The following is a 57671-nucleotide window of genomic DNA, read 5'->3' as shown; positions in this document are numbered from 1 at the left end:
GGCAATATCTACAAAGGCAAGATCAGTCGGGTGCTGCCCGGTATGCAGGCGGCATTCGTCGATATCGGCATGGACAAGGCCGCTTTTCTCCATGCCTCCGATATCGTGCCCCACACCGAATGTGTGGCAGTCAAAGAGAAAGAGCAGTTCCAGGTCGGCAACATCGCCGAGCTGGTACGCCAGGGTCAGGACATCATGGTGCAGGTGGTGAAAGATCCGCTCGGTACCAAGGGGGCCCGTCTCACTACCGATATCACCCTGCCATCCCGCTATCTGGTCTTTATGCCGGGCAGTGCCCACGTCGGCGTCTCCCAGCGTATCGAATCCGAAGGGGAGCGGGAGAGACTCAAGCGCACCGTGGCTAGCTATGTAGATGATCTGGGTGGCTACATCATCCGTACCGCCGCCGAAGGGGTGGGTGAGCAGGAGCTGGAGCAGGATGCAGCCTTCCTCAAACGGCTGTGGCGCAAGATCCTCGAGCGTAAGCAGAAGTATCCCCCTTGCAAGATCCTCTACGAGGATCCCAGCCTGGCATTTCGGGTGGTGCGTGACTTTGTCGGTGCCGAGCTCGACAAGATCCGGGTCGATTCACGCCAGAGCTTCGATCAGCTCAAGCGCTTCACCGAGGAGTACGTGCCGGAGCTGGCCAACAAGCTGGAGTATTACTCTGGCGAGTCGCCGATCTTCGATCTCTATGATGTAGAGAACGAGATCCAGCGGGCGTTGGAGCGCAAGGTGGAGTTGAAATCTGGCGGTTACATCATCATCGACCAGACCGAAGCCATGACCACGGTGGATATCAACACCGGCGCCTTCGTCGGCCATCGCAATCTGGAAGAGACCATCTTCAACACCAACGTCGAGGCAACGGCGGCCATTGCCCGTCACCTGCGCTTGCGCAACCTCGGCGGCATCATCATCCTCGATTTCATCGATATGCAGTCCGAAGATCACCGCCGTCGGGTGCTGCACAGTCTGGAGCAGGCGCTGTCCAAAGATCGCGCCAAGACTAACGTCAACGGCTTCTCCCAGCTCGGTCTGGTAGAGATGACCCGCAAGCGCACCCGCGAGAGTCTGGAGCATGTGCTCTGCTCTGAGTGCCCGGAGTGCAAGGGGCGTGGTCGGGTCAAGACGGTGGAGTCGGTCTGCTTCGAGATCCTGCGCGAGCTGATCCGGGTCAACCGTGCGTATGATGCGGATCAGTTTACCGTCTATGCGGCGCCAGCCGTGGCCGATTATCTGCGTGGCGAAGAGTCCCACAGTCTGGCTGAGCTGGAGGTGTTCATCGGCAAGCAGGTGAGGGTGGTGAGCGAGCCCCTCTGCGGTCAGGAGCAGTTTGACGTGGTGATGATGTAATTGGTCTATCGCTGGCTGAGTCGGGGCTGGTTTGCCCTGGGGATCCTGTTCGTACTGTTGGCCATGATGGTCACTTTGGTGCGGGTCGGTGGTCCTTTGCTGAACCAATACCGGGAGAGTCTGATCCACACTCTGCTGGGGGATTCACAACTCAAGGTCAGCGTAGGTCAGGTGGGACTGGACTGGACACAGTCCGGCCCTGCCCTCGAACTGCAGCAACTTGCCATCGCCCCGGATTCGGGGCGTTTTACCGTACAGCTCGGCAAAGCCTGGGTGCATCTCGACTTCTGGCGCACCCTCAATCAGCTCAAGCCGGTGTTTGGCGAGCTGATCCTCAGCGACGGCGACATTACCCTCGATTTCAGCCAGCCAGCCAATAGCCGCGAGCCCGAGGGAGACGCGCAGCAAGGTGCCTTGCTGCGCTTTCTGCTGACCCAGCTCACCACCTTTGATGTACATAACACCCGCCTTAGTGTCACCACCTCCGTTGGTGATTTGCGGGCCCTCGATATTGCCCAACTGCGCTGGCAGAACCGCGGCAAACGCCATCAGGGGGTCGGCAAGGCCTATCTGATCAACGGGGTGGGCGAAAGCACCATCGACCTGATCCTCGAAGTCGAAGCTCCCAGCGCTCGCCTCGACCGTCTCAAGGGGCAGCTCTATCTGGGCGCCCGCCAGCTCGATATCAGCCCCATTCTTGCCAAAATTCATGCCGGTGAGCCGAAACTGGCGGGCCAGATCGATTTTCAGCTCTGGAGTGAGTTCGACCACGGCAAGCTGGGCAACACCTTGCTGGAATTTGGCAACAACTACCTGATTTGGAAGGATCTCAAGGATCAGAGGCTGCATCGTCTCGGGCTGGATGGTGGCAAGATCCAGTTGCGCCGTGATGGCCAGAACTGGCAGTTGGCCAGCCACAATGTGATTTTCAAGCTGGATGACAAGCCCTGGCTACATAGCCGGTTGCAGCTGGAGCGGGTCGGTGAGCGAGTGCAAGGCTATGTGCCGCAGATCGATCTCGATCAGATCGCCCAGCTGAGCCAGCTGGTCTCCGGGATTTACCCTGCCCAGAGTGAACTGCTCAAGCAGAGCAAGCCCAAGGGCAAGCTGACCGATTTGACCCTGCAGGCCGATGCCGGGTGGCAGGATCTCTCCCTCAGCGGCCAAATCGCCCATGTGAGCTTGAACGCCTGGCACGATGTGCCCGGCTTTGGCGATCTCAACGGTGAGTTCTGGCTGACCCCCAAGGGGGGCCGCGTCAGTGTGGCACTGCTCAGCGACAAGCTGGATCCGGCCCGCCATTTCAAGGAGCCGATCCCGGTGGACCGCCTCTCGGCCCGCCTCGACTGGTGGCGTGAGGCGCAAGGGTGGGTGCTCTATGGCCAGGATATCGCGCTGGATAACCCGGACCTGACTCTGGCCAGCCGCTTTCGGCTCGATCTGTTCGAACACCCCTTTCTGGCGCTGACTGGCCGCATCGACGTGAAGAACGCGGGCAACGCTGATCGCTACTACCCGTTACAAGTGATGGACAAGGGGCTGGTGGACTACCTGAGCGGCGCACTCAAGGGTGGCAAGGCCAAGGGTGCTGACCTGCTCTGGTATGGGGAGTTCAGGGATTTTCCTTATGAGCAGGGCGAGGGCATCTTTCAGGTGGCGGTGCCCCTTGAGCAGGCCACCTACCAGTTCTTCCCCGGTTGGCAATCGCTGACTGACTTGCAGATCGATCTGCTGTTCCAGAACGCCAGTCTCGATATGCGCAGCCGTTCGACCATGCTGGGCAAGGCGAGCTCTGACTCGGTGCATGCCTGGATCCCGAGCCTCTCTCCCGGCGGCCATCTCTACGTGGATGCCAAAGTGCAGGGTGAGGGCCAAGCCATCAGTGACTACCTGCAGGACTCCCCGCTGGGCAGTTCGGTGGGGCAGGCGCTGCGGGAGATCGAGATCCGCGGCCCGATGGCCGGTTCGGTCAAGCTCGATATCCCTCTCGATGGCGAGAGCGAGGTGAAGGCGAGCGGCGATGCCATCTTCAGCAACAACAAGGTGCGGGTCGCCAGTCTGGATCTGCCGCTGGAGAAGGTGCAGGGGCGCCTCGAATATGACAACGAGCAGACCCGTTTCAGCAATCTCAAGGCGAGCCTGTGGAATCAGCCGCTGACCCTCGACTATCAGGGGCGTCAGCATCCGGATCACTATCAGGTCGACCTCAATTTCAAGGGGCAGTGGGATAGTCGCCGCCAGCCAGCAGCCATCTCCTCATTCGGTATCCTCAACGGCCGCAGCAACTGGGGCGGCAAGCTGGGGCTGACCCTGCCCGAGAGCAAGCCGTTCAGCTTCCAGCTGGCGATGGACTCCAACCTGCAGGGGATGGGGCTGGATCTGCCGTTGCCGCTGGCCAAGGTTGCCAGCAGCCGTCTACCGCTCAAGGTGATCGCCCGTGGCCGGGATGGCAGCGCCGACATTCGCGCCGTGCTGGGTGCCGATGTGGATATGCAGACCCGACTGGTCTACGGCGAAGGGGTGCCCTACCTCAGTCGGTTAAGGGTCGATGTGGGGCAGCCTGGCGCCCGGGTACTACGGGATGTGCCCATGCTGCTTGCCATCAACCAGCAGGAGGCCGACGTGGGCGGCTGGCTGGCGCGACTCAAACAGTGGTTGCCGGCGCAGAACCAGACCGGCAATGCGGTGGTCGGCCCCTCCTTCCTGCCGCAGGAGTGGTGGGTAGACGGTCAGTTGGCCCGCGCCTATATCGGCAGTGCTACCCTCAAGGCGACCCGCTTCACCGTGGGGCCGACCAATCAGGCGACCGAGGTGATGATCGACAGCCCCGATGTGATGGGGGTGATCCGCCTGCCTGCGGTGGCCAATCGCCCGGTGGATGCCAAGTTTGCCCGCATCCACTGGTCCGGCAAGAGTTCGGATCTCAGCCCGGATCCTGATGCCAAGCAGGACAACGCCATCATGGCCTCCATTCCCTGGCTGCAGGTGAGCTGTGTCGATTGCCGCTTTGGCGAATTGCCGCTCGGTGAAGTGAAAGGGGAGCTGGTGCCCGGCGCCAACAAGGTGACCCTCAAGGGGCTGGATGTGCGGCTGGCGGGTAGTCAGCTCACCGGCAGCGTCGATTGGCTGGCTGATGGCAACCGGATGCAGACCCGCGCCCGTGGCAAGCTGACCAGCAATAACAGCGAGCTGCTACTCAAGCGGCTCGGCTACACCTCGCCCATCGGCGATGCCCCCGGCTCCCTCGCCTTTGATCTGAACTGGCAGGATGTGCCCTATCGTCCGAGCCTGCCGACTCTGGGGGGAAGTGCCAACTATCAGCTGGAAGGCGGCACCCTGCGGGAGGTCAACGACAAGGGGGCACGGCTGCTCTCCCTGCTTAGCCTCGACTCCCTGTTGCGTAAGCTGCGCCTCGATTTTCGCGATGTGTTCGACAAGGGCTTCTACTTCGAATCCATGTCCGCCTCTGCCACCATCAAGCAGGGGCAGGTCAGCAATGATGATTTCTATATGAAGGGGGCGGCAGGTAACCTGCGCGGCGAGGGGATCGCCGATCTGGTGCGCTGGCAGCTCGACTACGAGCTGAGCTTCTCCCCCAATCTGGGGGGCACCTTGCCGGTGGTGGCGGCCTTCTCCATCACCCCGGTCACAGGCCTCTACGTGCTGGCCCTCTCCAAACTGCTGGAGCCGGTGGTGGATGTGGTGACCCGCATCGATTTTCGCATCTCGGGCCCGCTCGACGCACCCAAGCTGATCGAAGCGGGGCGGGATCGCGCTCGCATCAAGCTCAACCAGCAGCAGAAACAGGCGGTCGATGCGGCGGCGCCCACGCTGCCAGCGGCCACCCCTTTCCTGCTGAATCCACAACCGGGTAGCCCGCGCCAGCCCTGATGCTGGCGCCACCCTAGCCTCGACCTGCTCACGCTCAAGGAGAGAGCCATGATCCGACATATTCTGCTGATTACCTTCAAGCCCGATGCACTCCCCGCTGACATTGCCGCCGTCAGGGCCGCCTTCCTCGCCATACCGACCAAGGTCAGTGGTGTGACTGCCGTGGAGTGGGGGGAGAATGACAGCCCCGAGGGGAGGGATGACGGCTTTACCCACAGCGTGCTGATGACCTTTGCCGACGAAGCGGCCCGCCAGCGCTATCTGCCCCATCCTGATCACGATGCCCTCAAGGCCATCTTTCGCCCGGTGCTGGCGCGTATCATAGTGCTGGATTACACCCTGCAGGCGGGGGATGCTGTTACCGTCTGATGGTCCAATCTACAAGGCAAGCGACAAGGAGAGCGTCATGTGGTTAGCCGCAATACAGCTGGTATCTGGCCGTCACTGGCACGATAACCGGGAGCAGATCGCCGCCGAGCTGGCGGCCTTGCCAAAAGAGCGGCCAATGCTAGTGCTGCTGCCGGAGAACTTTGCCCTGTTTGGCGAGCGGCAGGGCTATCTGGATGGTGCTGAGGCAATCGGCACCGACCTGAGCGGAGCCGCGCCCATCCAGCAGCAGTTGGCCGAGTGGGCCCGCGACTTTGGCATCTGGCTGGTGGCCGGGGCTATGCCGACCGCCATCGCAGGTTCCGACCATATCCACACCAGTTCGTTGGTGTTTGACCCAAGCGGCGAGCTCAAGGGCCACTACCATAAGATCCACCTGTTCGATGTGGATGTGGCGGACAATCACGGTCGCTATCGGGAGTCGGAGACCTTCAGTGCGGGGGAGGCTCCCGTGCTGGTGGACTCCCCCTTTGGTCCCCTTGGCCTCTCGATCTGTTATGATTTGCGCTTTCCCGAGCTCTACCGCCAGTTGGCCCGTGCTGGTGCCCGCGTACTGCTGGTGCCAGCCGCGTTTACCGCCGTGACCGGTGAGGCGCACTGGGAGCCGCTGCTGCGGGCCCGCGCCATCGAAAACCAGTGCTACGTAGTCGCAGCCAATCAGGGCGGTACCCACGAGACAGGACGCCAGACCTGGGGCCACAGCATGGTGATCGATCCCTGGGGCCGGGTGCTGGCTTGCCAGCCATCGGGCCGCGCCACTGTGCTGGCACAGATGGATGCCGAGCTTATCGACGAATTGCAGCGCACCATGCCGGTGCTGAGGCATGCCCGGTTGCTGTGATTCCGGGGTGTTGATTGACGTAGGGTGCAACAAGCGAAGCGCATTGCACCTGCGCCGATCTTTGGGTTGGCAGCGCCATTCACTGCGTTTATTGCACCCTGCGAATACGAACTGAACACCGGGCCACACCGGATGAATTAACCGTTACGACATCTCACAGCGAGATTGGAGAAGAAGATTGAGTCTATTGAGCCAGGTTAGTGCCTCCCTGTTGGCCCCGAATGACCTCGACGAAGGGCGCCTGCAGCAGCTGCTCGGCAGCCTGATGAGCCATCAGGTGGAGTTCGGCGATCTCTATTTCCAGCGCAGCTGGCACGAGTCCTGGATGCTGGAAGATGGCATCGTCAAGGATGGTAGCTACAACATCGATCAGGGGGTTGGGGTGCGCGCCGTCAGCGGCGAGAAGACCGGCTTCGCCTACTCAGACGAGCTGAGCCTGCTGGCGCTGCAACAGTCGGTGACTGCCGCTCGCGGCATTGCCGCTGCCGGTGCTCACGGCAAGGTGAAGGCGTGGGCTCGCACCGAAGCGAACCTGCTCTATCCGGCCATGGATCCGCTGCAGACCCTCGACAAGCACCAGAAGATCGCCCTGCTGGAGCAGATGGACAAGTTCGCCAGAAGTCTGGACCCTGCCATCAATCAGGTGATGGCCTCCATCAGCGGTGTTTATGAAGAGATCCTGGTGGCCGCCACCGATGGCACCCTGGCTGCCGATGTGCGTCCGTTGGTGCGCTTGTCGGTGACCGTGATCGCCGAGAAGGGGGATCGCCGCGAGCGCGGCAGTGCCGGGGGCGGCGGCCGCTTCGGCTATGACTGGTTCCTCGAACTGGACGGGCTGGAGAGCCGCGCCTTTGGCTATGTGCGCGAAGCGGTGCGGCAGGCACTGGTCAACATGGAGGCTATCGATGCGCCAGCCGGTACCATGCCGGTGGTGCTCGGTTCCGGCTGGCCAGGTGTGCTGCTGCACGAGGCGGTGGGTCACGGTCTGGAAGGGGATTTCAACCGTAAGGGATCTTCCGCGTTTGCCGGTCGCATCGGCGAGCAGGTGGCCTCCAAACACTGCACCATCGTCGATGATGGCACCCTGCCGGGTCGGCGTGGCTCCGTCTCTATTGATGACGAGGGGACGCCGGGCGGTTACAACGTGCTGATCGAAAACGGCATCCTCAAGGGGTATCTGCAGGACAAGCAGAACGCTCGCCTGATGGGCGTGCCGCTCACCGGCAACGGTCGCCGCGAATCCTACGCCGCCATGCCGATGCCGCGCATGACCAACACCTATATGCTGGCGGGCCAGTACGATCCGGCCGAGATCATCGCCTCGGTCAAGAAGGGTATCTATGCCCCCAACTTCGGCGGCGGTCAGGTGGATATCACCTCCGGCAAGTTTGTCTTCTCCGCCTCCGAGGCCTACCTCATCGAGGATGGCAAGATCACCACCCCTATCAAGGGTGCCACTTTGATCGGCAATGGCCCGGAGGCGATGAGCCAGGTCTCCATGGTGGGGTGTGATCTTGCGCTGGATCGTGGGGTCGGCATCTGCGGCAAAGAGGGGCAGAGCGTGCCGGTCGGTGTCGGCCAGCCCACCCTCAAACTGGACCAGCTCACCGTGGGTGGCACCCAGTAAGCCTCGCCGCAGAACAAGAACAGAGAGAAACCATGCTTACCCTGTCGAAAATATCCAATATCAGGAGCCAGCTCTCCCCCAGCGAGCTCAAGATTGCCGACTATATCCTCTCCTGTCCGGAGCAGGTGACCAGCTTCTCCTCCCAGGAGTTAGCCCAGCAGGCGGAGGTGAGCCAGTCGAGCATAGTGAAGTTCACCCAGAAGATCGGGTTCAAGGGCTTCACCGCCTTCAAGCTGGCGGTCAGCGAGGATCTGGGGCGCAAGCAAGCCATCAAGACCGACAATGTCGGCGATCTCTACAATGGCATCGGGCGTGACGACGATCTGGAGACCATGGCCAAGAAGCTGGCGCAGGAGAAGATCAACTCCATTATCGAGACTACCCAGGCCCTCGACAGCGAGGCCTTGATGCGGGTGCTTGACGCCATCGATCAGGCGGGCAGGGTGCAACTGGTGGGGATTGGCGGTTCGGCACTGACTGCCAAAGATCTCTGGTACAAGCTGCTCAAGATCGGTGTGACTACCCTGTTTGCCCAGGATAGCCATGTGCAGATCTCCATCGCCCAGACTCTGGGACCGGGTGACGTGCAGCTGACCATCTCCTACTCTGGCGCAAGCCGAGATGTGCTGGCGGCTGCCGAGCTGGCCAAGCGCAATGGAGCGACCCTGATTGCCGTGACCTCGTATCGGCAGTCACAGTTGCGTCAGATGGCCGATATAGTGCTGGATACGGTGGCGGAGGAGAACGAGCTGCGTATCTCCTCCATCTCTTCGCGTACCGCCCAGAACACCATCACGGATATTCTCTTTTTGGGCCTGGTGCAGTTAAGGGGAGATAATGCCTGGTCCCTAATCCAGGGGGTACGTGATATGGTCGGTAGAGTGAATTACTAATTACTAGCGAGATTCATATAAAAATGGCGGCTATTGTAATCAGACAGCCGCCATTGAGTGATTTTATGCAACAGTGATCATGTCGTGGTTCTTACCAGAGGTACTTCACGCCAAGCTGACCTAGATAGAAAGTTTGGTCATTGTCGCTACCAGAGGTAATACCATTTGGTTTTGGTTTTTCCCATTCTGTTTTTTCTACAGCGAAACCAGCCCACATAGTAAGTCGTTCATTCAGCTTGTAATTAACCTCAGTGCCAATGCGGAGACCACCGTCCGCGCGTTGGGTCACGTAGTTGGTGTTTGCCGCGTCATAAGAGCGCTCTGATAAAAAATAACGGAAATATGGAGATATCGACCATTTGGGGTCGATGATTTTGGTCATATAGCCACGGATTTGATTTTGTTCCCAATTTTTATTAAAATCATTATCAAAAGTCCAATCGGTATAAACCATTAATCGTCCGGTAGTTGAGTCATTGAATTTGTAAACAATGCCATGCTCAGACTCCCATTCATAAGAGTTATCGGCTCTAAAATTGTCGTAATGATAGAAGGCATCCCAGAAGGAGAAGGCCAGTTTTTCATTAATCCAGTAAGTACCACTTGGCATCAACCAAAATAGGGTGTTGGATGGCCTGGCATTTCTATCAGTGACACCGTCATTTGACTCTTTGCGATAGGTTAAGTTGAGATCGAAAATATTATTTCCGTTCTTATACATATTTCGCGTAATACCTAACTGCGTTCGGTTACGGATAAAAGAGTTATCGGAGCCGGAAATTGCATACCCATAATTGCGCATGGACTCTTTATGTTCAATAAAGTAGCGCCATTTTGATGATGAATTAGAAATAAACAATTGCCCAGCGAGGTTGACTTTGTCGGTGACTTTTGCACCATCAGCATCACGATGCCCTTCAAATTTTTCGATTTCCATGAAAGTATTGGACATTATCTTCCATGCATCATGGTCGGCAGAAAAAGCGGGAAAACTAGCCACAAACATTAATGATAAAACTGATAATTTTTTGATGGGCATTGTTAACAATATCCTATTAGTATCAATGCACTCTTCATTTTATTAGCGCATAGGACGATTAATCGTTTTAATTAATGGGGCTATGTATTAAAAGTTGAGGCCATGATTAATTGGAAATAGCACGTTTTTGCCATCCTCGGTTTTTATATTAACGGGAAGTTTACCCGTTGGGTTGTTCAATGGGGCTGCGGTATCCGGATTTTTAAACAAGGTCAAGATGCCTGCTTTGATATTTGTTTCCAACGAGTTACGGTTGTTGTTAGTGATATCAAATCCTGTGATGCCGTAGATCGCCATGTTGGCCTGGACACCGTTTAAATAGGCTATGTCGTATGGATTGCGGGTTGAGATGACGACCAGTTTTTTGCTGGCTTTATTAGCGATATTTATTATTTTTTGCGCATTGACTGGATTGGCGGCCAGATTGTAGGTTGCCAGTATCACGAGATCGTTATGTGCTATATCGCGTTGCAGTGCCTCGGTGTCCAAATCGTTGTTCATCAGGGTGACTTTGCGTGCAGTGGTTTCTACCGCTGTCAGATCCAGTTGTTTCGCCAGATTTTGAATGTGCTTGGTCATCATATCACTGCGTGGTTGTTCATCTGAAATGACCAGGATCTTCTTGCCGGAATTGAGTGCTACCGGTAGTACTCCGTCGTTTTTAATCAGGGTCACGGCATTCTCCGCCACCATGTCTTCAAACTGTTTGTGCTGTGCAGAAGCCACCACAGCCAGGGCCTTTGCCACGTCTTTTGGTTCGGCATCGATGCGGTTTTTCAGCTTGCTCAGAACGACGCGCTTGGCTGACTCTTTAATGCGGGCTTTTAGTTCCGGATCCTGGTCCGCTTGCTCCGTCAGGTAACCGTAAAGGTTGTCGAGTTTTATCCTGGCATCGTCGCCCCACATCGGGATCGGCATCAGGGGCATGTCGACACCCGCTTTATAAGCTGTGGCCACGGCCCAGTTCATGTCGAAGTTGCTGGAGATGGCTCCCATGTCCATCGCATCGGTCAGGACTAAACCATCAAATTTCAGCTGTTTACGTAACACGCCGTCAATGATTTTCTTTGACAGGGTCGCAGGGGTACCCATTTTCTCACCCTTGAGGGTGGTAAGCTTGGAATCATCTAGACTCGGGAATACGACATGAGCGGTCATCACAGTGTCGACACCATTGGCCAAGGTGTTAACGAATGGTGGAAGGTCAGTTTGGGACCATTCTTTAACTGAATACGGCACTTCCGGTAGACCAAAGTGTGAGTCTACTGCCACGTTACCATGGCCTGGGAAGTGCTTGGCGGAAGTGAGGATGTTGTACTTGTGAATGCCCTTCACATAGCTATTGGCCATCGTGGTAACCATAGGGTGCTCATCAGAGTAAGAGCGTACGCCGATGACTGGGTTGTTCTGGTTGCTATTGACGTCAACTACCGGACCAAAGTTGAGATTAAAGCCCAAGCTAGCCAACTCGGCACCGTGGATCATCCCTGACAGTTCGGCTAGCGCCGGATTGCGGGTTGCTCCCAGGGCCATGTTTCCTGGCATCTCGGTGCCTTCACGCAGGCGGGTGACATAACCACCCTCTTGGTCAACGCTGATAAACAGCGGCAAGCCATCGCGAGCCGCTTGTATATCATTAATTAATTTAACGGTTTGCTCGGTGGTAATCAGATTTTCACGAAATAGAATAACTGAGCCGAGCCGATATTTATAAATGATGTCGGTAACTTCTTTATTCATTACGTTAAATGGAATTGGTTGTTCTTTATCATCCTTGCCCCAAGCACGAAAATCGAGCATTAATGTTTGTCCGATCATTTCGCGCAAGCTCATATGGTCAATGATTTGCTGTGCCGACTGTTGCGGTTGTTGCCACAAGATTTGTAATTTCTCTTGTGCTAATGGCGCGGCATTGGCCCCCATTGCTAATAGCAATGAGGTGAGTGGTGCGAGTTTTTTCATAATAACTAATCTCATTTAATAGTGAGGCGGAGGGGGTAAAATTCCGTTATAATTAAAGGGATGTTCGTGTATGACTTGCTGCTTTAATTTGTTTATGACAACGGTGAAAGTGATTGCACGTTCGAAAATATGGTCAGATCTCAGATATATAAAAATAGATGTGAGTCGCATTATTTAATTAGCTGGCCAAGTATTTTTTGGCCAGCGTTTAATAGTTAGTTAACTCAGGTCGACGTTCTTGCAGCCGAACATCAGGGTGAAGAGGTAGCCGCCGAGGTAGGCGACGGCGAGGCCGACGGCATAGACCATCATGCCGGGGAAGATCCCCTGGGCGGAGGTCATCAGCGGCAGGGCGACGATGCCGGAGGGGCCAAAGACGGTGTTAAGACCAACCGGCAGACCCATCCAGGAGATGAGGCCCACCACGAAGCCGCCCAGCGAACCACCGCAGCAGGCGGTGATGAAGGGTTTGACCCGTGGCAGGGTGACGCCGTAGATGAGCGGCTCACCGACCCCCAGAATGCCCGGGATGATGGTGCCCTTCACCTGAGTGCGCAGCAGTGAATCCTTGCCTGCCCGGCTGTAGAGCGCCAGTGCTGCGCCTACCTGTCCAGCACCGGCCAGCGCCAGGATGGGGAACAGGGAGTTGAAGCCCTGGGCATCCATCAGCGCAAAGTAGACGGGAACGAACCCCTGATGGATACCGAACATCACCGAGATGAGGAACAGGCCGGCCAGAATGGCGGTACCGAACGGGTTGCCATTGAGGTTGATGAAGAGCCAGGACATGCCGTTATAGAGCTGTACGCCGAGGGGCATGATCAGGATAAAGGTGACTGCCCCCATGATCAGCAGGGTGATGCAGGAAGTGAGGATCATATCCAGACTGTCCGGCATGAAGCGGCGAACCTGACGCTCCACCGAGGCGCCTATGATGCAGGCGATCAATACGCCGATGATGTTGCCGCGCGGATCGATCTGGTGACCGAAGAAGTCGCTAATGCCGGAGTAGATCCCGCTGCTGGCCTGGGGGTCATACCCCATGACAAACAGGGAGGCGAGGATGGCGCCATTGACCCCGGATCCGCCAAACGCCTTCTGGGCGTTGTAGCCGATCAGGATGCTGAGGAAGCTGAACAATCCCTTGCTGAAGAGCTTCATGTAGCCGACAAATTCGGCCAGCATGCCTCCTGTCTGCTGCGCTTCCAGCAGCAGGGTCTGCTCGATCAGTGTGGCGCAGCCGAGCAGCAGACCCGCAGCGATAAAGCCGGGAATAAGCGGGGTAAAAATGGTGGCAAACTTGGCCAGGAAGCGGTGCGCTGCGCTGCTCTGTTTCTGTTTTAGCGCCTGCTTGTTGGCGGCGGCGATGTCACCAAGATCCGTTGATTGCGGGCGAGGGGCGGTCAGGGTACCCGCGTCTGTACTCAGCATGCCGTTCATCATCTCGCAGGCGGTCTGGGCCTTGCCCGGACCAAGCACGATCTGGAACTGGTTGTCGCTTTCAATCACCCCCATCACCCCGGCGATCCGTTTGATGGTATCGCGGTCGGCATGCAGGCTGTCTGCCAGACTCAGCCGCAAGCGGGTCATGCAGTGGCCACAGTTGGTGATGTTATCCCGGCCACCGATGGCCTGGATGATCTGGCCAACCATGGTGTCAGTTATTTTTGCCATAAAGAACCCAGTCAGTCTGATGTGATATAAGGGGGCGGATGCCCCCGCTCATGTTGTTATCGTGTCGCCATTGCTGGCACGGCCAATGTGCGATTGGCCGATCAATCGGTGCATTTGCTGATAAAGCCGCCGCTGCTCTGCAGTCGCTCTCGCGCTTCGCTGGCGGAGATATTGGCCAGGATCATTACGATGGCGGTCTTGCAGTGGTTGTCTGCGGCGGCAAGGGCTTGCTCTGCCGTGTCACGGTCACATTCGGTTGCTTCCATGACGATCCGCTTCTGGCGTTCCACCAGCTTGGCGTTGGTCGCCTCTACATCCACCATCAGGTTGCCGTAGACCTTGCCGGTACGGATCATGGCGCCGGTAGAGAGCATATTGAGGATCAGCTTCTGGGCGGTGCCCGCTTTCATGCGAGAGGAGCCGGTCACAATTTCGGGCCCGACAACGGCGACCATGCTGATGTCGGCCGCTTTGGCGAGCGGGCTGCCCGGGTTGCAACTGATACTGCACACCGTTGCTCCCAGGCTTCTGGCATACTGCATGGCGCCTAGCACATAGGGGGTTCGCCCGCTGGCTGCGATGCCTACTAGCACGTCGTTGGCACTGAAGTGGATGTTTTTCAGGTCGTTGGTACCGAGCTCTGCATCGTCTTCGGCATTCTCCACCGCCTGCAGGATGGCCTTGTGGCCCCCTGCAATCAGGCCGATGACCAGTTCGGCAGAGACCCCATAGGTGGGTGGGCATTCGCTGGCATCCAGAATGCCGAGACGTCCGGAGGTGCCTGCCCCGATGTAGATCAGGCGGCCGCCCTTGCCAAATGCCTCGGCGATAGCATCGACCGCCTTGGCGATCTCGGGAAGCAGTTGGCCTACAGCCACAGCAACGTGTTGATCTTCTTGATTGATGATCCGCAGCATATCCAGTGTCGGGAGCTGATCGATCTCGATGCTGGCTGGATTGCGGGTTTCAGTAATCATGCTTGATAGGTCAATGGTCATCGTTTCCTCTACATCAGGTCGTCGCCATTCCCGGCGTAAATCATCCTTCTTGATGTTGGTCATCATGCTCGATTTTTGATTTTAGTTATGAGATCAATCTCGCATAATTAATTATTCCATTTATATTTTGTTTTTAGTTGTAAAAATTCCTGCATGAGACCATCACAACCAAAGAGAGGAGGATATGAGGTGGCAGAGGCTTTGCCCATCATGCCGACAGCAAAAAGCCCCGGTCAGTTGGCCGGGGCTTGCGGGGGAGCGCTATCAGTTGACCGAAATAGCGCGGGCGTCGATGAAGTAACGGGCCTTGCCTTGTTTATCGATCTGGATTTTGGCGATTAGCCTCTCTTGCTGCCTGTGTTCCCACAGCTGCTCTACGTTGGCAAGGGTTGGATTGGCTATGCCGAGCACGTTCAGGTATTCGTGAAACAGGCTATGACTGCCGATTTCGGTCAGCATCTTGGTCATCGGGATACTCTTCTGAAGTAAGGGTATTCGCTAGCCAAGATAGCTGTGTTGAGCTGAATGCGTGCTGTACAAAAAACAGACAGACGGATGGTCGATTGTCATCAGCACAATGATGGGATCTGCCGTTGAGCGCGGTATCGCAGACAACAAAAAGCCCCGGTCAGTTGGCCGGGGCTGGCGGAGTAATCGGTATCAGTTGACGGAGATGGCGCGGGCGTCGATGAAGTAGCGGGCGTTGCCCAGTTTGTCGATCTGGATTTTGGCAACCAGCTGCTCTTGATCTTTATATTCCCAGCGCTGTTCGATTTTGGCGAGAGATGGGCTCGCAATCCCCACCACGTTCAGGTATTCGTGAAACAGGCTATGGCTTCCTATTTCGGTCAGCATCTTGTCCATCTGCATACTCTCCTGAAATTGAGTGGGTATTCATCAACAAACCTATCAGCATCCGTCTGAATAAAGTCTGTATGAAAAACAAACTAACTCATCTGTGTGTCAATAACATGATCAGGAACAAGATCAGTGCAGATCGTCAGGGACTTTTTGATACCGTTTTCAATCAGCGCTGGCGGGCTTCTGCGGCAACTGATCAAACGCGCTGGAAACCTGCGGTAGCGCCGGTGCGGTTTGCACGGCCTGGCCGCCGTGGAAGACCGGATCCTGTGCCACTTCCTTGATGCCATTGATACAAAATTGCATGCCCATGCAAACCAGCAGGAAACCCATGATGCGGGTCATGGCGTCGATGCCGGTGGCGCCGAGGATCTTGCAGACCGGATCCGCCAGCTTCAAGACGCCCCAGCTGATGAGGCTCATCAGGGCAAAAGCAGTGATCATGGCGCCGTAGATGGTGAGGCGGTTGTACTCGTCAGGCAGCTCGGCAATCTGGGCAGCACCGCTTATTACCAGCGCCATGGTGCCCGGCCCGCACATGCTGGGCATGGTGAGCGGCACAAAGGCGATGCTCTGGTTGATATCGACTCCGCTTTGCTGGCTGGGGGCGGGGAACAGCATGCGAAAGCCGATGAAGCCGATGATGAGGCCACCGGCCAGGCGCAAGCCCGGGATGGAGATCCCGAACAGATCCAGGATCGAGGATCCAATAAAGAAGGTGATGCAGAGGGTGCAGAACAGATAGATGGCCGCCAGGTTGACCTGACGACGCACGTGTTCGCGCGACATCCCCTTGCTCAGCCCCAGCAGCAGGGTGGCAGTGGTGGGCGGGTTGACCATGGGCAGCAACGCCAGCAAGGCGAGGAAGACGACCTGAAAAAACATGTTGAGCCTCGGATAACAGGGATGGATGGGGAGCCTTGAATCAGGTGCTCGCCTGACTCAAGAGGGAGGCTATCTTATGTTGGCCAGAGTGAACACAAGCCGTACAACAATTTCTGATTAACCCGAGGTTTGCTGGCTACAGGGATGGGGTAAACCTGCCGGTGCGGCGAATTCACTTGCGAAGCCGAGGAGGGCATCCTGCCTGACCAGATAAGGGGATCCGTATCGCGGTCGTGCGGGTCGTCTGGATGTGTCCTGCAGCAGAAAAAAAAACAGCCCGGCAAGGCAGGCTTGCTGGGCTGTAGGTCAGACAGAGCTCCAGGTAGAGGAGTGTCTGTTGCGCGCGGTACGCCGTATTACAGGGCGGCGATCTCGGCTTGCTGGGCTTCCAGCTTGGTCAGCTGGAGACGGTAATCTTCCAGCTTCTCGCGCTCTTTGGCGATGACCGCTTCCGGCGCCTTGGCGACGAAGGCTTCGTTGCCAAGTTTGCCTTCGATGCGGCCACACTCACCAACCAGCTTGGCCACTTCTTTGGCCAGACGGGCCAGTTCGGCGTCCTTGTCGATGAGACCGGCCATCGGGATCATCAGCTCGGTGGCACCGATCAGCTTCTTCACTGACAGGGGGGCCACTTCACCGTCCGCCAGCACGCGGATGGACTCCAGACGGGCCAGGGACTTGAGGAAGGCCTCGTTGTCACCGGCGCGCTGGGCATCTTTGGCATCGCACTTGAGCAGCACGTTCAGACCGACGCTGGGCGCTACGTTCACCTCGGCGCGGATGTTACGCACCCCTTCGATGAACTCCTTTACCCACTCCTGATCCGCCATCGCGGTTTCGTCCACCTTGGCGGCGTCGAATTCCGGGAAGGCCTGAATCATGATGGTGTCGGCGTGCACGCCAGCCAGCGGTGCCACCGATTTCCAGATGGTCTCGGTGATGAACGGGATGATCGGGTGCGCCAGACGCAGCAGGGTTTCCAGTACGTTGACGAGGGTGTGGCGGGCAGCGCGCTGCTCAGCCTCGGAACCCTTGCCCAGTACCGGCTTGGTCAGCTCCAGATACCAGTCACAGAACTGGTTCCAGATAAATTCGTACAGCACGCCAGCGGCGATATCGAAACGATAGGTATCGAGGGCGGTACGGAAGTCACGGATGGCCACTTGCAGCTGGGACTGGATCCAGCGATCCGCCAGGCTGAACTGCATTTCGCCCCCGGCAAAACCGCAATCCTGATCTTCGGTGTTCATCAGCACATAGCGGGAGGCGTTCCACAACTTGTTGCAGAAGTTGTTGTAGCCGTCCAGGCGCTTCATGTCCCAGTTGATGTCACGACCGGTAGAGGCCAGCGCTGCCAGCGTGAAGCGCAGGGCGTCGGTACCGTGTGCATCAATCCCTTCCGGGAATTGCTTGGCGGTACGCTTGCCGATCTTCTCGGCCATCTGCGGCTGCATCATGTTACCGGTGCGCTTCTCCAGCAGATCTTCCAGCGAGATGCCGTCGATCATGTCGAGGGGATCCAGCACGTTGCCCTTGGACTTGGACATCTTCTGGCCTTCTTCGTCACGGATAAGACCAGTGATGTAGACGGTCTTGAACGGGACTTGCGGCTGGCCGTTTTCGTCCTTGATGAAGTGCATGGTCATCATGATCATCCGGGCAATCCAGAAGAAGATGATGTCGAAGCCGCTCATCAGTACGTCGGTCGGGTGGAAGGTCTTGAGTGCTTCGGTGTTGTTCGGCCAGCCCAGGGTGGAGAAGGTCCACAGGGCGGAGCTGAACCAGGTGTCGAGCACGTCTTCGTCCTGACGCAGGGTGGTCACTGACGGGATGCTGTGCTTGGCACGCACTTCCGCCTCGTCACGGCCCACGTAGACATTGCCAGCGTCGTCATACCATGCCGGGATGCGGTGACCCCACCACAGCTGACGGGAGACGCACCAGTCCTGAATGTCGCGCATCCAGGAGAAGTACATGTTTTCATACTGCTTCGGCACGAACTGGATGCGGCCATCTTCCACCGCTTCGATGGCGGTCTTGGCCATCGGTGCCACGCGCACGTACCACTGGTCGGTCAGCATCGGCTCGATGGGCACGCCACCGCGATCGCCGTAGGGCTGTTGCAGTACGTGATCCTTGATTTCGGCCAACAGGCCCAGCTCATCCAGCTTGGCCACGATGGCTTTGCGGGCAGCGAAGCGCTCCAGACCGGCGAACTCGGCCGGTAGGGCGGCGTCGTAGGCGGTGCAGGGGTTGCCGTTGGTGTCGACCACTTCGGCCTCGGCACGCACATGGGCGTCCAGAGTGAAGATGTTGATCATCGGCAGGCTGTGGCGCTTGCCCACTTCGTTATCGTTGAAGTCGTGCGCCGGGGTGATCTTCACGCAACCGGTGCCCTTCTCCATGTCGGCGTGTTCATCGGCGACGATGGGGATCAGACGGTTCACCAGCGGCAGCAGGATGTGCTGGCCGATCAGCGCCTTGTAGCGCGGGTCTTCCGGGTTCACTGCCACGGCAGTATCGCCCAGCATGGTCTCCGGACGAGTGGTGGCGACGATCAGGTGATCCTGACCTTCGGCGGTCTTGGCGCCGTTGGCCAGCGGGTAACGAAGGTGCCACATGTGGCCCTTGATCTCGCGGTTTTCCACTTCCAGATCGGAGATGGCGGTGTTGAGTTTCGGATCCCAGTTCACCAGACGCTTGCCGCGGTACATCAGGCCATCTGCGTAGAGACGGACAAACACTTCCTGCACGGCGGCGGAGAGACCCTCATCCATGGTGAAGCGCTCACGCTCCCAATCCACCGAGTCGCCCAGACGGCGCATCTGGCGGGTGATGGTGCCACCGGACTCTTCCTTCCATTGCCAGATCTTGTCGATGAAGGCATCACGGCCGTAATCGTGACGGGTTTTGCCCTCTTCTGCAGCGATCTTGCGCTCAACCACCATCTGGGTGGCGATACCGGCGTGGTCGGTACCTGACTGCCACAGGGTGTTTTTGCCCTGCATGCGGTTGTAGCGGATCAGGGTGTCCATCAGGGTCTGCTGGAAGGCGTGACCCATGTGCAGGCTGCCGGTGACGTTCGGCGGCGGGATCATGATGCAGTAGGAGTCTTTGCTGGTGTCGCCGTGGGGCTTGAAGTAACCCTGGGATTCCCAGTGCTGATAGAGCGCCTGTTCGATGGCATTGTGATTAAAAGTCTTTTCCATGGTCTCGCCGTAATCTGGATGGATGGAGTCTGGTGTTGATTATGTTTTAGATCAATAGGTTGCAGTCAGGGCTGCGCCGGATCCGGTGCGGCAAGGACGGGCTGCTCCCTCATCTCGAGGGTATGGCCTGCCTGGCGATAGTGCTTGTAGCGCTCGCGGGCTTGCTGCTTTTGAGTTTCATCAGTGGGGACAAAATCTACCACTTGAGCGAAGTGTCCTGCAAACAAAGGTGTCTGTCTGGCCAGATTGATGAGGCGGGCATAGCGCCGTTTCGGCGGCTGATAGCCAATTTCCACCGGTGCCATGCCGCTTTCGCCCTGCAACTGATGGGGTACGAAGCGCTCCGGTGGCAGTTGCCACAGCAGCTCGTCGAGGCGCAGGGCCTGGGCTTCATCGTCACACAACAGATAGAGATGGCCCGCGCCCCACGACTCGGCCGCCAGGGTACAGGCGAGCCGCTCGACCGCGGAGGCCTGTGCGTCATCCGGTTCGTTCATCAGGTAAAAGGTCACTTGGCTCATCAGGTGGATCCCGTTTTGCGGTGACGGACTATTGACCGCCGCAGAGGCTGACGGGGGATTTCCCGTCTGCATCTCACTGAAACAACAATGAAACAAGGAAGAGGCAGGCCTCTTCCTTGTGGTTCAGGGTAACGCCAACCCTTCCGATGCAGCCATCGGAAGGGGCAGGGGAGTTACTCTTTCTCTTCGATATCCACGCCAGCCCTGTTCAGCAGGAACTGGGTCAGCAGGGGCACCGGACGACCGGTAGAGCCTTTATCCTTGCCACTCTTCCAGGCGGTCCCGGCGATATCCAGGTGGGCCCAGTTGTACTTCTTGGTGAAGCGTGACAGGAAGGCGGCTGCGGTGATGGTACCGGCCGGACGACCGCCGATGTTGGCCATATCGGCAAACGGGCTGTCGATCTGCTCCTGATACTCGTCAAACAGCGGCAGACGCCAGGCGCGATCGCCAGCCTGCTCGGAGGCGTTGAGCAGCTCATGGGCTAGCGGGTTGTGGTTGGCCAGCAGACCCGAGGTGTGGTGACCCAGCGCGATGACGCAGGCACCGGTCAAGGTCGCCACGTCGATCACGGTTTCCGGATCGAAGCGGTCGACATAGGTCAGCGCATCGCACAGTACCAGACGACCTTCCGCATCGGTGTTGAGCACTTCGATGGTCTGGCCGGACATGGAGGTGAGGATGTCACCCGGGCGATAGGCGTTGCCACCGGGCATGTTTTCGCAGCCAGCCAGCACACCAATCACGTTGATCGGCAGTTGCAGCTGGGCCAGCGCATGCATGGTACCCAGCACGGAGGCGGCGCCACCCATGTCGTACTTCATCTCGTCCATGCCATCGGCCGGTTTGATGGAGATGCCGCCGGAGTCAAAGGTCAGACCCTTGCCGACCAGCACGATGGGCTTGGCATCGGCGTTGCCCTTGTATTCGATGATGGCCATCATGGCTTCGTTATCGGAGCCGCGAGCCACCGCCAGATAGGAGTTCATGCCGAGTTCGGCCATCTCCTGCTCACCGATCACTTTGGTGGTGATGTTGTCGAAGGCATCGGCCAGACGACGGGCCTGGGAGGCCAGATAAGCCGGATTGCAGATGTTGGGCGGCATGTTCGCCACATCACGACAGACCCGCACACCCTTGGCTACTGCCAGACCGTGGGCGATGGCTTTTTCACCAATGGTCAGTTCCCGACGCGTCGACACGTTGAATACCAGCTTGCGCAGCGGGCGACGTGGTTCGGCTTTGTTGGTCTTGAACTGATCGAAACTGTAGAGGCCCGCCTTGGTGGTTTCTACCGCCTGGCGTACCTTCCAATAGGTATCCCGGCCCTTGACGTGCAACTCGGTCAGGAAGCAGACCGCTTCCATTGAACCGGTTTCGTTGAGGGTGGTGATGGTCTTGTTGATGATCTGCTTGTACTGGCGTTCGTCGAGTTCCCGCTCCTTGCCGCATCCGACCAGCAGTACGCGCTCGCTGAGCACGCCCGGTACTTGATGCAGCAACAGCATCTGGCCTGGTTTCCCTTCCAGGTCGCCACGGCGCAGCAGCGAACTGATATAGCCATCGCTGATCTTGTCCAGTTGTTCGGCAACCGGAGAGAGGCGACGAGGCTCGAATACGCCGACCACGACGCAGGCGCTACGTTGCTTCTCAGGACTGCCACTCTTTACACTGAACTCCATGGAATCTCCTACATCCTAAAGACAAAAGGCACCTTTTATTGAATAATGCGGTGCTTGTTGGGGTATCAGAGGCGGAGCGAACAGCCACAGGCTCCGCAGTTCAAACTGGTAAAAATCCAATATACGGCCCTATTTTTCAGGCATTCGACTAAAAACACAAGTTTACTTGGGAATGACTGTGATCGTATTCCGATATTTGTTCAGGGAAACCCTGAAAACCCAGCTGGCAGTGCTCTTCGTATTGCTGCTTATCTTTGTCAGCCAACAATTTATCAAGATTATCGGTGATGCCGCCGATGGTGAGGTACCGACACGGCTGGTATCTACCTTGTTGCTGCTCAACTTGCCCAATATGGCGCTGTTGATGCTGCCAATCAGTCTCTTTTTAGCCATCTTGTTTGCCCACGGGCGTCTCTATGCCGAAAGCGAGATGACGGTGATGCATGCGGTGGGTTTCAGTCACCGTTTCGTGATGCGCAGCGCCATGCTGCTGGCGTTGCTGACTGCCGCCGTCGCCGCCTTCAATACCGGCTGGATCGCCCCGCAAGCCAAGGAACGCGAGTATCAGGTGATCGACGAGTTCAAGGCGGATCCGGGGATTTCCTTCCTGCAGGCAGGCCGCTTTATGGAGCTCGACAAGGGGCGCCTGGTTGCCTATATCCAGGATTTGAACGAAAACGGTTCAAAACTGCAGAAAATCTTCGTATTGCAGCGGGCGGAGGGAAACAATCCTCCCTCGGTGGTGGTGGCGACCGAAGGGGTGGTGACGGTCGATGAGAACGGTCTGCAGTGGCTGACCCTCAAAGATGGTTCCCGCTACGAGGGAAACTTCTCCGGCAAGCAGTTCCAGGTCTCCGATTTTAGCGAATATGGTCTGGTGATCCGCCAGCAAGAGCTGGAGCGTTCCAACCGCAAGGCGGCGGCTAAACCGACTCTGGAGCTGTTCGGTACTCAGGACAACAGCATGATGGCGGAGCTGCAGTGGCGTCTGTCGCTGCCCCTCTCCATTCCGGTGCTGACTCTGCTGGTGGTACCGCTGGCGCGGGTTAACCCCCGTCAGGGGCGCTATGCCAAACTGCTGCCGGCCATCATGCTCTATCTCTCTTACTTCCTGCTGCTCAGCGCGGCCCGCTCGGCCATCGACAGCGGTCGTTTGCCCTACTGGCCGGGGATGTTCCTGGTGCCGCTCGGTTACCTGCTGTTTATCGGCTTGCCCCTCAATGTGCAGGGTACCAGCTGGTGGAACGGGGTGAAGGGCCGTTATTTCAACAGAAAATCAGCATGATGCTGCAACATAGGAACTTCTGCTGATGTTTGGCATTCTCGACAGATATATCGGTAGGGTCATTTTCATGTCGATCCTGCTGTGCGAAATCACCCTGGTTGGCCTGGCTGCGCTCATCAAGTATGTGGAGCAGCTCAAGTCGGTCGGTGATGGCAACTATGACATGATCAATGCCCTCTACTATGTGCTGCTCTCCATGCCCAAGGAGGCGGTGCTGTTCTTCCCGCTGGCGGCGCTGCTTGGCGGCCTGATCGGTTTAGGCCAGCTGGCGACCAGCTCCGAGCTGGTAGTGATGCAGGCTGCGGGCCGCTCCAAGATCAGTATCGTGATGGCCGCGCTCAAGACCGCCATTCCGCTGATGCTGCTGGTGGGGCTGATGGGTGAGTACGTGGCCCCTATCGCCAAGCGGATGGCGGATGATATCCGTGCCGGTGCTATCTCCGAGGGGCGATTGACGGTCTCCGCCTACGGGGTGTGGGCCCGCGATGGCAACAACTTCGTCAATATCAACGGGGTGCGCAATGATGGTGCTCTGACCGGCATCACCCTCTATCGCTTTACCCCCGAGCGCAAGTTGATCGATGTGGTACAGGCGCAAGAAGGGGTGTTTGACCAGCACCACTGGTTGCTCAAACAGACTCAGGTCACTCGCTTCGACGACCCTGCGCAGATCAACAGCGAGCAGCATGCCCAGATGGAGTGGAACTCCGAGCTGACCCCCAAACAGCTGGGGGTGGTGAGTATCGATCCTGAAAATCTCTCGGTCTCAGGTCTGCGTGATTACATAGGTTATCTGGACGCCAACAAGCAAGATGCCGGTCGTTACAAGCTGGAGATGTGGCGCAAGCTGCTGTCACCGCTCTCGGTGGTGGCGATGATCCTGCTGGCCTCCTCGTTCATCTTCGGCCCGTTGCGCTCGGTGAGCATGGGCGCGCGGATGCTGATGGGGATCATGACCGGCTTCGCCGTCTATGTCAGCGATCGGGTATTTGGTCCCGTCAGTCTGGTCTACGCGGTGCCGCCGATCCTGGCTGCCGTCGCCCCCAGCCTGCTGTTTGGCGGTATCTCTTTCTACATTCTCAGTCGCAAGCAGTAAGCCGTGGCGCGACCATGCAAAGAGGGCACCTTTTGGTGCCCTCTTTCGTTGCTACATTGCTTCGGAATTACTTGTTTAGCAGCTCCAGATTCTCTTGCTTGCTCAACACAATGACCTCGCACTCGGCCCAGATATCCTGGAAGGCGCGTGGTTGCTTGCGGTTGAACAGGCACATCAGGTTGCCCAGCCCAAAGGCGGCGGTGGCGAGGCGGATCAGCGCCTGGGTGACACGGATATGGCTGCCATCCTCGTTCTGAATACGCAGGCGCCAGGCGCGCATACCGATGGTCTGGCCAGCGCGGGTCCAGAACCAGGTGTAGAAACCGCAGACAACAAAGGCGAGCCACAGGGTATAGATCAGGCTCAGGGGGTGGCGGGTCAGCAACCAGACCGTATCTTCGCCCGCCGGGACGCTGGCCATACCGCTGACCAGCAGCAGTTTTGCCACTGCCATCCCGATAAAACCGGCGATGATGAGCAGGGAGGTCACGACCAGCGCATCATAGATCAGCGCACCAATTCGTCGCAGCAGAGTGGCCGACGGGTATCGGGGGAGTGTGGGGGATTTTTGTTGGACTTGTTTAGGCTTGGCCATCGTTTTTATTCCATTAAGATGATGGCGGCATTCTATGTAACTGGCCCCGTATCGGCAAGGCGTTGAATAAATGAGCAAACGAGCGTGTTCAATAGAAAAACCCCTTGCATGGCATCGCTCCATTTGTATAATCCCTCGCAGTTGCCCGGGTGGCGAAATCGGTAGACGCAGCGGATTCAAAATCCGCCGATGAATAATCGTGTCGGTTCGAGTCCGACCCCGGGCACCATCAAATTCAATGACAAAAGGCCATCCTAGCGGATGGCCTTTTGTTTTTCTGTGCTCCTGTGGCAGCAGGTTTCTCGATGAGCAGGTTGGCATGGGTGTATGGAGGTGATATTCACCTGACGCTGGCTTACATCTCCCTTTTGTTCAAATTCCAGTCCCTGCAGTGGTGCTGCCGGGTAATGATTGATGCGCGGTGTTGCACGGGATGAGGGAGAGGCAAAAGGACCAAGGGCGGTAGCCCGCCCTGGTGAGGGTGAGTGGAGCGGTAATATCAGCTGGCGGTCGCCCCACTCGGGGCTGTTTTATTTTGTAGCTTTTGCTGATAGCGCAGGTCTTCTTCTATGGTGACCACAACCTCCAGTGGCTTGCCGGAGCGGAATACCGAGATAGTCAGTTTGGTGCCAGGGCGGCTTTCGACAATCTTGTCCATGGCACTGCGCACGCCGTTGATGGCTTCTCCATCGATCTTGAGCAGCACATCCCCTCGCTGCAGACCACCTTTGGCCGCCGGGCCGTTGGGATCCAGACTCTCAACCACCAGACCGCGCAGGTCGCCGAGGTTCATCATCCGCGCGACGATGGGATTGATTTCGACGCTGGAGACCCCGAGATAACCGCGGATCACTCGGCCGTTGGCGATCAGTTCATCCATGATCCGTTTTGCCAGCCGGTAGGGGATGGCGAAGCTGATGCCATAGCTCTCCTGATTACCGTTGAGGTGATAGGTGGCGGTGTTGATGCCCACCAGATCGCCACGGCCGTTGACTAGGGCCCCACCCGAGTTCCCCTCGTTGATGGCAGCATCGGTCTGCAGCAGATCCTGACGGCCATTGCTGTCTGGGCCCATGCTGGAGAGGCCGGTACGGCCGGTGGCGCTGATGATGCCCTGGGTAATGGTCTGGCCGACGTTATAGGGATTACCGATGGCAAGCACCACATCTCCTACCTCGGGAAGCCTTTCCGGGTCTTGCGGGATCACCGGCAGGTTATCTGACTCGATATAGAGCACCGCGAGATCGGTGAGCTGATCGGTGCCGACCAGTTCGGCGCTGAACACCCGGCCATCTTGCAGTGCCACTATGACCTGATCTGCATCGGCAATGACGTGGTAGTTGGTCAGCACATAGCCGCGCTGGTTCATGATGACACCGGACCCCAGCCCCTGTGGGCGCAGCTCTCCCTGATTACCCTGATTGGGCGCAAAGCTGCGAGTATAGATGTTAACGACGGCTGGACCTGCCCGATGGGCGGCGTAAGAGAAGCTTAACTCACGGGCATTGGTGATGATGCCGGGCAGTTGGGCACCACCGCGAAAATGGGGAAACAGCAGCAACAGCAGCGCAGCGACGGTCAAACCAAAACCGATCGACTTGCCCAAGTAACTGACTAAAGGGGGGATTTTCATTTGATTCTCATCCGGACAGGCAGCGGGCAGAGAATAACACTATCGATGGATAAAAATCACCCGCGGTGAAGGCCGCGGGTGATGGAGGGGTTTTGGCGAATAACCAGAGTGCTAGCGGATCACCAGATAGAGCGAGGAGTCACCACGCTGGATGTTCAGCGCCAGCACGTCAGGCTTGTTCTTCAGCGCCTTGGTCAGATCGCCCAGAGCGTTGATGCGCAAGCGGTTCACTCCGATGATGATATCGCCTTTCTGCAAGCCGGAGGCGGCGGCAGGTGAGCGGGGATCAATGTCTGTCACCGCAACGCCGGAAACCGGGTCAGTGGTGGTGCTGAGCTTGGCCCCTTCCAGTGCCGGGTGGAGCGCGCTGGCGCGCACTTCAGTGTCATCGGCCTGTTTCAGGGTCACCTTGACACTCTGTGGCTTGCCGTCGCGGATCAGGCCCAGCTCGACTTGCTTGCCAGCGCCCATGGTGGCGATCTTGGCACGCAACTCCCCGAAGGAGCGAACCGCTTTGCCATCGATGCTGATGATGATGTCACCCGCCTTGATCCCGGCTTTATCTGCCGATGATCCGGGCATGACCTGATTAACGAAGGCGCCATCCTTCTTGTTGTAACCGAAGGTCTTGGCGATGTCGGAGGTCAACTCGGTGCCAGTAATGCCCAGCTGGCCACGTCGTACTTCGCCGAACTTGACGATCTGCTCGGTGAGATCCCGCACCATATTGGACGGGATGGCAAAGCCGATGCCGATGTTGCCACCATTCGGACCCAGGATCGCGGTGTTGATACCGATCAGCTCGCCACGCAGGTTGAGCAGGGCTCCGCCCGAGTTGCCGGAGTTGATGGCCGCATCGGTCTGGATGAAGTTCTCCAGATTTTCGATGTTGAGGCCGCTACGGCCCAGTGCGCTGACGATCCCCGAGGTCACTGTCTGACCCAGACCAAAGGGATTGCCGATCGCCAGGGCATAGTCACCGACCCGCAGTTCGTCTGAGTCGGCAAACTTGATCTGCACCAGATCCTCGGCCTTGATTTGCAGCAGGGCGATATCGGACTGCTTGTCTTCGCCGATCTTCTTGGCCGCATATTCACGACCATCCTTGAGGTTTACCTTGATCTCGTCCGCCTCGTGAACCACGTGGGCGTTAGTGATCACATAACCTTTCTTGGCATCGACGATGACACCTGAGCCCAGCGCCTGGAACGGCTGCTCGCTCACCTGCTCATCGGGCATGTTGGGGCCGAAGAAGAATTTGAACTGTTCTGGCAGGCGTTGGCGGGTAATTTTTTTGCCAGAGACCGAGATATTGACCACCGCCGGAGTGACCTGTTCGAGAACCGGCGCCAGGCTTGGCATCTCCTGATTTGAACCTAACAGGGAAGGCAGAGCAGCCTGTGCAGGAGCCGCAGACATGGCGATACCGACACTGAGGGCTAGCACACTGAGCAAGGAAAGAGGTTTACGCATATGAAAAACAGCTCCCAGAAAAAGTTGCGTTGCAATCGTCAAGGTCAGACCACGGGAGTAGTCGATTAGTTCCTCGAGGAACTAGTTTGGTTGTTTGAGCAGCCCGGAAGAGGCGCCCGCATAGTCACGGGGCGGAATACTCGGCTCGTCGACCACTTTTGCTGGAGTTTCTTCTACCAGTGACTCACGAAATAGCGGTTCCTGTGCTTTGGCCAGGAATTTACTCTGCTCTGCCATGTGGCGATAGAGGCTCTGATATTGCTCGGCAAGTTGCTCCATCAGCGCAGCGCTATCGGCGAAGTGGGTGTTGATTTGGCCCTGGTAACTTTCGAGCTCCTTGTGGGCCTTTTTCAGCTCCTGTTCCAGGCGACCGGCATCACGGCTACGTACCGAAAAACGACCGAGGATGATACCGATAATCAAGGCTGCGACAGCCAGCAGGATCCCAGTTAACAGACTCATAGATGCTCCTTGTTACAGCTAAAACAGTGTGGGTTTATGCGGTTGGCAAAACCGCCATGCCTTGATGGCACTATACCGTGCGTCCTGAGGCCGTGATACCATTTTGTCCTCTATTCAGGGACTTGGAGAGGCGTTCAGGGATGACACCGCAGGAAAAATACCAGCAGGATCTGCTGCGCCCCGGCCTTGTGGCCGACCCCGCGCAGGGGATGGCGATCAGCAGGCTGGAGCGACTGTATCAGGATTTGCAGCGGAGCCCGACTCCGACCAGATCCCGGGGGCTGTTTGGCTGGTTCCAAAAGCCCACGCCACCGGAGCCTGTCCTTGGTATCTATATGTGGGGTGGAGTGGGCAGAGGCAAGACCTGGTTGATGGATACTTTTTTCGATAGCTTGCCGGGGACGCGCAAGATGCGCAGCCATTTCCACCGTTTCATGCACCGGATCCATGATGAACTGCAGGGGTTGAGCGGCCAACCTGATCCGCTCAAACTGGTTGCCAGCAAGCTTGCCAGTGAGACAGACATCATCTGTTTCGACGAATTTTTTGTCTCCGACATCACCGATGCCATGTTGCTTGGCACCCTTTTTCAGGAGCTGTTTGGCCACGGTGTGGTGCTGGTTGCCACGTCAAATATTCCGCCGCAGGATCTCTATCGCAACGGGCTGCAGCGAGCCCGTTTTCTGCCGGCGATCGCGCTTATCGAGCGCCATTGCGAGATACTTAACGTGGATGGTGGCGTCGATTATCGCTTGCGCACGCTGGAGCAGGCCGAGATTTATCACTATCCGCTGGATGTGCGGGCGAAAAGCAATCTTGATCACTATTTTCAGCAATTAACCGGTGGAACCGAAGCCCGCGAGGGGGGCGTTGAGATCAATCATCGTCAGTTGACGTCACTGGGGATGGGGGAAGGGGTGATCTACATGGAGTTCGAGCAACTTTGTTGTTCTCCCCGTTCCCAGAACGACTATATCGAACTGGCCAGACTGTGTCATACCGTCCTGCTGGCCAATGTGCAGCCAATGGGAAATGGCACGGATGACGCGGCCCGCCGCTTTATTGCTATGGTCGACGAGTTCTACGAACGGCGCGTAAAACTCATCATATCGGCGGCGGTTCCTATGACAGAACTCTACGGCGAAGGGCTGCTGAATTTCGAATTCAAACGCTGTCTTTCGCGGCTTCAGGAAATGCAATCGCACGAATACCTTGCCAGAGAGCACCTTCCTTAGTCACAATACCGCGCCTGCCAGTCGGATGGGCATCTGCGGCAGGTAGGGCTGGGCGAGATTTGCTAGTGTCATGGCAGTGAAATTAGCAGGTGATATTTAAGGCAACTTCACTTATAATCGCCCGGCCCACGTTACAGCTGTCGATAAGACAGCGACACTTTAAGCTTTACTTGTATTCGAAGGGGTACAGGTAGGCCATCGTTTGTTGTTTGTGGGAGAGCCCCCATAAGCAATTGGGTCTGTAACAGGTAATTGGGTTTAACTTAATGAAAACTTTCGTTGCCAAGCCAGAAACCGTAAAACGTGACTGGTACATTGTGGACGCAGAGGGTAAAACTCTGGGTCGTATCGCAACCGAGATCGCTTCTCGTCTGCGTGGTAAGCACAAAGCTGAATATACTCCGCACGTTGACACCGGTGATTACATCATCGTTGTAAACGCTGAGAAGGTACATGTAACCGGTAAGAAATTTACCGATAAAATCTACCATTCTCACTCCGGTTTCCCGGGTGGTATCAAGTCAATCAGCTTCGACAAGCTGATCAAGCGTAAGCCGGAAATGGTAATCGAAGCTGCTATCAAAGGTATGCTGCCGAAGGGTCCTCTGGGCCGTGCCATGTTCCGTAAACTGAAAGTTTACGCAGGCGCCGAGCATGCTCATGCTGCTCAGCAACCTCAAGTACTGGATATCTAATCGGGAACTGGCAACATGGCAGAAAATCAATACTACGGTACCGGCCGTCGCAAAAGCTCCACTGCTCGCGTATTTATCAAAGCGGGTAGCGGTAAAATCATCATCAACCAGCGCTCCCTGGAGCAATACTTTGGCCGTCCGACTGCCCGCATGGTAGTTCGTCAGCCGCTGGAACTGGTTGAGATGACCGAGAAACTGGATCTGTACATCACCGTTAACGGTGGCGGCATCTCTGGTCAAGCTGGTGCGATCCGCCACGGTATTACTCGTGCTCTGATGCAGTACGACGAAACCCTGCGTGCCGAACTGCGTAAAGCTGGCTTTGTTACTCGTGATGCCCGTAAGGTTGAGCGTAAGAAAGTTGGTCTGCACAAAGCTCGTAAGCGTCCGCAGTACTCCAAGCGTTAATTCGCTGCTGGTACTCGCTCTTTCGAGTGTCAAAAAAGCCTGGCAATTGCCAGGCTTTTTTTATTGGTAAAATTACCGACATCAATGCTAACCACGCGTCACAAAAGACAAAAATTTGTTTCTTTATTGTTTTCATTGCCCACCTCTCTTTCTTGTCAACTTGTTATATTTTCTTTAAAATTTACCCTGTTTTCTGTGGCGATTGTAAATCCAGCTTCCGCCGCTGTTGTCACAGGAAAAATGGGGAACAGGGACACTATAAGAATGTGCGGAGTCCACATGGGAGAGTTTTTGGATGAGCAATGCGCCAGTTGATACCGGTCGCCGCAGATTTCTTACCTGGTCAACGGTTGCCGTTGGCGGGGTGGGAGCTGCGTTTACCGCAGTGCCGTTTATTAAATCATGGAATCCGAGTGCCAAGGCCAAAGCAGCCGGTGCGCCGGTTGAAGTCGATATCAGCAAGTTGGAACCGGGTCAGCTCATCCGTGTCGAGTGGCGAGGCAAGCCTGTCTGGGTGGTAAAACGCACCAAACAGACGCTGGATGCCTTGGCTGCGCATGATGACAAGCTGCGGGATCCCTCATCTGAAGAGCCACAGCAGCCTGACTATGCCCATAACGGCTACCGATCCATCAAGCCCGAGATTTTTGTCGCTGTGGGTATTTGCACCCATCTGGGGTGTTCACCCTCGTATTTGCCGGATAACTTTGGCGAGCAGGTACAGGGAGTCACATCCGGCTTTTTCTGCCCGTGCCACGGCTCCAAATTCGACATGGCTGGTCGTGTGTTCCAGGGGGTGCCTGCACCATTGAACCTGGTCATTCCACCGTACCAATATCTTAGCGACACCACCATTCTGGTCGGTGCCGATGGCAAGGAGGCCTGACCATGTTGAGTAAACTGATGGGCTGGATCGACTACCGCTTCCCGCTCACTGCCATGTACAACGACCACATGGCCAAGTACCCGGCACCGAAAAACCTGAACTTCTGGTACTTTTTTGGCTCTCTGGCGATGTTGGTGCTGGTCAACCAGATCATCACCGGCATCTGGCTGACCATGAACTACAACCCCTCCGCCGAAGGCGCATTTGCTTCGGTTGAGTACATCATGCGGGATGTGGAGTACGGTTGGCTGTTGCGGTATATGCACTCCACCGGTGCTTCTGCCTTCTTTGTTGTGGTTTACATGCACATGTTTCGCGGCATGATTTATGGCTCATATCAGAAGCCCCGTGAACTGCTGTGGATCTTCGGCATGCTGATCTTTCTGGTGCTGATGGCGGAAGCCTTCATGGGCTATCTGCTGCCTTGGGGACAAATGTCCTTCTGGGGTGCCCAGGTCATCATCTCGTTGTTTGGTGCCATTCCGGTCATTGGTGACGATCTGACCCTGTGGATCCGTGGTGACTATGTCATTTCTGGTGCGACCCTGAACCGCTTCTTTGCGCTGCACGTCATCGCGTTGCCGCTGGTGTTGGTGATGCTGGTTGCCATGCATATTCTGGCGCTGCATGAGGTGGGTTCCAACAACCCGGATGGCATCGACATCAAGAAGCATAAGGATGAAAAAGGCTGGCCGTTGGATGCGGTGGCATTCCACCCTTACTTCACGGTGAAGGACATGATTGGCGTGGCAGGTTTCCTGTTCTTGTTCTGCGCCGTTATCTTCTTCAAGCCGGATATGTGGGGCTACTTCCTCGAGAAGCCTAACTTTGAAGTGGCAAATGGGCTGAAGACCCCGGCGCATATAGCGCCTGTGTGGTACTTCACGCCGTTCTACGCCATTTTGCGGGCGGTACCGGACAAATTGCTGGGTGTCGTCATGATGGGACTTTCCATTGTGGTGCTGTTTTTACTGCCTTGGCTGGATCGCTGCAAGGTGCGTTCGGTGCGTTATCGCAGCAAGCTGCACAAGCTGAACATCGCCCAGTTTGTGGTTTGCTTCGTGATTCTGGGGATCCTCGGGGTGCTGCCGTCGACGCCGACGCTGACGCTGATTGCCCAAATTTGTACCTTGGGTTATTTCGGGTTCTTTGTCCTGCTGTTCTTCTATAGCAAGAACGAAAGCACCAAGCCGCTGCCGGAGAGGGTTACATTCAAATGAAAAGAATCATATTTGCAGTGCTGACCCTGCTGCCGTCACTGGTGTTTGCCAATACAGGGGCGGTGCATCTGGACAAGGCTGAGTACGACTTGAGTGATAAGGCCTCCTTGCAGCGTGGTGTGACAACCTTCATGAACTACTGCGCTGGTTGCCACTCGACGCAGTATCAGCGCTACAACCGGGTTGCAGAGGATCTGGGTATTCCTGAAGAGTTGATGAGGGAAAATCTTGTTTTCACCGGCGCTAAAATCGGTGAATTAATGAAGATCTCCATGCCAGAGAAGGATGCTGCCAAGTGGTTCGGTGCACCGCCTCCCGACCTGACGCTGGTGGCCCGAGTGCGGGGAGCAGACTGGATCTATACCTATCTGCGTTCCTTCTATGTTGATCCGACTCGCCCATTTGGCGTGAACAACGCCGTATTCCCGTCCGTGGGCATGCCCCATGTGCTGGAGCCGCTGCAGGGAACCCCCCGTGCCGAGTTCGCCACTCACACGGTCGACGGAGTGGAAACCCAACAGGTTGTCAGTATCAAATCTGACGGTAATGGCGAAATGAATGATGAAGAGTATGATAAGACGGTGCTGGATCTGGTAAACTTCTTGGTCTACTCGGCTGAACCGGTACAACAGGAGCGTGAACGCATGGGCTTCTGGGTACTTGGCTTCATCGTAATCTTCTTCATCTTCACTGTGCTGTTGAAGAAGGAATTCTGGCGCGACGTTCACTAAGCGACCAGAAGTGGGTAATATAATGCACGGCAATGAAGACCAAGATGCTTCATTGCCGTTTCTGCTTTTTAATGACGGGAGGGTTCAATGGCTGTAGCTGCCAATAAGCGTTCGGTAATGACGCTGTTTTCCGGTGCCAACGATATGTTCAGCCATCAGGTGCGTATTGTCCTGGCGGAGAAGGGTGTTAGCGTGGATATCTGCCAGGTTGACCCAGCCAACCTGCCGGATGAGCTGGCCGAGCTGAACCCGTACAACACTGTACCGACCCTGGTGGATCGTGAGCTTGCTCTTTATACCTCACGCATCATCATGGAGTATCTGGACGAACGCTTCCCGCATCCGCCCCTGATGCCGGTTTATCCGGTTGCCCGTGGTAACAGCCGTCTGATGATGCATCGCATCGAGCTGGACTGGTACTCCCTGGCTGACAAGGTCATGGCCGGAACTGATGTAGACGCTGCACGCAACGAACTGCGTGATAATCTGCTGGCCATCGCCCCGATCTTTGGCGAAATGCCTTATTTCATGAGCGAAGAGTTCGGTCTGGTTGATTGCTACATGGCGCCGCTGTTGTGGCGTTTGCCGAGTCTGGGTATTGACCTCACCGGTCGTGGTGCCAAAGAGCTGAAGGCTTACATGGTTCGTTTGTTCGAACGTGAATCCTTCCAGGCATCCCTGACCGAAGCTGAACGCGAGATCCGTTCTGGCGTATGAGTAGCGAGCCAACAATGACCCCGAGCCGCCCCTATCTATTGCGGGCGTTCTTTGACTGGTTGCTGGACAATGACCTGACTCCCCATCTGGTGGTCAACGTCAACCTGCCTCATGTGATGGTACCGATGCAGTTTGCCCAGGATGGGCAGATTGTGCTGAATATCGCGCCTCGTGCCGTGATGCAATTTCACATGGACAATGATGCCATCAGCTTCAGCGCCCGTTTTGGCGGAGTATCCCAGCAGGTTTATATCCCGATGGCGGCTGTGTTGGCCATTCATGCCCGGGAGAACGGCGTGGGCACTATGTTTCCGCCCGAACCTGGTTATGATATTTGGCTGGAGCAGGCCGAAGCTCCGGTGGAGCCAGAGCCCGAACCGCCGCGTCCAAGCGGTCGTCCGACCCTGACAGTGATCAAATAAAAAACGCAGCCGATGGGCTGCGTTTTTTTATGCCGGTTTGGCTCAGTTCTGGGCGAACTCGAATGCCTTGATGACGCGTTTCACACCATCAACGTGGCGGGCAATCTCTACCGCTTGCTCCCCTTCCTGTCGGGTCACCAGGCCAATCAGAAATACTTCACTGTTTTCAGTAACGACTTTGACCTTGGCGCTGTCGAAGTTCTTGGTACCGAACATGTCGGCTTTTACCTTGGAGGTGATCCAGGAGTCATTGCTACGGGTGGTCAGGCTGGCCGGTTGTCCGAGGCGCAGCTCATTGTAGACATGCCGTACCCCTTCGATACGACCGACAATTTTGCCTGCTTCCAGCTTGTAAACGTCAGAAGGTGTCTGGCCAACCAGCAGGACACGGCCATTGTTGCTGTAGACGCTGATCTTGCTGGTGGCGCTCATTGGCTTGTTGTCGGCCAGCTGGTTGGCGGCTTTCAACTCTATGGTCTGGTCATCCCACTGGGCACTCATGGTGCGACGATCGCCGGAAACCTTGGCGGTCCCCGCGGCACCGCCGACTACCACGGCGGCGCAGCCTTGCAGCAGCAACGAGCCAGCGACGATGCCAAGGATGAGGATCTGCTTGTTCATTGGTTCAATCTTCCTGTTGCGGGAAAAGTGTCTGGTCGATGAGATCACAGAGACAGTGCAGGGTCAACAGGTTCACTTCCAGAATGCGAGGCCGACGGGCGGAAGGGACGCGGATCTCCACATCGTTGGGCCCCAGCAGGCCGGCCATCTCGCCACCGTCACCACCGCTCAGCACGACTATGGTCATGTCGCGGGAAAGGGCGGCTTCAGCGGCCTTGATCAGGCTACGGCTGTGGCCGGAGGTGGTGATTACTACCAGAATATCGCCCGGTTGGCCAAGTGCGCGGATCTGCTTGGCATAGACCTCTTCAAAACCGTGATCGGTGGCGATGGCACTGATGGTGGCCATATCGGCGGTCAGCGCCATGCCGGGCAGGGAAGGGCGCTGGGTTTCGTAGCAGTTGACCAGCTCCGAGATAAACAGCTGTGCCAGTGCGGCAGAAGGACCGTTACCGCATGCCAGCACCTTGTGGCCATTGAGCAGGCAGATGGTGATCATCTGGGCTGCCGTATGGATGGCATCCGGCAGCGCCTCGGCGGCAGCTATCTTGGTCTGGATGCTTTCGGTGTAGTTTTCTTTAATGCGGTCAGTCATAGGGTCCTCTTAAAATGCGTTCTGGATCCAGTCTGGCTGGTCACCCTCGAACGCGATCACATCGAATCGGCAGGCCTGATGAGCCTCGTTGATGGCATGTTGCTTTAAATAGTGGCGCGCTGCCAGCACGATCTTGCGCTGCTTTGCGCGGGTGACCGAGCTGGCGGCTCCGCCATGGCTGCTGTTGGCCCGGTAGCGCACCTCAACAAACACCAGGGTCTGGCCCTGGTGCATGATGAGGTCTATCTCACCGCCACGACAGCGATAGTTGCGAGCTACCGGTTGCAGGCCGCGGGCTTGCAACCAGCGTTCAGCCACTAGCTCAAAGTGCTGTCCCTTGGGTGTTGCTGAGGGGAACAGGCTCTGCAATTGCTGGCGCATCCGTTTCCATAGCTCCTTCACTGGATGGCTCCTCCAGTTGCTGAACAGCGTTCTCATCGACCAGCTTGCCGTTCTGGTAAGTGGCCCAGCTCAGCATCCGCACGATATTGCCCTGGGTATCCACGCTCAGTTGGCCGCTCATGCCAGCCTGTTGCATGCCACCGACCTTGCGCATCTGTTGCAGGTTTTCTGCCAGACTCACGGCATCGTAACCCATGGCAAACAGACGCAGCAGGTCACCCTGGATCTGTGGCCACAGTAGCGCAATCTGTTCGCGCTGGGTTTCATAACCACCAAGCAGCAGCGGCATGTCACCGATCCGCATGCCATTCAGCTCGGATGCGACTTCGGTGGCGGCGCTGTCGTAGCCACGGGAGCTGCTGTAGATGGGCAGGCTGCCCATCGGATTGACCGAGACATCCACGTAGGGCTTGATCATCCGGGTTTCCAGGCTGTTGGCCACCACATAAACGGCATCTATGCTGCGCGGTGCGGCATCAGAGAGTTGCACCACCTCGCCAGCACGGGCAGTTGAGCGGCCGCTCAGGGCGTTCTTGACCATCCCCTGCACTTCATTGCGGGCGCCAAAGGTGGCAACAACCGGCTTATCCTGGCTCAGGGTCGCCCAGCTCTGCTCGAAAGCCTTGATGCTGCCGTAGCCGATCCGCCCCTGGGCGGCAATCAGCAATGGCTTGCGGTAGCCTTGAGCGTAGAGGTACTGGGCGGCCTGCGCAGCATCGGCTGCGGCTGAGAGGGAGAAGTAGTAAGTGGTGTCGTTGACGATCGGCTTGTCCAGCTCGTTGAGCGCCAGTACCGGCACGGTCGGATTGGCCTGGAGCAGTGCCTCGACCCGATCTTTGAGCAGCGGGCCGATAATCATGTCTGCCCCTTCCTGGATCGCCTGCTTGTAAAGATCGCCAATCGCCTTGCTCTGGGTGTCGTAGAAGTTCAGGGTGAATTGCCCCTGATTCTCCTTGTAAGACATCAGCATGCCGTTGCGAATGGCGGATCCTTGTGGTTCCAGGTTACCGGAGAGCGGCAGTAGCACGGCAATCTGCTGCACCGAGGTACTGGCAGTGGTAGCCAGATCGCCCAATCCTGCTGGCATATCCTTCTGGGCCGGATGGTTGGGGAAGTCACGCTTCCAGCCTGCCAGCTGACGGGCCAGCAGGTTTGGCTGGGCGCCAAACTCATTGACCAGTGCCGCCAGTCGCAGCCAGCCAGTGGTCACGTCAGGTGCCTGGGCCTCTTCCAGCGCTTGCAGGGTGGAGGGGGTCATGCTTTTGAGCAACGACCAGATCTGCTGATGGTTGGTCGCCTGTTCGCTCTGATTGAGGTAGGGTTCCAGTGCAATCAACGACTTGGCTGCGCCAAACTTGTTGTTGATATCGAGCTGCAGCACCACGCGCTGGCGATACCAATCCTTCTGGGTATCGGCATCCAGCACCACCTCAGGTTTGCCTTCCAGCAGGATCAGCGCCTGATTGGCGTGGCCCTGTGCCAGCAACAGATGGGCTTGCAGCAGTTGCAGCTGCGCCTTCTGGGCGGGGTCCTTGGCCTGCTTCTGTAGCTGCTGGAACAGTGCCGAGGCCGGTTTGGCCTGGCCCAGCGCCAGATAACTGCGGGCCGCCAGCATCTGCCAGGTAAAGGCTTCGGCCGGCTTGGCCGGGTCCACCTGCTCAAGATACCACTGGGCATTCTTGGTCAGATTGGAGAACGCAGAGGGCATGCCTGACTGCCCTGACGGTTGATTGGGCTCCGACGCACAGGCGGCGAGCAGTACTGCCGCGAGTATGATGCCGAAGAGTCGTGATACACTTAGCTGCTTTGTAACCCGGTTCAAGTTCATTCCCCGACCAGTGTTGAAGTTAGCCATAGTGTAAACGGGCCAATATGGCGACACAATTGTCGGGACACTCGGAGATCCTATGAGTGACATCCCAACCCTGTATATAGTCCCCACTCCGATCGGCAATTTGGCGGATATCACCCAGCGTGCATTAAACATTTTACGCAGTGTTGATCTGGTGGCCGCTGAAGATACCCGACATACCGGTATCCTGCTCAGCCACTACCAAATCTCGGTGCCGACCTTCGCTCTGCACGACCACAATGAGCAGCAGAAGGCCGATGTGCTGATCGGCCGGATCAAAGAGGGCAAGAGTGTTGCGCTGGTCTCCGATGCTGGCACCCCGCTCATCAGCGATCCCGGTTACCACCTGGTCACCCGCTGTCGCGAGGCAGGGGTCAAGGTGGTGCCGCTGCCCGGCCCTTGCGCTGCCATTACCGCCTTGAGCGCGGCCGGTCTGCCCACCGATCGTTTTGCCTTCGAAGGCTTCCTGCCCGCCAAGAGCAAAGGCCGTGACGATCGTCTGCAAGCGGTTATCGAAGATACCCGTTCGCTGGTGTTCTACGAATCGCCGCGCCGGGTGCAGGATACCGTTGAAGCGATTGCGCGCATTCTCGGCGAGCGTCAGGTGGTGGTGTGCCGCGAACTGACTAAAACCTTTGAGTCGATCCATGGCCTGCCCGCCTCCGAGATGCTGACCTGGCTCGGTGAGGATGATAACCGTTGTCGCGGCGAGATCGTGTTGGTGGTTGCTGGGGCCAATAAGCATGAAGAGGACCTCCCTGCCGAGGCGATCCGTACCCTGGGACTGTTGGTGACCGAATTGCCGCTGAAAAAAGCTGCCGCCCTGACCGCCGAGATCCACGGTGTGAAGAAGAATGCCCTCTACAAATACGGCCTTGAGCACTATTAAGTCGTGTGATCGTGCCTGCTGGCTGCTTTCTAACCGGTGCAAACCAGCGTGCCAGCAAACTTTGGCTGCCAAGTCAGGGTTGAGGTGCGATAGAAGCACGATAAATCGCTGTAAACAGGAATTGCCGGTTTACCCCACCCGCATCGCAAGGCTATAATCCGCGCCTCGGAGTTGGTTGGGCAATCGCTGCTTCGTCGTTGTGTCCCTCGGGACAGACGGGCGGAGGGGAGGAAAGTCCGGGCTTCATAGGGCAGGGTGCCAGGTAACGCCTGGGGGGCGTAAGCCCACGACCAGTGCAACAGAGAGCAAACCGCCGATGGCCCGCAAGGGATCAGGTAAGGGTGAAAGGGTGCGGTAAGAGCGCACCGCGCGACTGGTAACAGTTCGTGGCACGGTAAACTCCACCCGAAGCAAGACCAAATAGGCCCCTATTGGCGCGGCCCGCGTTGGGGGCGGGTAGGTTGCTTGAGCCAGTGAGTGATTGCTGGCCTAGAGGAATGATTGCTACCCGGGGCAACCCGGTACAGAACCCGGCTTACAGGCCAACTCCGACCTCATTCCGAAGAGCCCTGCGATGAATCGCAGGGCTCTTTTTTTGCATATAGAAATATGGCTGCGCTGAACGAAGAAATGGGCTTTCTTGCAATTTATCGGCAATTAATTCGTTAAATCAATGAGATGTATTTATTTTGCTTCGAGTATTGGTCTGCTGACTCGCTGATTTGTGGTATCGATTGATTACTTATCAACGTATTTCATTAACTTATTGCAATAAATACTCAGGGTTTTACCACAAATAACTTGTGGAAAATCAACCCACTCAACCTGCAGTGTCCAAATGCTGCGTCAATATGTTCTCTCTGTCCCATCTCCTTGCTTGAAAAGCCCCTTCCACGTCCTTAAACTTCATGGTGGGGAAAAGTGGATCAAAGTGGTTTTTAGAGGGGCAATCAGCTCGCTCACTCACCTTCAGGGACTGCAATTTGTTGCGTGGCGCTCATGCCATCAGCCTGGACAGTAAAGGGCGGCTGGCTATTCCGACCAAATTCCGTGATTGGCTGCGCTCTGAGCGCGACGGCCAGCTGGTCTGCACCATCGATATTGCCCATCCCTGTCTGCTGCTTTATCCCCTGAACGAATGGGAAGAGGTTGAGCGCAAGCTCAAGACCCTTTCCAGCATGAATACGCAAGAGCGCCGTTTGCAGCGGCTGTTGCTGGGACATGCAACCGAATGCGAGCTGGATGGCAATGGCCGTCTGCTGCTCAGCCAGCCACTGCGCAACCATGCGGGGCTGGACAAGAAAATCATGTTGGTGGGCCAGCTCAACAAATTTGAGCTGTGGGATGAAGCCCGCTGGCAACAACAGGTCAATGACGACATCTTGGGTCTGCCCGGGGACGATTGGGCAAGCTCACCACGACTACAGGATTTCTCTTTATAAATGACCCAAGCCGCTGAACACATCACAGTGCTGTTGCACGAAGCCGTCGCAGGTCTGGACATCAAGCCGGACGGCGTTTACGTCGATGGTACTTTTGGCCGTGGTGGTCATTCTCGTCTGATCCTGCAGCACCTTGGCCCCAATGGCCGGTTGATCGCCATCGACCGCGATCCGCAGGCGATTGCCGAAGCGGCCAAGATCCAGGATCCCCGTTTCGAAATCGTCCATGGTCCTTTCTCCGGTATCGCCTCTTATCTTGATGAGCGTGGCTTGCTGGGCAAGGTGGATGGCTTTTTGCTGGATCTGGGGGTCTCGTCTCCCCAGCTGGACGATGCCGAGCGCGGATTCAGCTTTATGAAAGATGGCCCGCTCGATATGCGGATGGACCCCACCTCAGGCCAAAGTGCTGCCCAGTGGCTGGCCAAGGCTGATGTGGATGATATCGCCTGGGTGCTGAAGACCTTTGGTGAGGAGCGCTTTGCCAAGAAGATCGCTCGCGCCATCGTCCACGACCGTGTGACCGAGCCTTATGTGCGTACCCGTCAGCTGGCGGAGATGATTGCCCGGGTCAACCCGAGCAAGGAAAAAGGCAAGCATGCTGCAACACGCAGCTTTCAGGCCATCCGCATCTATATCAACAGCGAGCTGGACGAGATTGAAACCGCGCTCAACGGTGCGCTGGAAGTGTTGGCACCGCATGGCCGTCTGTCGGTGATCAGCTTCCATTCCCTGGAAGACAGATTGGTGAAGCATTTCATCCGCAAGCACGAGAAGGGGCCGGAAGTGCCTTACGGTATTCCGTTGACCGAGGCCCAGCTGGCTGGCGGTCGCAAATTGAAGTCGGTGGGTAAGGCCCTCAAGCCATCTGATTCTGAAGTGTCTGAAAATAGCCGCTCGCGCAGCTCGGTGCTGCGTGTCGCAGAGCGGTTGGCGGAGTAACCGATGAGCGAGGTGCGTGTTCATCTGGCCAAGGAGATCCTCCGTGATCTCTGGCGTCACAAGTTGCAGATTTTGCTGTCAGTGGCCGTGCTGGTCACCGCCTTTGCGGTGATCCTGGTGACCAACATGACTCGGGGTCTGACTGCCAAGCAGAACGATCTGATGGCCGAAGAAGATCGCCTCAATATCGAATGGCGCCATCTGCTGCTGGAGCAGGGCACCCTGGCTGAACACTCCCGGGTGGCGAGTCTGGCGATGGACAAGTTACAGATGGGACGTCCGCTGGTGACCACCGAGAAGGTAATTACCCAACCATGAAACGCAAGGCTACAGCCAAAGCTGCCAAAGCGACTGTCAAAGCGCCATCGATCTATCCGTGGCGCTTTCGCACGCTGGTGGTATTTATCGGCATCGCGTTTGTGGGTCTGATCCTGCGTCTGGCGTGGATCCAGGTGATCAACCCGGATCGTCTGCGTCAGGAGGGGGACATGCGTTCGCTGCGGACGACGTCCACCCAGGCGGTGCGCGGTATGATCACCGATCGCAATGGCGAGCAGCTGGCGGTTTCCGTGCCGGTCGAGGCGGTCTGGGCAGATCCCAAAACAGTCCATGAGTCCGGCGCCATCAATAACGAGCGGGCCTGGCTGGCATTATCAGCTGTGCTGAAACTCGACATCAATACGCTCAAGCACCGCCTTGCCAACCCCAGTAAGCGTTTCGTCTACCTGCAGCGTCAGGTGACGCCGGCGGTTGCCGAGTATATCAAGGGGTTAAAGCTTGGTGGGGTCTACCTGCGCCCTGAAGCGCGCCGTTTCTACCCGACTGGTGAGATCAGCGCCCATTTGGTGGGGGTGACCAACATCGATGACAACGGCATAGAAGGTATCGAGCGAAGCTACAACGAGTGGTTGACGGCCACCTCTGGCGAGATGCGGGTGCGTAAGGACCGTCAGGGTCGCGTCATTGAACGCCTTGGTGTCGTCAAAGAGGGCAAGAACGCCAACGATCTGCAACTCAGTATCGATCAGCGGGTGCAGGCACTGGCCTACCGTGCCCTCAAGCGGGCAACCGACGAGAACAAGGCGACCTCCGGCTCCATGGTGATGCTGGATATCAAGACTGGCGAAGTGCTCGCCATGGTCAACACCCCCTCTTACAACCCCAATAACCGTGGTCAGTATCAGAGCTTCCGGGTGCGCAACCGGGTAGTAACCGATACCTATGAGCCTGGCTCCACCATTAAGCCATTGATTTTGTTAAGTGGACTGCAGGCCGGGGTGACCAGCTGGAGAGACACCATTCCGGGTGGGCCGCTGTTTATCGGCGCCAAACAGATCAAGGACGTCAGTATTCACAAGGCGACCAACCTCTACGATATCCTGCGTTACTCCTCCAACATCGGTATGTCGCGCATCGCGCTGCGGATGCCGGCGCAGGAGATGATCAACACCCTCAGCATGTTTGGTTTCGGCATGGATACCGGCAGCGGGCTGATGGGCGAGAGCAGCGGCATGCTGCCCCAGCGTCGTCGCTGGTCCGATATTGAGCGGGCGACCCTCTCATTCGGCTATGGCCTGCGGGTCACCCCGTTGCAGCTGGCTTCCGCCTACGCCACCCTGGCCAACAAGGGCAAGCGGGTGCCGCTCTCCATCGTCAAGGTCACCACGCCGCCCAAGGGTGAGCAGGTGATCGACCACAACAACGCCTCAGCCATGTTGCAGGCGCTCGAGTATGTGGTCGACAACGCCATTCCAAAAGCCAAGATCCCGGGCTATCGGGTCGGCGGCAAGAGTGGTACCGCCAAGGTCGCCGTCGCTGGTGGCTATGGCAAGGATTACATGGCCTGGTTTGCCGGTTTCGCCCCAGCCAGTGACCCCCGTTTCGTCATGGTGGTGGTGATCAACGAGCCGAAAGGCAGCGCCTATTATGGCGGCGCCGTGGCGACCCCACCGTTTGCAGAGGCCATGGGCGGGGTGCTGCAGCTCTTCAATATTCGTCCTGATGCGGTGCCCACAGCGGTGCCCACCAAACTTGCCCGTACGGAGGCTTCCCTTGTCCCGCGCACATGAGTACCGCGTACTTGATGCATTACTGCGCCCCTTCGGCATTCAGGCGCCGGCGCTCACCCTGACCGATATCCAGCTGGATAGTCGGCGGGTCGGCCCCGGCTCGCTCTTCGTGGCCATTCGCGGTCATCAGGTGGATGGCAGACGCTTTATCGAACAGGCGGTGGCTCAGGGAGCGACCGCTGTTGTGTTTGAGGAGGATGGTGAATTTATCCCGCCATCGACTCCGGTTCCCTGTATCGGGATGCGGGAGCTGCCCGCTCATCTTTCTGCTCTCTCAGGGTATTTCTACGACCAGCCAGCCAAAAAACTTGAACTGGTGGGGATCACCGGGACCAACGGCAAGAGCACCACGGCGCTGCTGGTTGCCAACTGGCGCACCCTGCTGGGTGGCAAGGCTGGCGTGATGGGCACCATCGGCAATGGCCTGTTTGGCACGCTAATCGAAGCAGAAAACACCACCGGCAGCGCCGTGCAGGTACAGTCCACGCTGGCTGCGCTGCAAGAGCTGGGGGCGGATCTGGTGGCGATGGAGGTCTCCAGCCACGGTCTGGTGCAGCACCGTGTCGCCGCACTGCCGTTTGCCGCCGCCGTTTTCACCAACCTGAGCCGGGATCACCTCGACTATCACGGCACCATGGCAGCCTATGGCGCGGCCAAAGAGCAGCTGCTGCAGCTGGTCGATGAGTCAAATGCGGTGATCAACCGCGATGACGAGTTGGGTGTCAAGTGGCTCGAAAAATACCCGGCTGCGGTGGCCTTCAGTGTGGATGGCCCGATTGAACACCATTCTGGCCGTCAATTAACGGCGCAGCAGCTCGATTTTCACCAGCAAGGTTTTCGCGCGCAGATTAACTCCAGCTGGGGGAATGGTGTATTATCCGCCCCCTTGCTCGGGCGCTTCAACGTCAGCAATGTGCTGGCGGCGATGGGGGTGATGCTGGTGCTCGGTTACGACTTCAACGAGCTGCTGGCGACTGCACCTCAACTGCAGCCGGTGACCGGTCGCATGGAGTGTTTCGGCGGTGGCGATACGCCGCTGGCAGTGGTCGATTACGCCCACACCCCGGATGCGCTGGAAAAGGCATTGCAGGCCCTGCGGGTGCACTGCCAAGGTCAGCTCTGGTGTCTGGTTGGCTGTGGCGGCGACCGCGATCGCGGCAAGCGCCCCATGATGGCGGCGATGGCCGAGCAGTATGCGGATCGCGTGATCCTGACCGACGACAATCCCCGTACCGAGGAGCCGGCCCGGATCATGGCCGACATGGTGGCGGGTCTTCGCGATCCTGCTGCGGTGCAGGTGGAGCACGATCGGGTCAAGGCGATTGCGCTGGCCATCGGTCAGGCGAGCAAACAGGACATCATCCTGGTGGCCGGTAAGGGCCACGAGGATTATCAGATCATTGGAACAGACAAGCGGCACTACAGCGATCGGGAAACCGTCGCAGCCGCCTTGCACACATTACTGGAGTCATTCACATGATGACCCTCAAGCTTGCCGAGCTGGCGCAGGTACTCGATGCCCGTCTGATTGGTGAAGATGGCGAGATCACCGCAGTCAGTACCGACACCCGCACCCTGGGTGCCGGTGCCCTGTTCGTTGCCCTGCGCGGCGAGCGCTTCGATGCCCATGATTTTTGCGAGCAGGCCGTTCAGGCAGGGGCCTCTGCCCTGCTGGTCGAGCGTGAACTGCCGCTGGAGATTCCCCAGCTGGTGGTGGCCGACAGCCTCAAGGGGCTGGGTCGTCTCGGCAAGCTGGTGCGCGAGCGCATCAATCCGAAAGTGCTGGCCATTACCGGCAGCTGTGGCAAGACCACAGTGAAGGAGATGGCGACCGCCATCCTGCGTAACGAAGGGGAAGTGCTGGCCACCGCTGGCAACTTCAACAACGAGGTGGGGGTGCCACTCACCCTGCTGCGCCTCGAGCCGCAACACCGGTTTGCAGTGATGGAGCTGGGTGCCAACCATCCGGGCGAAATCGCCTGGACTACTTCACTGGCCAAACCCGATGCCGCCATCATCAACAACGTGGCGGCAGCCCATCTTGAGGGCTTCGGCTCGCTGGAAGGGGTGTTCCACGCCAAGAGCGAAATCTTTGAGGGGCTGAGCGAAGGCGGCACCTCCATCGTCAATGCCGACAACGAATTCTGGCCCAAGTGGCGGGAACGCGGCATTCAGTGCGCCTTCTCCATCGAAGATCAGAGCCAGCCGTTCCACGCGCGCAACGTTGTACTCAACGAACAAGGTTGTGCCGAGTTCGTGATGGTGACCCCGCAGGGTGAGCTGAGCCTGACTCTGGCGATCCCGGGTCGCCACAACGTGGCCAATGCGTTAGCTGCCGCCGCGGGCTGTCTGGCCCTCGGCGCATCCCTCGACTCCGTCAAGGCGGGGCTGGAACAGATGGCACCGGTCAAGGGGCGCTTCTGCGTCCAGCGCTGGGGTGGTCTGACTCTGGTGGATGATACCTATAACGCCAGCGTGGAATCCGTGCTGGCTGGCATCGATGCCCTGACCGCCATGGGCGGCTTCAAGGTGCTGGTGTTCGGTGATATGCGGGAACTGGGTGAGGAGTCTGCCGAGCAACACGCCCGGGTTGGCCGTCATGCCCGCGAGTGCGGTCTGGACGCCGTGCTGACAGTAGGGGAAGAGAGTCGCCACACCGCAGATGCCGCGGCGGGCCGACATTTCGATAACAAGGCGTCGTTGTTTGAAGTGCTTGCGCAAATGATAAATACACATCAGGAAATTTCGATTTTGGTCAAGGGTGCCCGTGGCTCCCGTATGGAAGATATCGTCGAGATGGTCAAAGGCCATCAGGAGTCAGCCACATGCTAGTCTGGCTGGCGGAATTGCTCACCCCGCACTTCACCTTCTTCAACGTCTTCTCCTATCTGACGTTTCGCGCCATCCTGTCGATCATTACCGGACTGGGGGTCGCCCTCTGGATGGGGCCACGGCTGATCCGGCGCCTGCAGATCCTCAAATTCGGCCAGGTGATCCGCAACGATGGCCCCGAGTCTCACCTCAGCAAGCGAGGCACCCCGACCATGGGTGGCCTGATGATCATTGCATCCATCTTTATCTCGGTGCTGCTGTGGGGCCGTCTCGACAACGGCTATGTCTGGCTGGTGCTGTTCGTGCTTGGTGCTTACGGTGCCATCGGCTTTGCCGACGATTACCTCAAGGTGGTACGCAAGAATACCGACGGTCTGATTGCCCGCTGGAAGTACTTCTGGCAGTCCGCGGTGGCACTGGTGGTAGCGGTTATCCTCTACTGCACAGCGACCCATGATGGCCAGACTCAGCTGGTAGTGCCTTTTTTCAAGGATGTGATGCCGCAACTGGGGTTGATGTTTATCGTGCTGACCTACTTTGTCATCGTCGGCACCTCCAATGCGGTTAACCTGACCGATGGTCTCGATGGTCTGGCCATCATGCCGACCGTGATGGTGGCGGGGGGCTTTGCCCTGATCGCCTGGGCCACCGGTAACGTCAATTTTGCCAACTACCTGCACATTCCCTATGTACCCTATACCTCCGAGCTGGTGATCGTCTGTACCGCCATTGTCGGGGCGGGTCTGGGGTTCCTCTGGTTTAACACCTATCCGGCCCAGGTCTTCATGGGAGATGTGGGATCGCTGGCCCTTGGCGGCGCGCTCGGTACTATCGCCGTGCTGGTTCGTCAGGAGTTCCTGTTGGTGATCATGGGTGGCGTGTTTGTAATGGAAACGCTGTCGGTGATCCTGCAGGTGGGCTCTTACAAATTGCGTGGCGTGCGGATCTTCCGCATGGCGCCGATCCATCACCACTATGAGAAGAAGGGCTGGCCCGAGCCGCGCGTCATCGTGCGCTTCTGGATCATCACCCTCGTTCTCGTGTTGCTGGGTCTTGCCACCCTGAAGGTGCGATAAGACCATGGTCATCATCATCGGATTGGGCAAAACCGGACTCTCCTGCGTCGATTATTTCCTCAGCCGTGGCGTGACGCCGCTGGTGATGGATACCCGCGCCAACCCGCCCGGCAAGGATCAACTGCCGCCAGAGGTGGAGTTGATCCACGGGCTAGACGAGGCGCTGCTCAAGCAGGCGCACATGATAGTAGCGAGTCCCGGTATTGCGCTGGCAACTCCCGAGCTGAAAGCCGCCGCTGAGCGTGGTGTGCAGATCATTGGCGACATCGAGCTGTTTGTCCGCGAGACCCAGACCCCGGTCATCGCCATCACCGGCTCCAACGGCAAGAGCACAGTCACCACCCTGGTGGGCGAGATGATTGCCGAAGCCGGGCTCAAGGTTGGCGTCGGTGGCAATATCGGCATCCCTGCGCTGGAGTTGCTCAAGCAACCGATGGACCTCTGTGTGCTGGAGCTATCGAGCTTCCAGCTCGAGACCACCTACAGTCTGCGTGCTGCGGCGTCCGTGGTGCTGAACCTCAGTGAAGATCACATGGATCGCTATCAGGGCATGGCTGACTATCGCGCCGCCAAGATGGAGATCCATCAGCACTCCAAACATATTCTGGTCAATCGCGACGATGCCCAGACCCTGCCCGATGTGGGTCAGGTGTGGCAGAGCTTTGGTCTCGATTGCAATGGCTACGGCCGCTGCCTGCTGGATGGCCGCTACTGGCTGACCCTGCATGGCGAACCGCTGCTGGCGGTGGACGAGATGAAGATCGTCGGCACCCACAATCAGGCCAACGCCCTCGCAGCCATGGCGCTGTGCGATGCGGTCGGTATTCCTCGTGCTGCCCAGCTCACCGTGCTGCGCCGCTTTGAAGGCTTGCCCCACCGCGCCCGCTTCGTGCGGGAGGTAAACGGGGTGCGCTGGATCAATGACTCCAAAGCCACCAACGTGGGGGCCACTCTGGCTGCCGTTGCCGGTGTGCGCGAGTCGGTGCAGGGACGCCTGTTGCTGCTGGCTGGTGGTCAGGGAAAAGGGCAGGATTTTGGCCCGATCCAGGCGCTGCTGGGCAACCAGATCGATCACATGTACTGCTTCGGTCAGGATGCCGAGGTGCTGCTGGCGCTGGGCGAGCAGACTGAGCTGGTCGCCGATCTGGCGGCCGCGGTCGCCAAGGCGGCGGCGGATGCCAAGCCCGGTGACTGGGTGCTGCTGGCGCCGGCCTGTGCCAGCCTCGATCAGTTCAAGTCATTCGAGGTACGCGGCGATCGCTTCACCGAGATGGTACAGATGCTATGAACGCCCTTCGCGCAGCAGCAGGTCTGTTCCAGCGCTGGTTGTTACCGGCGCGTCCTGCCGGTCTTTACGATCGGCAGCTGGTACTGCTGGCGCTTTCCCTGATGGCGGTGGGGGTGGTCATCGTAGCCTCGGCGTCGATCCCGGAAGGGATTGCGCTGGGGGATGACCCCTTCATGTTCGTCAAGCGGCATGGTCTGTTTCTGGTGATGGCGCTGGGGATCTCCTGGTTTGTGCTGCAGGTGCCGATGGCCCGCTGGCAACAGTACAACGGCCCTATGCTGGTGCTGGCGATCCTGATGTTGGTGCTGGTGCTGCTGGTGGGTCGCAACGTTAACGGTGCGGTGCGCTGGTTGCCGCTCGGCCCTTTCAACCTGCAGCCTGCTGAATTTGGCAAACTGGCGCTGTTTGTCTATCTGGCCGGTTATCTGGTGCGCCGTCAGAGCGAAGTGCGGGAAGCCTGGTTCGGCTTCCTCAAGCCGTTGGCGGTATTCGGCGTACTGGCAAGTTTACTGCTGCTGCAGCCGGATCTGGGTTCCACCGTGGTAATGTTCGTCACCTCGTTTGGCATGCTGTTTCTGGCGGGGGCAAAGCTGGGGCAATTTATCACCCTGATCGGTGCCGGGCTGGGGGTGGTTGTGATGCTGATTATTGCAGCACCGTACCGGATGAGACGGGTCACCTCTTTTATGGACCCCTGGGCCGATCCGTTTGGCAGTGGCTACCAGTTGACCCAGTCGCTGATGGCATTTGGCCGCGGCAGCTGGTTTGGTGAGGGGCTTGGCAACTCCATCCAGAAGATGGAGTACCTGCCGGAAGCGCACACCGACTTCGTGTTTGCGATCCTCGGTGAAGAGCTCGGTTATGTCGGGGTGCTGGGCGCCCTGTTCCTGATTTTTGCGCTGGCGATCAAGGCTCTCAAGCTGGGTCATCGGGCACTGGTGGCAGATCGGCTCTATGACGGCTATCTGGCCATCGGCATCGGCATCTGGTTCAGCTTTCAGACCTTCGTTAACGTCGGGGCGGCCAGTGGCATGATGCCGACCAAGGGCTTGACCCTGCCGCTGGTCAGTTATGGCGGTTCCAGTCTCATCATCATGACGGTGGCGGTGAGCATGTTGATTCGAATTGATTTTGAGTTGCGTCAGGCGACAGCCCAGGCGCGCGTGCGGGAGGTTTAGTGAGCAAGACTCTGTTGGTGATGGCAGGTGGTACCGGTGGACATGTGTTCCCCGGTCTGGCCGTGGCCGATCGCCTGAAGGCCCAGGGCTGGACTGTCCACTGGCTCGGCACTGCCGACCGGATGGAGGCTGAATTGGTGCCTGCCCATGGCTATCCCATCTCCTTTATCGATATTCAGGGGGTGCGCGGCAACGGTATCAAGCGGTTGCTGGTGGCACCCTACCGTATCGTCAAGTCGATCCTGCAGGCGCGTCAGGTGCTCAAGACAGTTCGCCCAGACGTGGTGCTCGGCATGGGCGGCTTTGCCTCCGGTCCGGGCGGGGTAGCGGCCTGGTTCTCCGGCATCCCGTTGCTGCTCCATGAGCAGAATGCGGCAGCCGGTATGACCAACAAATTGTTGGCACGCATCGCCAAGAGGGTGTTGATGGCATTTCCGGGGGCCTTCGCGCCGAGCCGTCGCACCGCTGTGGTGGGTAATCCGGTGCGCCCGGAAGTGGTGGCCTTGCCGGATCCCCAACTGCGCAGCAGCAGCGAACCGCTGAATCTGCTGATCGTCGGTGGCAGTCTGGGGGCCCGGGTGCTCAACGAGCAGGTTCCTGCTGCAGTGGCGGCGGCCGGTGTGCCGATTGCTGTACGTCATCAGTGTGGCAAGGGCAATGGCGAGACAGTCTCCGCCGCCTACACCCAACACGGCATCAATGCCGAGGTGAGCGAATTTATCAAGGATATGGCCGGTGCCTATGCCTGGGCCGACCTGGTGGTTTGCCGAGCGGGGGCCCTGACGGTCTCCGAAGTGGCTGCCGCCGGTGTGGCCGCCATTTTCGTGCCATTGCCCCATGCGGTGGATGATCACCAGACCCGTAACGCCCTGACGCTGGTCGACGGTGGTGCGGCAGAGTTCCTGCCCCAATCCGAGTTGAATGCCGTTTCGCTGGCGGCGCGTCTGACCTGGCTGGCTGGTCGCCGGGAGACCCTGTTTAACATGGCGAAGGCGGCCCGTCGCGTTGCTATTACGGATGCGGCCGAGCGGGTAGCGGACGAGTGCAAGCGACTCGCAACCGGGCAGAGTGGTAAAGATTGATGAGCAAGGTTGCAGCGGCGACCCCGTGCAGCCTTGTACCTGACTATATTGATGCCGCCGTGTGACCGCACACGGCCAGCGGCAGACTAGCGAGACGATTATGACCAAGGTTGAATTGGCAAAACTGCGTACAGTGATCCCCGAAATGCGCCGCGTGCGTCGCATTCACTTTATCGGCATAGGTGGTGCCGGTATGGGCGGGATCGCTGAAGTGCTTGCCAACGAAGGGTATCAGGTAACAGGGTCTGACTTGGCCCGTAATGCAGTGACCGAGCGGTTGGCTGGGTTGGGCGCTCACATCTTCGTGGGTCACAGTGCCGAGCATATCGAGGGAGCCAGCGTGGTGGTGGTCTCTACCGCCATCAAGCAGGATAACCCCGAGCTGCTGGCCGCCCGCGAACTGCGGATCCCGGTAGTGCGTCGTGCCGAGATGCTGGCCGAGCTGATGCGTTTCCGTCATGGCATCGCCATCGCCGGTACTCACGGCAAGACCACCACCACCAGTCTGGTGGCGAGCATTTATGCCGAAGCTGACCGTGACCCGACTTTCGTCATCGGTGGTCTGCTTAACAGCGCCGGTACCAACGCTCGCCTGGGTAGCAGCCGTTATCTGATCGCCGAAGCGGACGAGAGCGATGCCTCCTTCCTGCATCTGCAGCCGATGGTCTCTATCGTGACTAACATCGAAGCGGATCACATGGAAACCTATGGTGGCGATTTCGCCAAACTGAAAGCCACCTTTATCGAGTTTTTGCACAACCTGCCTTTTTATGGGTTGGCGGTGGTCTGCGTCGATGATCCGGTGATCCGTGGCATGTTGCCCGAAATTGCCCGCCCGACCCTGACCTACGGTCTCGCTGACGATGCCGATGTGCAGGTGCTGGATTTTGTCCAGACCACTAACCACAGCTGCTTCCGGGTACGTCGTAAAGATGCCGGTGAACTGCAGGTCACCCTCAATTTGCCGGGTATTCACAACGCATTGAACGCTGCAGCGGCGATAGCTGTCGCGACCGAGGACGGGGTGAGCGATGATGCGATTATCTCTGCGCTGGCCAAGTTTGAAGGGGTGGGGCGCCGTTTCCAGCAATATGGCGAGTTCGAAACCGGTCGTGGCAAGGCGATGCTGGTGGACGACTACGGTCACCACCCGAGCGAAGTGAAGGTCACCATCAACGCCGCCCGTGCCGGTTGGCCCGACAAACGGTTGGTGATGGTATTCCAGCCACACCGCTATACCCGCACCCGCGATCTCTACGAGGACTTCGCTGACGTGCTCTCCAAGGTAGACGTGCTGGTGATGCTGGAGGTTTATGCTGCCGGTGAGGAGCCGATCCTGGGTGCCGACGGACGGGCACTGTGCCGCTCCATTCGCTCCCGCGGCAACCTCGAGCCCATCTTTGTTGCCACCCCGGATGACGTGCCAGCCGTGCTGGCCGACTTGATCGGCGAGGGCGATTTGGTGCTGACTCAAGGTGCCGGGAACGTCGGGGCGCTTGCCCGTCGTCTCGGAGAGATGAAATTGAGCATAGATAGCATGAAATCTGGCGCCTGAGGGCCCAATGAGTATTTTGACCGCCAAGCCGGGGCCTATATAATGGCGAACCGGTCTGTCAAAAGGCCGGTTTAGCGCGTTACACGGGGATCGTCGGGTGGAGGCAAGGGCAGAAGGGCGCACCAAGGGTGGCTTCATCGCAGGCGTAGTGTTTTTCCTGCTGGTGTTATGGGGCTGCTATCAGACTGCGCTGGATGTTAAAGGTTGGCTGACAGATGCCAACCGGTTGCCCATGAGCGAGCTGTTGCTACAGGGGCAACACCAGTATTTGGAAACCGAGGAGTTGCGGCTGGCCGTGCTGGATGGCGCCGAGCTGCGCAACTTCTTCGAGTTGGATGTCAACGAATTACAGGCACGGCTCAATGCCCTGCCATGGGTAGCTCAGGTCTCGGTACGAAAAAAGTGGCCGAACAAGATCAAGATCTACCTCACTGAACAGGATGTGGCGGCGCGCTGGAATGGCAACCGCTTCGTCAATGCCAAGGGCAAGGTGTTCAGTGCCCCGGACAGAGTCAAGACGCCGCTGCTGCAACTGTCAGGGCCGGATGACCAGGCTGCCCGGGTGTTAAAAGAGAGTCGGCAGTACCAGTCGCAGCTGGCTGCCAAAGGATATACGTTGCAAGGGGTTAATTTGACCTCGCGCCATGCCTGGGAACTGACCCTGGATGGCAACATCAAGCTGTTCCTCGGGCGCAATGATATTGCGCTCCGGTTACAGCGGTTTATCGATGCCTTCCCGGTGATCGAACCCCGTGCGCAGGTTGCCTACGTGGATCTTCGATACGACACCGGAGTGGCAGTTGGCTGGAAGAAGAGCGAAGAGAAAGTGCATGACCAACACCGCAGATAGGAATTTGATTGTCGGACTGGATATCGGCACAACCAAGGTGGCGGTTCTGGTCGGGGAAGTATTGCCGGATGGTGAGCTGAATGTCATCGGCATGGGTAGTCACGCTTCCCGCGGAATGGAGAAGGGCGGGGTCAATGATCTCGACTCCGTGGTCAAGTCACTGCGTCGTGCGGTAGAAGAGGCCGAAATGATGGCCGATTGCCAGATCAGCTCGGTTTATCTGGGATTGTCCGGCAAGCATATTGACTGTCGCAATGAGACCGGTATGGTGCCCATCTCCGATGAGGAGGTGACCCAGGAGGACGTGGACAACGTCATCCATACCGCCAAGTCGGTCCGTCTCTCCGACGAGCTGCGGGTGCTGCATGTGCTGCCTCAGGAGTTCGCCATCGACTATCAGGAAGGGATCAAGAATCCGGTTGGCCTCTCTGGTGTGCGGATGGCCGCCAAGGTGCACCTGATCACCTGCCACAACGACATGGCCCGCAACATTGAAAAATGTGTGGAGAAGGTGGGATTGCGGGTGGATCAGCTGATCTTCTCCGCGCTGGCCTCCAGCTATGCCGTACTGACCGAAGACGAGAAAGAGCTGGGTGTCTGTGTGGTGGACATCGGTGGTGGCACCATGGACATGTCGCTGTTTACCGGCGGAGCCCTGCGCCACACCAAGGTGATCCCGTACGCTGGCAGCACAGTGACCAGCGATATCGCCTACGCCTTCGGCACTCCGCCGCTCGACGCAGAAGCGATCAAGGTGCGTTACGGCTGTGCCCTCGGCCGTCTGGTCAGCAAAGAAGACACGATTGAAGTGCCCAGTGTCGGCGGTCGTCCGGCGCGTAGCCTGCAACGGCAGACACTGGCTGAAGTGATTGAGCCCCGTTACACCGAGTTGCTCTCCATGGTGAATGATGAGCTGGTGCGGGTACAAAGCGAACTGAAAGCGCAGGGAGTCAAGCATCAGCTGGCAGCCGGTGTGGTCTTGACCGGCGGCGCAGCCCAGATCGAAGGCATTGTGGAGTGTGCAGAGCAGGTCTTCCAATGCCAGGTCCGGGTGGGAGAACCCATGAACATACGTGGTTTGAGTGATTATGTGCAGGCACCGGTGTACTCGACAGCAGTCGGGTTGCTGCAATATGGCCGCACCCATCAAGCCACAGGTAGCAACAAAGAATATACCGCCAAGGCAAGTGTCGGTGGCCTGGTCAAACGGGTTAGCAACTGGCTGCGTGGCGAGTTCTAAGAATTTTGCTGAGTCAGGCAAATAAAGCGGAGAGACAACATGTTTGAATTTATGGATAGCCACACTGACGAAGCCGTCATTAAAGTGATCGGTGTAGGTGGCGGCGGCGGCAACGCTGTCGAGCACATGGTTCGTCAAAATATTGAAGGTGTTGAGTTTATTACCGTCAACACCGATGCCCAGGCGCTGCGTAATTCCAGTGCCAACACTACCTTGCAGATCGGTGGTGGCATCACCAAGGGTCTGGGGGCGGGTGCCAATCCGGAAGTGGGTCGTGATGCGGCCATGGAAGATCGCGAAGCGCTGCGTGAGCTGCTGACCGGTTCGGACATGGTGTTCATCGCTGCCGGTATGGGTGGCGGTACCGGTACCGGTGCTGCACCGATCGTGGCCGAAGTGGCGCGCGAGATGGGCATCCTGACCGTTGCCGTGGTGACCAAGCCGTTCTCCTTCGAAGGGAAGAAGCGGATGGCGTTTGCTGCCCATGGTATCGAAGAGCTCTCCAAGAACGTCGACTCCCTGATCACCATCCCCAACGACAAGTTGCTGAAGGTGCTGGGTCGCGGTATTTCCCTGCTGGATGCTTTCAAGGCTGCCAACGATGTACTGCTGGGCGCGGTACAGGGTATTGCCGAGCTGATCACCCGTCCGGGCTTGATCAACGTCGACTTCGCGGACGTGCGTACCGTGATGCGTGAAATGGGTACCGCCATGATGGGTACCGGTTCCGCGTCAGGTGATGACCGTGCCGAAGAAGCGGCCGAAAAAGCCATCTCCAGCCCACTGCTGGAAGATGTGGATCTGGCCGGTGCCCGTGGCATCCTGGTCAACATCACCGCTGGCATGGACATGACCATCGAAGAGTTCGAAACCGTGGGTAACGCGGTCAAGGCCTTTGCGTCCGAGAACGCTACCGTTGTTGTGGGTACCGTAATCGACCCGGAAATGCACGACGAACTGCGTGTCACCGTGGTTGCGACTGGTATCGGTGCCGAGCGCAAGCCGGACATCACCCTGGTCAAGAGCAGCCAGGTGCAAGAGCGCCCGGTACGTCAGCCGCTGGTGAGCGACATGATGCAAGGCCGTGTGATGGACGAAGCCCCGGCCAAGGTGGTCAACGCCGAGCCGCAAGCTCGTCGCGAACCGGATTACCTGGATATTCCGGCATTCCTGCGCAAGCAAGCTGACTAAGTCTCTTATGGCTCTTGTTTGTTTGTTGTTCAAGGATTGTGCTAAGATGGCCAGCCAACGACCATCTGGTCCGGAATTTAAGCTGTGTAGGGTACACCCATGATTAGACAAAGAACCTTGAAAACGAGTGTACAGGCGACTGGTGTCGGCTTGCATTCGGGCCGGAAAGTCACAATGACGTTCCGTCCGGCACCTGTTAACACAGGAATCGTTTACTTGCGTACCGACTTGAATCCTGTGGTAGAGCTGCCAGCCAATGCCGATCAGGTGCGCGATACCGTGCTCTGTACCGCACTGGTCAACGAAGCCGGCGTCCGTGTCTCAACCATTGAGCACCTCTCTGCCGCGCTGGCCGGGATGGGGATCGACAACCTCTATGTCGAGGTTGACGCGCCCGAGATCCCGGTGATGGACGGCAGTGCGCATCCCTTTATCTACCTGCTGCAGGAAGTCGGGATCCGTGAGCAAAATGCTGCCAAGCAGTTTGTGCGGATCAAGAAGAGCATCCGGGTTGAAGATGGCGACAAGTGGGCGGAATTCCACCCCTATCGCAACGGCTTCAAGATGGATCTCGAGATCGATTTCCAGCATCCGGTGTTTGAAGGGCGCAACCAGCGCTGCGTACTGGATTTCTCCGGTGCCTCCTTCGTGAAAGAGATCAGCCGTGCCCGTACTTTCGGGTTCATGCGCGATATCGAGTACCTGCGTTCCCAGAACCTGGCGCTGGGCGGAAGCCTGGAAAACGCCGTGGTACTGGATGATTATCGGGTGCTGAACGAAGATGGTTTGCGTTATGAGGACGAGTTCGTCAAGCACAAGATGCTGGATGCGATCGGTGACCTCTATATGTGTAACCGCAGCATCATCGGTGAGTTCCGTGCCTACAAGACCGGACATGCCCTGAACAACAAGCTGCTGCGCGCCTTGCTGGCCGAGCAGGAGGCTTGGGAGCTGGTGACCTTCGAGGGTGAGGGCGACAAAGCGCCTATCGCTTACTACGACAACGGTCTGGTTCTGGCCTGATAGCTGTGCAACGGAACGTCGGTCCTCTCTCCGCACCGACGTTCCGTCATTTATTGACTCCATCCTTTAATACCGATTATCTCCCGGTTTTATTTCCTGTGCAGGCTGTTGGCCGCACCTGACCGAGCAGACAGATTTCTATGAGCATTACCCTGATCCTCCACGGCAAGCAGCGACGCAAGTTGCACTTACCCAAACAACGTCTGGCCTGGGTCGGCGGTATCCTCTTCTCTTTGGCCACTCTTGGTGGTGGTTGGCTCTGGCAGAGCTGGCACCAGAAAATGGAAGCGCTGGAAGTGGCGCTGGCCGTTGCCGAGCAGCAGTCTGTCGCTCAGAGTGGCGATGAGGCTCGTGAGCAGTTGGCAATGCTGGCGGCTCAGGTGGGCACCATGCAGGGTCAGTTGGGCCGCTTGAATGCCCTCGGTGAACGACTGACCGAGCAGGCTGATCTCGATCCTGACGAGTTCAATTTCAAAGAGCTGCCTCCCATGGGCGGCCCTTCTTATGATGAAGAGCTGGAAGTGAACCTCAACGAGCTGCAAGCCTCGATGAAACACCTTAGCCAGCAACTCAGTAGCCGCGAAGAGCAGCTGTCGGTACTTGAATCTTTCATCATGAATCACCATATCACCGATGCTGGCTTTATTTCTGGCACGCCAGTCAAACAGGAACGAGTTTGGGTCTCGTCCGGGTTTGGTGGACGGGTCGATCCGTTCAATGGGCGAGCCAAAATGCATAAAGGTGTCGATTTCCGCGGTAAACCAGGCACTCCCATTCTGGCCACCGGTCCCGGCATTATCAGCTGGGCGGGACGTCATCCGGAATTCGGCAATATGGTGGAGATTAATCACGGCAATGGTCTG

General features: G+C 57.7%; 51 protein-coding genes, 1 tRNA gene and 1 other RNA gene (2 of these 53 cut by a window edge). 35 read left to right on the top strand and 18 right to left on the bottom strand.

The window, feature by feature from the left end; translation table 11 throughout:
• The 6 genes from rng to BN1135_RS06150 all read left to right on the top strand — a co-directional run.
• A protein-coding gene (gene rng / locus BN1135_RS06175; protein ID WP_042019644.1) for a ribonuclease G crosses the window boundary here: on the top strand, positions 1-1356 show its 3' portion. 114 nt of this gene lie to the left of the window's left edge; the window shows 1356 of its 1470 coding nt (coding positions 115-1470); its start codon lies off the left edge, out of view; its stop codon occupies positions 1354-1356.
• Positions 1357-5247 carry a YhdP family protein gene (locus BN1135_RS06170; RefSeq protein ID WP_042019642.1) on the top strand — a complete coding sequence of 1297 codons (3891 nt, stop codon included), beginning with the start codon at positions 1357-1359 and terminating at the stop codon, positions 5245-5247. It begins immediately after the preceding gene.
• 48 nt (positions 5248-5295) lie between these two features.
• The gene (locus BN1135_RS06165) at positions 5296-5616 is read left to right on the top strand and encodes a Dabb family protein (protein ID WP_042019641.1); all 321 of its coding nucleotides are present in this window, start codon (positions 5296-5298) and stop codon (positions 5614-5616) included.
• A 37-nt stretch (positions 5617-5653) separates the two neighbouring features.
• Positions 5654-6475 carry a carbon-nitrogen hydrolase family protein gene (locus tag BN1135_RS06160; RefSeq protein ID WP_042019640.1) on the top strand — a complete coding sequence of 274 codons (822 nt, stop codon included), beginning with the start codon at positions 5654-5656 and terminating at the stop codon, positions 6473-6475.
• A 178-nt stretch (positions 6476-6653) separates the two neighbouring features.
• Positions 6654-8102: a metalloprotease TldD gene (gene tldD / locus BN1135_RS06155; RefSeq protein ID WP_042019638.1), complete on the top strand. Its 1449-nt coding sequence runs from the start codon at positions 6654-6656 to the stop codon at positions 8100-8102.
• A 32-nt stretch (positions 8103-8134) separates the two neighbouring features.
• Positions 8135-8995 carry an SIS domain-containing protein gene (locus BN1135_RS06150; RefSeq protein ID WP_042019636.1) on the top strand — a complete coding sequence of 287 codons (861 nt, stop codon included), beginning with the start codon at positions 8135-8137 and terminating at the stop codon, positions 8993-8995.
• Positions 8996-9086: 91 nt separating this feature from the next.
• Here the strand turns inward: BN1135_RS06150 and BN1135_RS06145 are convergent, their stop codons facing one another.
• The 10 genes from BN1135_RS06145 to pepA form a co-directional block, all read right to left on the bottom strand.
• Positions 9087-10034 carry an OmpG family monomeric porin gene (locus BN1135_RS06145; protein WP_042019635.1) on the bottom strand — a complete coding sequence of 316 codons (948 nt, stop codon included), beginning with the start codon at positions 10032-10034 and terminating at the stop codon, positions 9087-9089.
• A gap of 87 nt (positions 10035-10121) precedes the next feature.
• The gene (locus BN1135_RS06140) at positions 10122-11996 is read right to left on the bottom strand and encodes a glycoside hydrolase family 3 protein (protein ID WP_042019634.1); all 1875 of its coding nucleotides are present in this window, start codon (positions 11994-11996) and stop codon (positions 10122-10124) included.
• A 219-nt stretch (positions 11997-12215) separates the two neighbouring features.
• Entirely contained in the window at positions 12216-13670 is a 1455-nt protein-coding gene (gene murP / locus BN1135_RS06135) for a PTS N-acetylmuramic acid transporter subunit IIBC (protein ID WP_042019632.1), read from the bottom strand.
• A 101-nt stretch (positions 13671-13771) separates the two neighbouring features.
• On the bottom strand, positions 13772-14668 hold the full coding sequence (gene murQ / locus BN1135_RS06130; protein WP_042019630.1) for an N-acetylmuramic acid 6-phosphate etherase: 897 nt from the start codon (positions 14666-14668) through the stop codon (positions 13772-13774).
• A gap of 264 nt (positions 14669-14932) precedes the next feature.
• Positions 14933-15136 (bottom strand): hypothetical protein, encoded by a 204-nt coding sequence (locus BN1135_RS06125; protein WP_042019629.1) that lies wholly within the window; start codon positions 15134-15136, stop codon positions 14933-14935.
• 192 nt (positions 15137-15328) lie between these two features.
• Positions 15329-15532 (bottom strand): hypothetical protein, encoded by a 204-nt coding sequence (locus BN1135_RS06120; protein WP_042019766.1) that lies wholly within the window; start codon positions 15530-15532, stop codon positions 15329-15331.
• A 159-nt stretch (positions 15533-15691) separates the two neighbouring features.
• Entirely contained in the window at positions 15692-16414 is a 723-nt protein-coding gene (locus BN1135_RS06115; protein ID WP_042019628.1) for a MarC family NAAT transporter, read from the bottom strand.
• 356 nt (positions 16415-16770) lie between these two features.
• Positions 16771-19623, bottom strand: a complete 2853-nt coding sequence (locus BN1135_RS06110; RefSeq protein WP_042019627.1) for a valine--tRNA ligase — start codon at positions 19621-19623, stop codon at positions 16771-16773.
• Positions 19624-19688: 65 nt separating this feature from the next.
• A complete protein-coding gene (locus tag BN1135_RS06105; protein ID WP_042019626.1) occupies positions 19689-20144 on the bottom strand; it encodes a DNA polymerase III subunit chi in 456 nt (151 codons plus the stop codon).
• 173 nt (positions 20145-20317) lie between these two features.
• Positions 20318-21826 carry a leucyl aminopeptidase gene (gene pepA, locus BN1135_RS06100; RefSeq protein ID WP_042019624.1) on the bottom strand — a complete coding sequence of 503 codons (1509 nt, stop codon included), beginning with the start codon at positions 21824-21826 and terminating at the stop codon, positions 20318-20320.
• A gap of 172 nt (positions 21827-21998) precedes the next feature.
• On the opposite strand from pepA, the gene lptF reads away from it, so the two are divergent.
• Positions 21999-23111, top strand: coding sequence for an LPS export ABC transporter permease LptF (lptF, locus tag BN1135_RS06095; protein ID WP_042019622.1), 1113 nt, complete (start codon positions 21999-22001; stop codon positions 23109-23111).
• A 25-nt stretch (positions 23112-23136) separates the two neighbouring features.
• Positions 23137-24207: an LPS export ABC transporter permease LptG gene (lptG, locus tag BN1135_RS06090; protein ID WP_042019621.1), complete on the top strand. Its 1071-nt coding sequence runs from the start codon at positions 23137-23139 to the stop codon at positions 24205-24207.
• Between the two features lie 67 nt (positions 24208-24274).
• On the opposite strand, the gene BN1135_RS06085 is transcribed toward lptG, so the two are convergent.
• Positions 24275-24802: an RDD family protein gene (locus BN1135_RS06085; protein ID WP_042019620.1), complete on the bottom strand. Its 528-nt coding sequence runs from the start codon at positions 24800-24802 to the stop codon at positions 24275-24277.
• Between the two features lie 143 nt (positions 24803-24945).
• On the opposite strand from BN1135_RS06085, the gene BN1135_RS06080 reads away from it, so the two are divergent.
• A tRNA-Leu gene (locus BN1135_RS06080) sits at positions 24946-25031 on the top strand.
• Between the two features lie 270 nt (positions 25032-25301).
• Here BN1135_RS06080 and degS read toward each other — a convergent pair.
• The 3 genes from degS to BN1135_RS06065 all read right to left on the bottom strand — a co-directional run bounded on the left by degS (position 25302) and on the right by BN1135_RS06065 (position 28370).
• A complete protein-coding gene (gene degS / locus BN1135_RS06075) occupies positions 25302-26435 on the bottom strand; it encodes an outer membrane-stress sensor serine endopeptidase DegS (protein ID WP_042019618.1) in 1134 nt (377 codons plus the stop codon).
• Between the two features lie 111 nt (positions 26436-26546).
• Entirely contained in the window at positions 26547-27908 is a 1362-nt protein-coding gene (locus BN1135_RS06070; RefSeq protein ID WP_042019616.1) for a Do family serine endopeptidase, read from the bottom strand.
• An 81-nt stretch (positions 27909-27989) separates the two neighbouring features.
• On the bottom strand, positions 27990-28370 hold the full coding sequence (locus BN1135_RS06065) for a Z-ring associated ZapG family protein (protein ID WP_042019615.1): 381 nt from the start codon (positions 28368-28370) through the stop codon (positions 27990-27992).
• A gap of 140 nt (positions 28371-28510) precedes the next feature.
• Between BN1135_RS06065 and zapE the strand changes: the two genes are divergently transcribed.
• The 8 genes from zapE (at position 28511) to BN1135_RS06025 (ending at position 34684) form a co-directional block, all read left to right on the top strand.
• Positions 28511-29605 (top strand): cell division protein ZapE, encoded by a 1095-nt coding sequence (gene zapE / locus BN1135_RS06060; protein ID WP_042019614.1) that lies wholly within the window; start codon positions 28511-28513, stop codon positions 29603-29605.
• A 266-nt stretch (positions 29606-29871) separates the two neighbouring features.
• Entirely contained in the window at positions 29872-30300 is a 429-nt protein-coding gene (gene rplM / locus BN1135_RS06055) for a 50S ribosomal protein L13 (protein ID WP_042019612.1), read from the top strand.
• Positions 30301-30315: 15 nt separating this feature from the next.
• Positions 30316-30708: a 30S ribosomal protein S9 gene (gene rpsI / locus BN1135_RS06050; protein WP_042019610.1), complete on the top strand. Its 393-nt coding sequence runs from the start codon at positions 30316-30318 to the stop codon at positions 30706-30708.
• A 295-nt stretch (positions 30709-31003) separates the two neighbouring features.
• The gene (gene petA / locus BN1135_RS06045) at positions 31004-31594 is read left to right on the top strand and encodes a ubiquinol-cytochrome c reductase iron-sulfur subunit (protein ID WP_042019608.1); all 591 of its coding nucleotides are present in this window, start codon (positions 31004-31006) and stop codon (positions 31592-31594) included.
• 2 nt (positions 31595-31596) lie between these two features.
• Positions 31597-32814, top strand: a complete 1218-nt coding sequence (locus tag BN1135_RS06040) for a cytochrome b (protein ID WP_042019607.1) — start codon at positions 31597-31599, stop codon at positions 32812-32814.
• Entirely contained in the window at positions 32811-33545 is a 735-nt protein-coding gene (locus BN1135_RS06035) for a cytochrome c1 (protein WP_042019606.1), read from the top strand. Before BN1135_RS06040 ends, BN1135_RS06035 begins: the two co-directional genes overlap by 4 nt.
• 87 nt (positions 33546-33632) lie before the next feature.
• On the top strand, positions 33633-34262 hold the full coding sequence (gene sspA / locus BN1135_RS06030; RefSeq protein ID WP_042019603.1) for a stringent starvation protein SspA: 630 nt from the start codon (positions 33633-33635) through the stop codon (positions 34260-34262).
• On the top strand, positions 34259-34684 hold the full coding sequence (locus tag BN1135_RS06025; RefSeq protein ID WP_042019602.1) for a ClpXP protease specificity-enhancing factor: 426 nt from the start codon (positions 34259-34261) through the stop codon (positions 34682-34684). Before sspA ends, BN1135_RS06025 begins: the two co-directional genes overlap by 4 nt.
• 42 nt (positions 34685-34726) lie before the next feature.
• On the opposite strand, the gene dolP is transcribed toward BN1135_RS06025, so the two are convergent.
• From dolP to BN1135_RS06005, 4 genes are read right to left on the bottom strand one after another with little or no spacing between them, the layout of a single operon-like run.
• Positions 34727-35305: a division/outer membrane stress-associated lipid-binding lipoprotein gene (dolP, locus tag BN1135_RS06020; RefSeq protein ID WP_042019599.1), complete on the bottom strand. Its 579-nt coding sequence runs from the start codon at positions 35303-35305 to the stop codon at positions 34727-34729.
• Between the two features lie 4 nt (positions 35306-35309).
• Positions 35310-35900, bottom strand: a complete 591-nt coding sequence (locus BN1135_RS06015; protein WP_042019598.1) for a D-sedoheptulose-7-phosphate isomerase — start codon at positions 35898-35900, stop codon at positions 35310-35312.
• Between the two features lie 9 nt (positions 35901-35909).
• Positions 35910-36281: a YraN family protein gene (locus tag BN1135_RS06010; protein ID WP_042019596.1), complete on the bottom strand. Its 372-nt coding sequence runs from the start codon at positions 36279-36281 to the stop codon at positions 35910-35912.
• A complete protein-coding gene (locus BN1135_RS06005) occupies positions 36223-38010 on the bottom strand; it encodes a penicillin-binding protein activator (protein WP_042019595.1) in 1788 nt (595 codons plus the stop codon). The genes BN1135_RS06010 and BN1135_RS06005 overlap by 59 nt, the downstream gene beginning before the upstream one ends.
• A gap of 199 nt (positions 38011-38209) precedes the next feature.
• Between BN1135_RS06005 and rsmI the strand changes: the two genes are divergently transcribed.
• From rsmI to BN1135_RS05920, 18 genes are all read left to right on the top strand, one after another.
• Entirely contained in the window at positions 38210-39043 is an 834-nt protein-coding gene (gene rsmI, locus BN1135_RS06000) for a 16S rRNA (cytidine(1402)-2'-O)-methyltransferase (protein WP_042019593.1), read from the top strand.
• A gap of 167 nt (positions 39044-39210) precedes the next feature.
• Positions 39211-39597, top strand: an RNA gene (gene rnpB / locus BN1135_RS21150) — RNase P RNA component class A.
• A gap of 429 nt (positions 39598-40026) precedes the next feature.
• Positions 40027-40485, top strand: a complete 459-nt coding sequence (mraZ, locus tag BN1135_RS05995; protein WP_042019592.1) for a division/cell wall cluster transcriptional repressor MraZ — start codon at positions 40027-40029, stop codon at positions 40483-40485.
• Positions 40486-41424, top strand: coding sequence for a 16S rRNA (cytosine(1402)-N(4))-methyltransferase RsmH (gene rsmH, locus BN1135_RS05990; RefSeq protein WP_042019591.1), 939 nt, complete (start codon positions 40486-40488; stop codon positions 41422-41424).
• A 3-nt stretch (positions 41425-41427) separates the two neighbouring features.
• A complete protein-coding gene (gene ftsL, locus BN1135_RS05985) occupies positions 41428-41742 on the top strand; it encodes a cell division protein FtsL (protein ID WP_042019590.1) in 315 nt (104 codons plus the stop codon).
• Positions 41739-43493 (top strand): penicillin-binding transpeptidase domain-containing protein, encoded by a 1755-nt coding sequence (locus BN1135_RS05980; RefSeq protein ID WP_042019589.1) that lies wholly within the window; start codon positions 41739-41741, stop codon positions 43491-43493. The genes ftsL and BN1135_RS05980 overlap by 4 nt, the downstream gene beginning before the upstream one ends.
• On the top strand, positions 43477-44973 hold the full coding sequence (gene murE / locus BN1135_RS05975; protein ID WP_042019588.1) for a UDP-N-acetylmuramoyl-L-alanyl-D-glutamate--2,6-diaminopimelate ligase: 1497 nt from the start codon (positions 43477-43479) through the stop codon (positions 44971-44973). The genes BN1135_RS05980 and murE overlap by 17 nt, the downstream gene beginning before the upstream one ends.
• Positions 44970-46325 carry a UDP-N-acetylmuramoyl-tripeptide--D-alanyl-D-alanine ligase gene (locus BN1135_RS05970; RefSeq protein ID WP_042019587.1) on the top strand — a complete coding sequence of 452 codons (1356 nt, stop codon included), beginning with the start codon at positions 44970-44972 and terminating at the stop codon, positions 46323-46325. The genes murE and BN1135_RS05970 overlap by 4 nt, the downstream gene beginning before the upstream one ends.
• Complete coding sequence (gene mraY, locus BN1135_RS05965; protein WP_042019586.1) at positions 46319-47401, top strand: phospho-N-acetylmuramoyl-pentapeptide-transferase; 1083 nt, start codon at positions 46319-46321, stop codon at positions 47399-47401. The genes BN1135_RS05970 and mraY overlap by 7 nt, the downstream gene beginning before the upstream one ends.
• A gap of 4 nt (positions 47402-47405) precedes the next feature.
• Positions 47406-48689 carry a UDP-N-acetylmuramoyl-L-alanine--D-glutamate ligase gene (gene murD / locus BN1135_RS05960; protein WP_042019585.1) on the top strand — a complete coding sequence of 428 codons (1284 nt, stop codon included), beginning with the start codon at positions 47406-47408 and terminating at the stop codon, positions 48687-48689.
• Positions 48686-49867 (top strand): cell division protein FtsW, encoded by a 1182-nt coding sequence (gene ftsW, locus BN1135_RS05955; RefSeq protein ID WP_042019584.1) that lies wholly within the window; start codon positions 48686-48688, stop codon positions 49865-49867. Before murD ends, ftsW begins: the two co-directional genes overlap by 4 nt.
• The gene (gene murG, locus BN1135_RS05950) at positions 49867-50949 is read left to right on the top strand and encodes an undecaprenyldiphospho-muramoylpentapeptide beta-N-acetylglucosaminyltransferase (protein WP_042019582.1); all 1083 of its coding nucleotides are present in this window, start codon (positions 49867-49869) and stop codon (positions 50947-50949) included. The genes ftsW and murG overlap by 1 nt, the downstream gene beginning before the upstream one ends.
• A 100-nt stretch (positions 50950-51049) precedes the next feature.
• Positions 51050-52504 (top strand): UDP-N-acetylmuramate--L-alanine ligase, encoded by a 1455-nt coding sequence (gene murC / locus BN1135_RS05945; protein ID WP_042019580.1) that lies wholly within the window; start codon positions 51050-51052, stop codon positions 52502-52504.
• 97 nt (positions 52505-52601) lie between these two features.
• Positions 52602-53354, top strand: coding sequence for a cell division protein FtsQ/DivIB (locus BN1135_RS05940; RefSeq protein WP_042019579.1), 753 nt, complete (start codon positions 52602-52604; stop codon positions 53352-53354).
• On the top strand, positions 53335-54594 hold the full coding sequence (ftsA, locus tag BN1135_RS05935) for a cell division protein FtsA (protein ID WP_042019577.1): 1260 nt from the start codon (positions 53335-53337) through the stop codon (positions 54592-54594). Before BN1135_RS05940 ends, ftsA begins: the two co-directional genes overlap by 20 nt.
• Positions 54595-54633: 39 nt before the next feature.
• Positions 54634-55785, top strand: a complete 1152-nt coding sequence (gene ftsZ / locus BN1135_RS05930) for a cell division protein FtsZ (protein ID WP_042019576.1) — start codon at positions 54634-54636, stop codon at positions 55783-55785.
• A 99-nt stretch (positions 55786-55884) separates the two neighbouring features.
• Positions 55885-56808 (top strand): UDP-3-O-acyl-N-acetylglucosamine deacetylase, encoded by a 924-nt coding sequence (lpxC, locus tag BN1135_RS05925; RefSeq protein WP_005336146.1) that lies wholly within the window; start codon positions 55885-55887, stop codon positions 56806-56808.
• A gap of 140 nt (positions 56809-56948) precedes the next feature.
• Positions 56949-57671, top strand: partial view of a M23 family metallopeptidase gene (locus tag BN1135_RS05920; RefSeq protein WP_042019574.1) — the 5' portion only. 183 nt of this gene lie beyond the right edge of the window; 723 of the gene's 906 nt are visible here — the first part of the coding sequence; the start codon lies at positions 56949-56951; its stop codon lies off the right edge, out of view.

This window comes from Aeromonas sobria, from assembly GCF_000820145.1.
Lineage (GTDB): Bacteria > Pseudomonadota > Gammaproteobacteria > Enterobacterales > Aeromonadaceae > Aeromonas > Aeromonas sobria.
Note: the sequence above shows the minus strand (reverse complement) of the source record. Positions and strands in the feature narration are given on the sequence as shown.

Coding starts and splice junctions, on each gene's coding strand:
- BN1135_RS06165 (WP_042019641.1), top strand. CDS start 5,296: ATGATCCGACATATTCTGCTGATTACCTTCAAGCCCGATGCACTCCCC.
- BN1135_RS06160 (WP_042019640.1), top strand. CDS start 5,654: ATGTGGTTAGCCGCAATACAGCTGGTATCTGGCCGTCACTGGCACGAT.
- BN1135_RS06150 (WP_042019636.1), top strand. CDS start 8,135: ATGCTTACCCTGTCGAAAATATCCAATATCAGGAGCCAGCTCTCCCCC.
- BN1135_RS06145 (WP_042019635.1), bottom strand. CDS start 10,034: ATGCCCATCAAAAAATTATCAGTTTTATCATTAATGTTTGTGGCTAGT.
- BN1135_RS06140 (WP_042019634.1), bottom strand. CDS start 11,996: ATGAAAAAACTCGCACCACTCACCTCATTGCTATTAGCAATGGGGGCC.
- murP (WP_042019632.1), bottom strand. CDS start 13,670: ATGGCAAAAATAACTGACACCATGGTTGGCCAGATCATCCAGGCCATC.
- murQ (WP_042019630.1), bottom strand. CDS start 14,668: ATGACCATTGACCTATCAAGCATGATTACTGAAACCCGCAATCCAGCC.
- BN1135_RS06125 (WP_042019629.1), bottom strand. CDS start 15,136: ATGACCAAGATGCTGACCGAAATCGGCAGTCATAGCCTGTTTCACGAA.
- BN1135_RS06120 (WP_042019766.1), bottom strand. CDS start 15,532: ATGGACAAGATGCTGACCGAAATAGGAAGCCATAGCCTGTTTCACGAA.
- BN1135_RS06115 (WP_042019628.1), bottom strand. CDS start 16,414: ATGTTTTTTCAGGTCGTCTTCCTCGCCTTGCTGGCGTTGCTGCCCATG.
- BN1135_RS06110 (WP_042019627.1), bottom strand. CDS start 19,623: ATGGAAAAGACTTTTAATCACAATGCCATCGAACAGGCGCTCTATCAG.
- BN1135_RS06105 (WP_042019626.1), bottom strand. CDS start 20,144: ATGAGCCAAGTGACCTTTTACCTGATGAACGAACCGGATGACGCACAG.
- pepA (WP_042019624.1), bottom strand. CDS start 21,826: ATGGAGTTCAGTGTAAAGAGTGGCAGTCCTGAGAAGCAACGTAGCGCC.
- lptF (WP_042019622.1), top strand. CDS start 21,999: ATGACTGTGATCGTATTCCGATATTTGTTCAGGGAAACCCTGAAAACC.
- lptG (WP_042019621.1), top strand. CDS start 23,137: ATGTTTGGCATTCTCGACAGATATATCGGTAGGGTCATTTTCATGTCG.
- BN1135_RS06085 (WP_042019620.1), bottom strand. CDS start 24,802: ATGGCCAAGCCTAAACAAGTCCAACAAAAATCCCCCACACTCCCCCGA.
- degS (WP_042019618.1), bottom strand. CDS start 26,435: ATGAAAATCCCCCCTTTAGTCAGTTACTTGGGCAAGTCGATCGGTTTT.
- BN1135_RS06070 (WP_042019616.1), bottom strand. CDS start 27,908: ATGCGTAAACCTCTTTCCTTGCTCAGTGTGCTAGCCCTCAGTGTCGGT.
- BN1135_RS06065 (WP_042019615.1), bottom strand. CDS start 28,370: ATGAGTCTGTTAACTGGGATCCTGCTGGCTGTCGCAGCCTTGATTATC.
- zapE (WP_042019614.1), top strand. CDS start 28,511: ATGACACCGCAGGAAAAATACCAGCAGGATCTGCTGCGCCCCGGCCTT.
- rplM (WP_042019612.1), top strand. CDS start 29,872: ATGAAAACTTTCGTTGCCAAGCCAGAAACCGTAAAACGTGACTGGTAC.
- rpsI (WP_042019610.1), top strand. CDS start 30,316: ATGGCAGAAAATCAATACTACGGTACCGGCCGTCGCAAAAGCTCCACT.
- petA (WP_042019608.1), top strand. CDS start 31,004: ATGAGCAATGCGCCAGTTGATACCGGTCGCCGCAGATTTCTTACCTGG.
- BN1135_RS06040 (WP_042019607.1), top strand. CDS start 31,597: ATGTTGAGTAAACTGATGGGCTGGATCGACTACCGCTTCCCGCTCACT.
- BN1135_RS06035 (WP_042019606.1), top strand. CDS start 32,811: ATGAAAAGAATCATATTTGCAGTGCTGACCCTGCTGCCGTCACTGGTG.
- sspA (WP_042019603.1), top strand. CDS start 33,633: ATGGCTGTAGCTGCCAATAAGCGTTCGGTAATGACGCTGTTTTCCGGT.
- BN1135_RS06025 (WP_042019602.1), top strand. CDS start 34,259: ATGAGTAGCGAGCCAACAATGACCCCGAGCCGCCCCTATCTATTGCGG.
- dolP (WP_042019599.1), bottom strand. CDS start 35,305: ATGAACAAGCAGATCCTCATCCTTGGCATCGTCGCTGGCTCGTTGCTG.
- BN1135_RS06015 (WP_042019598.1), bottom strand. CDS start 35,900: ATGACTGACCGCATTAAAGAAAACTACACCGAAAGCATCCAGACCAAG.
- BN1135_RS06010 (WP_042019596.1), bottom strand. CDS start 36,281: ATGCGCCAGCAATTGCAGAGCCTGTTCCCCTCAGCAACACCCAAGGGA.
- BN1135_RS06005 (WP_042019595.1), bottom strand. CDS start 38,010: ATGCCCTCTGCGTTCTCCAATCTGACCAAGAATGCCCAGTGGTATCTT.
- rsmI (WP_042019593.1), top strand. CDS start 38,210: ATGAGTGACATCCCAACCCTGTATATAGTCCCCACTCCGATCGGCAAT.
- rsmH (WP_042019591.1), top strand. CDS start 40,486: ATGACCCAAGCCGCTGAACACATCACAGTGCTGTTGCACGAAGCCGTC.
- ftsL (WP_042019590.1), top strand. CDS start 41,428: ATGAGCGAGGTGCGTGTTCATCTGGCCAAGGAGATCCTCCGTGATCTC.
- BN1135_RS05980 (WP_042019589.1), top strand. CDS start 41,739: ATGAAACGCAAGGCTACAGCCAAAGCTGCCAAAGCGACTGTCAAAGCG.
- BN1135_RS05970 (WP_042019587.1), top strand. CDS start 44,970: ATGATGACCCTCAAGCTTGCCGAGCTGGCGCAGGTACTCGATGCCCGT.
- mraY (WP_042019586.1), top strand. CDS start 46,319: ATGCTAGTCTGGCTGGCGGAATTGCTCACCCCGCACTTCACCTTCTTC.
- murD (WP_042019585.1), top strand. CDS start 47,406: ATGGTCATCATCATCGGATTGGGCAAAACCGGACTCTCCTGCGTCGAT.
- ftsW (WP_042019584.1), top strand. CDS start 48,686: ATGAACGCCCTTCGCGCAGCAGCAGGTCTGTTCCAGCGCTGGTTGTTA.
- murC (WP_042019580.1), top strand. CDS start 51,050: ATGACCAAGGTTGAATTGGCAAAACTGCGTACAGTGATCCCCGAAATG.
- ftsA (WP_042019577.1), top strand. CDS start 53,335: ATGACCAACACCGCAGATAGGAATTTGATTGTCGGACTGGATATCGGC.
- ftsZ (WP_042019576.1), top strand. CDS start 54,634: ATGTTTGAATTTATGGATAGCCACACTGACGAAGCCGTCATTAAAGTG.
- lpxC (WP_005336146.1), top strand. CDS start 55,885: ATGATTAGACAAAGAACCTTGAAAACGAGTGTACAGGCGACTGGTGTC.